The organism is Deltaproteobacteria bacterium, assembly GCA_003696105.1.
Taxonomy (GTDB): domain Bacteria; phylum Myxococcota_A; class Polyangia; order Haliangiales; family J016; genus J016.
Genome location: RFGE01000101.1, coordinates 1 through 45,777, shown reverse-complemented (window position 1 = coordinate 45,777; position 45,777 = coordinate 1). Strand labels below are relative to the sequence as shown.

At 69.6% G+C, this 45,777-nt stretch carries 37 protein-coding genes, 1 tRNA gene and 1 pseudogene; 25 read left to right on the top strand and 14 right to left on the bottom strand.

Features of this window, described 5'->3' with window-relative positions; all coding sequences use genetic code 11:
- Positions 1–206 (bottom strand): hypothetical protein (locus D6689_06945; GenBank protein RMH42892.1); only part of this gene is annotated, 206 nt, incomplete at its 3' end.
- 73 nt (positions 207–279) lie between these two features.
- Between D6689_06945 and D6689_06940 the strand changes: the two genes are divergently transcribed.
- The 6 genes from D6689_06940 to D6689_06915 all read left to right on the top strand — a co-directional run bounded on the left by D6689_06940 (position 280) and on the right by D6689_06915 (position 6,670).
- The gene (locus D6689_06940) at positions 280–786 is read left to right on the top strand and encodes a hypothetical protein (protein ID RMH42891.1); all 507 of its coding nucleotides are present in this window, start codon (positions 280–282) and stop codon (positions 784–786) included.
- A 6-nt stretch (positions 787–792) separates the two neighbouring features.
- A complete protein-coding gene (locus D6689_06935; protein ID RMH42890.1) occupies positions 793–1,107 on the top strand; it encodes a Rieske (2Fe-2S) protein in 315 nt (104 codons plus the stop codon).
- Positions 1,108–2,285: 1,178 nt separating this feature from the next.
- Positions 2,286–3,758, top strand: a complete 1,473-nt coding sequence (locus tag D6689_06930; GenBank protein ID RMH42889.1) for a hypothetical protein — start codon at positions 2,286–2,288, stop codon at positions 3,756–3,758.
- Positions 3,722–4,771, top strand: coding sequence for a hypothetical protein (locus tag D6689_06925; protein RMH42888.1), 1,050 nt, complete (start codon positions 3,722–3,724; stop codon positions 4,769–4,771). Before D6689_06930 ends, D6689_06925 begins: the two co-directional genes overlap by 37 nt.
- A gap of 118 nt (positions 4,772–4,889) precedes the next feature.
- Entirely contained in the window at positions 4,890–5,822 is a 933-nt protein-coding gene (locus D6689_06920) for an MBL fold metallo-hydrolase (protein ID RMH42887.1), read from the top strand.
- Positions 5,819–6,670, top strand: coding sequence for an MBL fold metallo-hydrolase (locus D6689_06915; protein RMH42886.1), 852 nt, complete (start codon positions 5,819–5,821; stop codon positions 6,668–6,670). The genes D6689_06920 and D6689_06915 overlap by 4 nt, the downstream gene beginning before the upstream one ends.
- 10 nt (positions 6,671–6,680) lie before the next feature.
- On the opposite strand, the gene D6689_06910 is transcribed toward D6689_06915, so the two are convergent.
- Together D6689_06910 and D6689_06905 are read right to left on the bottom strand one after the other, a co-directional pair.
- Positions 6,681–7,607 (bottom strand): DUF4388 domain-containing protein, encoded by a 927-nt coding sequence (locus D6689_06910; protein RMH42885.1) that lies wholly within the window; start codon positions 7,605–7,607, stop codon positions 6,681–6,683.
- Positions 7,608–7,653: 46 nt separating this feature from the next.
- Positions 7,654–8,478 (bottom strand): alpha/beta fold hydrolase, encoded by an 825-nt coding sequence (locus D6689_06905; protein ID RMH42884.1) that lies wholly within the window; start codon positions 8,476–8,478, stop codon positions 7,654–7,656.
- A gap of 118 nt (positions 8,479–8,596) precedes the next feature.
- On the opposite strand from D6689_06905, the gene D6689_06900 reads away from it, so the two are divergent.
- Entirely contained in the window at positions 8,597–10,900 is a 2,304-nt protein-coding gene (locus D6689_06900) for a PEGA domain-containing protein (GenBank protein ID RMH42883.1), read from the top strand.
- Positions 10,901–10,914: 14 nt separating this feature from the next.
- Here the strand turns inward: D6689_06900 and D6689_06895 are convergent, their stop codons facing one another.
- Together D6689_06895 and D6689_06890 are read right to left on the bottom strand one after the other, a co-directional pair.
- A complete protein-coding gene (locus tag D6689_06895) occupies positions 10,915–12,219 on the bottom strand; it encodes an FHA domain-containing protein (protein RMH42896.1) in 1,305 nt (434 codons plus the stop codon).
- Between the two features lie 125 nt (positions 12,220–12,344).
- Complete coding sequence (locus D6689_06890; GenBank protein RMH42882.1) at positions 12,345–13,916, bottom strand: serine/threonine protein kinase; 1,572 nt, start codon at positions 13,914–13,916, stop codon at positions 12,345–12,347.
- Here D6689_06890 and D6689_06885 point away from each other — a divergent pair.
- Positions 13,898–14,425 (top strand): hypothetical protein, encoded by a 528-nt coding sequence (locus D6689_06885; protein ID RMH42881.1) that lies wholly within the window; start codon positions 13,898–13,900, stop codon positions 14,423–14,425. The two genes, D6689_06890 and D6689_06885, sit on opposite strands and share 19 nt — an antisense overlap.
- Positions 14,426–14,467: 42 nt before the next feature.
- On the opposite strand, the gene D6689_06880 is transcribed toward D6689_06885, so the two are convergent.
- Complete coding sequence (locus D6689_06880; GenBank protein RMH42880.1) at positions 14,468–16,834, bottom strand: hypothetical protein; 2,367 nt, start codon at positions 16,832–16,834, stop codon at positions 14,468–14,470.
- A gap of 109 nt (positions 16,835–16,943) precedes the next feature.
- Between D6689_06880 and D6689_06875 the strand changes: the two genes are divergently transcribed.
- Complete coding sequence (locus tag D6689_06875) at positions 16,944–17,210, top strand: hypothetical protein (GenBank protein ID RMH42879.1); 267 nt, start codon at positions 16,944–16,946, stop codon at positions 17,208–17,210.
- A gap of 16 nt (positions 17,211–17,226) precedes the next feature.
- Here D6689_06875 and D6689_06870 read toward each other — a convergent pair whose 3' ends face one another.
- The 3 genes from D6689_06870 to D6689_06860 form a co-directional block, all read right to left on the bottom strand.
- A complete protein-coding gene (locus tag D6689_06870; GenBank protein RMH42878.1) occupies positions 17,227–18,132 on the bottom strand; it encodes an ABC transporter permease in 906 nt (301 codons plus the stop codon).
- Positions 18,129–18,971 (bottom strand): ABC transporter permease, encoded by an 843-nt coding sequence (locus tag D6689_06865; GenBank protein ID RMH42895.1) that lies wholly within the window; start codon positions 18,969–18,971, stop codon positions 18,129–18,131. The genes D6689_06870 and D6689_06865 overlap by 4 nt, the downstream gene beginning before the upstream one ends.
- A gap of 128 nt (positions 18,972–19,099) precedes the next feature.
- A complete protein-coding gene (locus D6689_06860; GenBank protein ID RMH42877.1) occupies positions 19,100–21,277 on the bottom strand; it encodes a peptide ABC transporter substrate-binding protein in 2,178 nt (725 codons plus the stop codon).
- A gap of 195 nt (positions 21,278–21,472) precedes the next feature.
- Here D6689_06860 and D6689_06855 point away from each other — a divergent pair, with 195 nt between their 5' ends.
- Complete coding sequence (locus D6689_06855; GenBank protein ID RMH42876.1) at positions 21,473–22,945, top strand: hypothetical protein; 1,473 nt, start codon at positions 21,473–21,475, stop codon at positions 22,943–22,945.
- Between the two features lie 36 nt (positions 22,946–22,981).
- Here the strand turns inward: D6689_06855 and D6689_06850 are convergent, their stop codons facing one another.
- Together D6689_06850 and D6689_06845 are read right to left on the bottom strand one after the other, a co-directional pair.
- Positions 22,982–23,512, bottom strand: coding sequence for a hypothetical protein (locus D6689_06850; protein RMH42875.1), 531 nt, complete (start codon positions 23,510–23,512; stop codon positions 22,982–22,984).
- A 75-nt stretch (positions 23,513–23,587) separates the two neighbouring features.
- Complete coding sequence (locus D6689_06845) at positions 23,588–25,078, bottom strand: hypothetical protein (GenBank protein ID RMH42874.1); 1,491 nt, start codon at positions 25,076–25,078, stop codon at positions 23,588–23,590.
- Positions 25,079–25,246: 168 nt separating this feature from the next.
- On the opposite strand from D6689_06845, the gene D6689_06840 reads away from it, so the two are divergent.
- The 11 genes and pseudogenes from D6689_06840 to D6689_06790 all read left to right on the top strand — a co-directional run bounded on the left by D6689_06840 (position 25,247) and on the right by D6689_06790 (position 38,992).
- Positions 25,247–25,684 carry an NADH-quinone oxidoreductase subunit A gene (locus D6689_06840; protein RMH42873.1) on the top strand — a complete coding sequence of 146 codons (438 nt, stop codon included), beginning with the start codon at positions 25,247–25,249 and terminating at the stop codon, positions 25,682–25,684.
- A gap of 2 nt (positions 25,685–25,686) precedes the next feature.
- Positions 25,687–26,268, top strand: coding sequence for an NADH-quinone oxidoreductase subunit C (locus D6689_06835; GenBank protein RMH42894.1), 582 nt, complete (start codon positions 25,687–25,689; stop codon positions 26,266–26,268).
- Position 26,269: 1 nt separating this feature from the next.
- The gene (locus tag D6689_06830; protein RMH42872.1) at positions 26,270–27,406 is read left to right on the top strand and encodes an NADH-quinone oxidoreductase subunit D; all 1,137 of its coding nucleotides are present in this window, start codon (positions 26,270–26,272) and stop codon (positions 27,404–27,406) included.
- Positions 27,403–29,499, top strand: a complete 2,097-nt coding sequence (nuoH, locus tag D6689_06825) for an NADH-quinone oxidoreductase subunit NuoH (GenBank protein ID RMH42871.1) — start codon at positions 27,403–27,405, stop codon at positions 29,497–29,499. Before D6689_06830 ends, nuoH begins: the two co-directional genes overlap by 4 nt.
- The gene (locus tag D6689_06820) at positions 29,500–30,465 is read left to right on the top strand and encodes a 4Fe-4S dicluster domain-containing protein (protein RMH42870.1); all 966 of its coding nucleotides are present in this window, start codon (positions 29,500–29,502) and stop codon (positions 30,463–30,465) included.
- Between the two features lie 27 nt (positions 30,466–30,492).
- Positions 30,493–31,218: an NADH-quinone oxidoreductase subunit J gene (locus D6689_06815; GenBank protein RMH42869.1), complete on the top strand. Its 726-nt coding sequence runs from the start codon at positions 30,493–30,495 to the stop codon at positions 31,216–31,218.
- Positions 31,219–31,224: 6 nt separating this feature from the next.
- On the top strand, positions 31,225–31,545 hold the full coding sequence (gene nuoK, locus D6689_06810) for an NADH-quinone oxidoreductase subunit NuoK (GenBank protein ID RMH42868.1): 321 nt from the start codon (positions 31,225–31,227) through the stop codon (positions 31,543–31,545).
- Positions 31,546–31,557: 12 nt separating this feature from the next.
- Entirely contained in the window at positions 31,558–33,909 is a 2,352-nt protein-coding gene (locus tag D6689_06805) for an NADH-quinone oxidoreductase subunit L (protein RMH42867.1), read from the top strand.
- A 517-nt stretch (positions 33,910–34,426) separates the two neighbouring features.
- Positions 34,427–35,995, top strand: coding sequence for an NADH-quinone oxidoreductase subunit M (locus D6689_06800; GenBank protein ID RMH42893.1), 1,569 nt, complete (start codon positions 34,427–34,429; stop codon positions 35,993–35,995).
- A gap of 9 nt (positions 35,996–36,004) precedes the next feature.
- The gene (locus D6689_06795; GenBank protein ID RMH42866.1) at positions 36,005–37,519 is read left to right on the top strand and encodes an NADH-quinone oxidoreductase subunit N; all 1,515 of its coding nucleotides are present in this window, start codon (positions 36,005–36,007) and stop codon (positions 37,517–37,519) included.
- A gap of 74 nt (positions 37,520–37,593) precedes the next feature.
- Positions 37,594–38,992 (top strand): annotated as a pseudogene (locus D6689_06790) (aldehyde dehydrogenase family protein).
- A gap of 64 nt (positions 38,993–39,056) precedes the next feature.
- Here D6689_06790 and D6689_06785 read toward each other — a convergent pair.
- The 3 genes from D6689_06785 to D6689_06775 form a co-directional block, all read right to left on the bottom strand.
- On the bottom strand, positions 39,057–39,866 hold the full coding sequence (locus D6689_06785; GenBank protein ID RMH42865.1) for an MBL fold metallo-hydrolase: 810 nt from the start codon (positions 39,864–39,866) through the stop codon (positions 39,057–39,059).
- Positions 39,867–39,960: 94 nt separating this feature from the next.
- A complete protein-coding gene (locus D6689_06780) occupies positions 39,961–40,995 on the bottom strand; it encodes a 2-oxoacid:ferredoxin oxidoreductase subunit beta (protein ID RMH42864.1) in 1,035 nt (344 codons plus the stop codon).
- Positions 40,992–42,827 carry a 2-oxoacid:acceptor oxidoreductase subunit alpha gene (locus D6689_06775; GenBank protein RMH42863.1) on the bottom strand — a complete coding sequence of 612 codons (1,836 nt, stop codon included), beginning with the start codon at positions 42,825–42,827 and terminating at the stop codon, positions 40,992–40,994. Before D6689_06775 ends, D6689_06780 begins: the two co-directional genes overlap by 4 nt.
- A 210-nt stretch (positions 42,828–43,037) precedes the next feature.
- On the opposite strand from D6689_06775, the gene D6689_06770 reads away from it, so the two are divergent.
- The 4 genes from D6689_06770 to D6689_06755 form a co-directional block, all read left to right on the top strand.
- Positions 43,038–43,111 (top strand) — tRNA-Arg (locus tag D6689_06770).
- Between the two features lie 32 nt (positions 43,112–43,143).
- Positions 43,144–43,785 (top strand): hypothetical protein, encoded by a 642-nt coding sequence (locus tag D6689_06765; protein RMH42862.1) that lies wholly within the window; start codon positions 43,144–43,146, stop codon positions 43,783–43,785.
- 119 nt (positions 43,786–43,904) lie between these two features.
- Entirely contained in the window at positions 43,905–44,087 is a 183-nt protein-coding gene (locus D6689_06760) for a hypothetical protein (GenBank protein ID RMH42861.1), read from the top strand.
- Between the two features lie 46 nt (positions 44,088–44,133).
- The coding region (locus D6689_06755; GenBank protein RMH42860.1) for a serine/threonine protein kinase at positions 44,134–45,777 on the top strand (1,644 nt) is incomplete at its 3' end.

The following is a 45,777-nucleotide window of genomic DNA, read 5'->3' as shown; positions in this document are numbered from 1 at the left end:
GCCTGTTCGGCCAGCAGCGCGCGCATGTCCTCCTCCGTCGGCACGTTGTGCCCCTCGCGGACGACGGCGACGGCCACGACCGGGCCGCCGTCGGCGTCCGCGTCGTCGGGATCGTCGTCGAAGTCGTCGGCGCCGCCAGCGCCGGCCTCGCGCGCGTCCGGTGTCTCGCCGTATCGTCGGCGGCGCAGTCGGTCGAACCAGCCCATCGCGGCCGCCAGCATAGCGGGCAACCCGCCGCGGTTGCCAGCGGTCAGTACGCCCGGTAGAGTACGCCGTCGCATGTCCACCGCCGCCCGAATCGTCGCTGTTTTCACCCTGTTGGCCGCCGCCGCGTGCGGCGACCAGATCGGCGATTCGTGCTCGATCTCCAGCGAGTGCTCGCAGACCGGCGATCGGTTTTGCGACACGACGCAACCCGGCGGCTACTGCACGGTGATCGGTTGCGACTACGGGACGTGCCCGGAGGAGGCCGTGTGCGTGCGGTTCTTTCCCGCCGGCCCGCTGCCGGACAGCGTTCCGTGCAACCACGCGACCGAGGACGCGCCGGGCGGGACCGACGACTGCACCTTCGACGAGATCTGCACGTTGGCCGACTACTGTGCCCCGCGCTCGGCCGAGGTTCGGTTTTGCATGAAGACGTGCGCCGACGACGGCGACTGCCGCGACGACTACGAGTGTCGCGACAAGCAGGCGATGATCGCCCACGGCGGCGAGCCCGTGCCGCCGCCGGGCGAGCCGGTGTCCGACGACCCCGACAAGTTCTGCGCCGCCGCGCCGTTGAACTGACCGGCGATGCTGCGCCGCCGCGTGTGTTCCGTCGACGCCCTGCCGCCGCCGGGCCAGATGCGCGGGTTTTCCGTCGCCGGGTTCACCGACCCGGTGCTCGTCGCGAACGTCGGCGGCGAGCTGTTCGCGACCGCGAGCGCCTGCCCGCACGAACACGTGTCGCTGCTCGGCGGCGAGCTGCGCGGCGGCCGCGTGGTGTGCCCCGGGCATGCCTACGAGTTCGATCTGGCGACCGGCGCGTGCGCGCACGACCGCGCGCTGTCGCTCGTCCGGTTTCGCACGGTCGTCGAAAACGGCGCGTTGTATATCGAGCTGGCCTGACCTGGCGTGGCATACTGAGCCGCGGGTATGGGGCTTCGACCGGCTCGGGCGGCGCGGGCGCGCGGGCGCGCCGCCGGATGGCTGCTCGCGGGCGCGCTCGTCGGGCTCGCGGCGCCGGCGCCGGCGTCGCCGCTGCGGCTGTTCGGCTTCGGCGGCCGGTCGCCGGGCGCGGCCGGCACCGGCGCGGCGACCGCGGACGACTACGAGGCGTGTTATCTGAATCCGGCGGGGCTGGCGCGTGCGCGCAAGCGGGTCGCGCTCGGCGGCGCGGCCGGCGCGTTCGACCTGCGCATCGACGGCCGTCGTGTCGACACCGATCTGGCGCACGGCACGGTCATCGGGCTCGCGGTGCCGCTGGCGTTCGGCGGCGCGCTGCGCGGTCGCGCCGGCATCGCGCTCGGCTTGTACATTCCCAACGCGACGCTCAACAAGGCGAAGGCGCCGTTTCCGGGGGAGCCCGCGTTCGCCATCCTCGAGACGTCGGCGCACGTCGTCGCCATCCAGCTCGCGGCCGGCGTCCGCGTCACCGGCCGGCTCGCGATCGGCGCGGGGACACGCGTGCTGGCGGCGCTGCGCGGCGACATCCACGTCGTCGGCGACGCGTCCGGCCGGATCTCGACGCAGTCCGAGCAACGGCTGATCACCCACTTCGCGCCGGTCGCCGGCGTCCAGTACCGGCAGCGGGACGACCTGCGCTGGGGGGTTGCCGTGACCGGCGTGTCGCGCTCCGATTACGACATCGGCGTGCGCAGCGACCTGGGCGACGCGTTGCCCGTGCAACTCCCGCAGCTGCGCATCGCCGGTACGCCGCAGTACGACCCGATCACCGCGGTCGCCGAGGTGGCGTGGCAGCTCGCGCCGCGGTGGACGCTGTCCGCGCAGCTCGGCTACGAGCGCTGGAGTGCCGCCCCGCTGCCGACGGAGGATCCGCTTGTCGGCCAACCGCCGGCCCAGCCGCCACCCGGCTTCCACGACATCGTCGTGCCGAAGCTCGCGGTCGAGCGGACCGGCCGCTCGCGGCGAACCGAGTGGGCGGCGCGCGGCGGTTACGCGTTCGTGCCGTCGCCGGCCCCGGAGATGACCGGGCGCCAGTCGCTGCTGGACAACCATCGCCACGTCGTCGCGGCGGGGCTGGGCGCGGCGTGGCCGGCTGCGGCCGTGCCGCTGCGAGTCGACGCATGGTTGCAATTGCACGTTCTGCAACCGCGCCGTCACACCAAGGATGCGGCGGCGTTCGGCGCCGACGATCCGCCGCCGTTCGACACGATCGACACCGGCGGCCGCGTGGTCGCCGCCGGCATCGTCGTGGGGGTGGACCTGTGAGGCCGCGCACGGCGCTGGCCGCCGCCATCGCCGCCGCGTCGCTGGCGCGCGGCGCCGCGGCCAATCCAGTCGACGCGTTCGGCTTCGGCGCCCGCGGGCCGGCGATGGGCAACGCGCAGACCGCGGCAGCGACCGATGCCGGCGCCCACTACTACAACCCGGCGCTGCTGGCGGCGATCGACAGCGTTCGCATCGACCTCGGCTACCAGTACGTCGACCCGCGGCTGACCCTCGACGGGCGCGACGTACAGGTCAACCGGTCGCGGGGCCTCGCGGTCGGCATCGCGGTGCCCGGAACCGTCGCCGGCGTGCGCGTCGCGGTCGGTGCGGGGCTGTTCCTTCCCGACGAGCAGGTCACGCGAACGCGCACCCTGGCGCCGGACCAGCCGCGCTTCGTGCTGTACGACAACCGGCCGCAGCGCCTGTTTCTCGGCGCCAACGTCGCCGTGGCGGTCGGCGACCGGCTGCTCGTCGGCGGCGGGCTCGGCTACCTGTCGAGCACGACCGGCGCCGTCGTGCTGCGCGGCCGGCTGCACCCGACGATCCCGGCCGAGTCCGACCTCGCGTTCGCGATCGACGTGGATCTCCAAACGGTGCGCTATCCGCAGGCGGGAGTGCTCTGGCGCGCGCTGCCGTGGCTCGACCTTGGCGCCGCGTTTCGCGGCGGCTTCGTGCTGGACGTCGATCTGGCGTTTCGCATCGAAGGCGACGTCGGCCCCGAGGGCGGTCCCTACACGGTCGAGGACGGTTTTCTGCAGGTGTTCACGCAGTTCCAGGATCTGTTTCAGCCCGAGCAATGGGCTGTCGGCGCGAACGCCCGGCTCACGCCGCGGCTGACGCTCGCCTTCGACGCCGTGTGGCACCGGTGGTCGGCCTTCGAAAACCCCGCCGCGCACATCGACATCGACTACGACCTCAAGGACCTCAACGACTTCGTCATCCTCCCGGACGCGCCGCCGCTCGAGCCGCCGCACTTTCACGACATCCTCGTGCCGCACGTCGGTGTCGAGTGGGTCGCCGCACGCACGGCGCGGGCGGTGTGGCGCGTCCGCGCCGGCTACACGTACGAGCCGTCGCCCGCGCCGGAGCAATCCGGTCGCAGCAACTTCGTCGACGCCGACAAGCACACGGCGGCCGCGGGCGTCGGGGTCGAACTCTCTCGGGTCACGGATGTGTTGCCGCGGCCGATGGACGTCGATCTGTACGCGGCCTACACCCTGCTCGAGCCGCGCGTCGCGCGCAAGATCTCGCCGGTCGATCCGGTCGGCGACTACCGCGCCGCGGGCCGGCTGTGGCACATCGGCGCGTCGACGCGGTGGAGGTTCTGATCGTGCGAAAAGCGAGGGGCGAGTTCGGACGATGTACGGCGATCGCGGCGTGCGCCGCGGTGGCCGCGGGAGCGTGCGGGTTGGGGTGGACCGGCGAGCGCAGCGGCGGCGCGGCGAATCTGCCGACCGCGGCCGCCGGTCCCTACCACCGCGTTCCGTTCGACTTCGATTCTCCGATCAACGAGCCGTACGTGCTCGACGACCGCGCGTTCAGTCTCGAGCAGCCGACGGCCCTGCCGCGCGCGGCCGGCGGCGTGCGCGTGTGGTTCGGCCGGGTGGACCCGGTGACCGGAGCGGCGGCGATCGCGTACGCCGAGCTGCCCGGCCTGCACGACCTGCCGGCGGTCGGCCCGGTGGTCGTCCTCGAGGCGACCGAGCCGTGGGAGCGGGGCCGCGTGACGGCCCCGTCGGTCGTCGACCTCGGCGGCGGCGCGCTCGCGCTGTTCTACGAAGGCGGCGCGCCGGACGAGCCGGCGATCGGCCGCGCGGACAGCGACGATGGCGGCGCGACCTGGCGCAAGTGGGCCGGCAATCCGGTCGTCGCCGGAGTTCGCGCGCCGGGTGTCGCACAACTCGACGGGCGGTGGTGGTTGTACGCGGTCGAGCCCGGCGGCCGCGCGATCGTGCGCGCGGACAGCGACGACGGCCTGCAGTGGACCCCGGCCGAGCGCCCGGCGATCGAGCCGCGCCCCGGCGTCGACGGCGCGTTCGACGCCTACGCGGTGACCGATCCGCATCCGCTCGTACGCCGGACGGCCGCCGGGCGCGCGGTGCACGGGCTGTTTTTCGCCGGCGCCGACCGCCCCGGCGAGGACGGCCGCGTCGCGATCGGGTACGCGGGATCGTTCGACGCCGACACGTGGGAACGCTTCGCCGGCGCCGACCCGGTGCTGCGCTCGTTCGGGCCGCCGGCGGCCGCGCCCGCGGCGGTGGTCGACGGCACGTCGGGGATCTTGCTGTTCGAGGAGCGGTCCGCCGGCCGCGGCCGCATCGCCGCCGCGATCCACCCGTGACGCCGGCTCCCGCGGTCGCGCGGTCACCGCCGGCCCGACCGGCGCCCGCGGCCGCGCGGTTGTGTTACCGTAGACCGCGGGCGTTCGTGCGCGCAGGCGACCACACATACGGGGGCGCATGAGGGTTCGGTTTTGGGGTGTCCGGGGATCGATCCCCGTCCCGGGTCCGAGCACGAACCGCTACGGCGGCAACACGTCGTGTGTCGAGGTGCGCCCGCACGACGGGCCGCCGCTGATCATCGACGCCGGTACCGGGATTCGCCGGCTCGGCAAACAACTCATGCAGGAGCGGTTTGGCGAGGGCAGGGGCGTCGCGCACCTGCTCATCAGCCACACGCATTGGGACCACATCCAGGGGATGCCGTTTTTTTCGCCGCTGTATCGCGAGGGCAACCGTCTGTACGTCTACGCGCGCCAGCGGGATGACACGCATCTGCGCGCGGTCTTCGCCCAACAGACCGAGGACCCCTACTTCCCGGTGCCGCTCGACGCGATGCGGGCCGACGTCGACTTTCGCGAGCTGGTCGACGGCGAGTCGTTTTCGATCGGCGCCGCGCGGGTGGCGTGCACGCGTCTGAACCACCCGTGGATCGCGATCGCGTACCGCGTCGACGTCGACGGTGCGTCGGTCGTCTACGCATCGGATACGGCTCCGTTTACCGACATCCTGCTCGAGCACGAGTTCATCGAGCGGCCGCCCGAGCCGGGCGCGCCGCTGTCGCCGGAGCATCGGGCCAAGCTCGAGGCGATGCGCGCCGGTCTGGTCGACCTGTGCCGCGGCGCCGACCTGGTCATCTACGACACGCAGTTCACCCCGGAGGAGTATCGCGCGAAGCCGCACTGGGGCCATTCGACGCCCGACGACGCGATCGCCGTCGCGCTGGACGCGAAGGCCAAGACGCTGGCGCTGTACCACCACGCGCCGGCGCGCAGCGACGACGAGCAGGACGCAATCCTGGCGACCTACCGGCGGCGTCTGGCCGGCAGCGACCTCGAACTGATCGCCGCCTACGAGGGGCTCGAAATCGGGTTGGGGGAGCACGACACATGAAGGTGCGGTTTTGGGGTGTGCGGGGGTCGATCCCGGCGCCGGGGCCGGACACCAACCGCTACGGCGGAAATACCTCGTGCGTGTCCGTCGCGGCCGACGGCGCGCGGCCGATCGTGCTCGACATGGGGACCGGGCTCATGCACCTGGGCGTGTCGCTGATGGCGACCGAGTTCGGTCGCGGGCAGGGGCGCGCGGCGGTGCTGCTGTCGCACGCTCACTGGGATCACATCCAGGGGTTCCCGTTCTTTCCTCCCGTGTTCGTCGACGGCAACGCGTTTTCTATCTACGGGGCGGGGCGGTCGCCGTCGATGCTCGAGGGCATCCTCGAAGGTCAGATGAACCCTCACTTCTCGCCGATCTACACGCTCAAGAATCTCGGCGCGCACATCGAACTGCACGCGGTCGAACCCGGCGTGCCGTTCGACATCGACGGCGTGCGGGTGATCGCGCAGTCCAATCCGCACGGGTCGACCACGGCGCTGGCATTCCGCCTCGAGTGCGGCGGGCGCAGCCTCGTGTACGCGCCGGACGTCGGCTACCCGGCAGGTGGCCCGAGCGAGGCGGTCCTTGCGCTGTACCGCGGCGCCGACCTGCTGATCCACGATTGCACCTACACCCCCGAAGACCGCGCCGAGCGGCTCGACCGCGGGTTTTCGTCGTATGAGGATGCCGCCGGTGCGGCGATACGAGCGGGCGCGCGCCACCTCGTGATGTTTCACTACGACCAGGACTACGCGGACGACGACGTCGACGCGCTGCGCGATCGCTGCCGCGCATGGCTCGACGCGCACGGCGGTCGCGACATCGCGCTCACCGCCGCGGCGGAGGGACTCGAACTCGACGTGTAGGCGCCGGCGGCTACGGTACGACGACGAATTCGCGCTCGAGCAGCTCGACGAGGTGGGTCGCGGCGTCGAGATCGCTGCCCGGATAGTGGTCGAGCACCGCTTGAACCATGCCGTGATCGAGGACGAGCTGGAACGTATCTAGCTGCTCCGGCGACAGGTCGCGCAACCGCCCCGCCAGCGGCGTCGGCACCGCGAGGCTCGACGTCATCGGCGGCAGCTTGTCCTCGAGCCGGCGCATCTCGTCGAGCTGGCGCACGCCTTCCATCAGCAGCGCCTCGGTCGACTCTTGGATTTCCTCCATCACCTGGATCTCGACGGCGGGTTCGAGTTCGAACGTGCCCGTCTGCCAGGTGAGCATCCGGTAGATCGCCTTTTGCGGTTGCAGATTGAAGTCGTCGTTGATCGCGGCGAAGTAGATCTGGCCCTTGCGCAGGTAGATCTTGCCCACCGCCGTAGGCGACGCGATCGACAGCACGCCCGACTTGCGGCTGGTCGACAGCAGTTGCAGCAGGTCCGGCAGTGGGATCTCCTCGATGACGCCGGACATGGGCCGGCCCGACGTGGACTGGCGCGCGCCCTGCTGCAGGCGCCGGCGCGCTTCGGCCTCCGAGTGGTGGTGCGCCTGCGACGGGTCGGCCGCGACGAGCTTGATGATCGACGTGCCGACCAGGATCCGGTCGCCCTCGGACAGGCGAGCGCGCGTAATTTTTTCGCCGTTGACGAACGTGCCGTTGGTGGATCCGAGGTCCTGGATCGTGATCTCGCCGTTGGTGGTCGAAATCTTGGCGTGGCGTCGGGACACCATGTCCTCGACCAGCACCATGTCCAGGTCCGACGACCGGCCGATGATGATCTCCCGCCCCATGCGGAGCGGAAACTCACCGCCCTGGTACTTGCCCGAGATGAAGCGCAGCGCGTACTGCGGAGTGTCCGACATTGCCTTCCGCTTGTGATTCTACAGTGTTAGATAGAGGGTCGCAACGTCACGCGCCCACCGCGCGCACCAGTGCGTCGGCGTCGCGAACCGGGCCCCGCAAGATGGCGACGATGCGCCGGTAGACCTCGTCCGATATCACGAGGCTCGAATGGCCCATCGGCACGGTGATCTGCCGGGCGCCGCGCAGGCGTGTGCACCGGGGCGGGCACACCCAGTCGCGGGCCGCGGCGATGCTGTAGACCTCCGTGTCGGGCGGCAGCGGGCCCTGGGCGAGTTCGTCGAGGAACTTGCTGCGCGGCAGAAGTTGCCAGCTGGACGTGGACCACAGCCCGAGGGTGGCGACGCCGAGCAGTGCGGCCCACGTGCCGCGCACGGGGCTGCCCATCATGATGAGCCGGCGAACCCGCTGGTGACCGCCGAGCTTCTTGACGTAATACAGTCCGATCAGTCCGCCCATCGAGTGGCCGACGATGTCGATCCGGTCGACCGGCGTCTGCGCAAGGATCGCCTCGATCTTGCGGTGGATGAGAAACGCCGACCGGCGGATGTCCCGGCTGTTGAGCGTGCCGAGATTGAACGAGAATACGGTGAACCCGTCCTCGGTGAGCCGGCGCTCGAGCGGGTACATCGACCCGCGCGTGCCGAGAAAACCGTGCAACAGCAACACCGGCGGCTGTCGGTCGTCGACCCGGTCGAACCGCGCGCGCCGGCGGATCCGGTTGCCCCGCGCCAGGTGGCGCAGGTACGACAGCCCGTGCGTCGTCCCGAGGACGTCCTGCCCCAGTCCGCTGCGGCGGCCGAGCCAGCGGCGCGGCGCGCCGGCGGCCCAGCGCAGAAACCACGTCGCAAGGTGTTTCGGTTCGTCGGCCACGCTTCATTGTGCGACGCGGCGGCCGCCAGCGCAATTTCGCTGCGCCGGCGCGCTCGGCTCGGCGACGGCGCGCGTCCGGTTTGACACGGCCCGCGGCGCGCAGATACCGTGACAATGAATGAGCCTTTCGGGCACCGGCGGCCCGGGGCGCAAGCTGGGCCGGTACCACCTCGTGGAGCCGATCGGCGGGGGCCCGACGGGCGAAGTGTTTCGCGCGAAGGTCTACGGCGTCGCCGGCTTCGAGCGCCAGTTCGCGGTCAAGCTGTTTCACGCCGAGCTGGCGGCGCGGCGCGATGCATCCGACGCGCTGGCGCGCGCGGCGCGTCGGTACAGCGGCTACGAGCACCCGCGAATCGCCCGGTTGCAGGAGTTCGGGGTCGCCGGCGGGCGCACGTTCGCGGCGGTCGAGTTCGTCGCCGGCGTCGACCTGATGCGGCTCGGTCAGGCGACTCACGGTGCCGGCCATCCGCTGCCGGCCGGCGCCGCCCTGGCGATCGCGCTGCGCGCGGCGCGCGCGGTCGCCTACGTGCACGGCCGCGGCGGCACGCACCTCGGTGTTTGCCCAACCAACATCCTGTGTGTACCCGACGGGGAGGTGAAGGTCACCGACTTCGGGTTGCTGCCGCCGCGATTGCCCGAGCGGCCGGCGGATGACCTGACCCTCGCGGCGCGATTGCCGTATCTGGCGCCCGAACAGATCGTCGGCGAGCCGACCGGCCCCGCGACGGACGTGTTCCAGCTCGGCGCCGTGCTGTACGAGCTGCTTGCGGGGCGGCCGGCGTTCCGCGGCCCGTCCGCACTCGAGATCGGCCAGGCGGTGCTGTCCGGCCGGTTTCCGGAGCCTGACGCGCCGCCGGTGGTGCTCGAGATCGTGTACCGGGCGCTCGCGCGGCTGCCCGGCGAACGCTACGCCGATGCCGGCGCGCTGGCGGACGCGATCGAAGCGGCGGCGCGTGCCGCGGCGGTGGCCGGCGACGCGCGCGACGCCGGGCGCGTGGTTCGCGAGGTGATCGGGCGCATCGACGCGGCCGCGCAGGAGCAGGCGTCGGGGCTGTTCGCCGTGCCGCTGCCGGCGCCACCGCCGGCGGCGCCGGTGTCGCCGCTTCGGCGTGCGCTCGACCGCGGCGCGACCCCGCCGCCCGTGCCCGTCGACGACCGCGCGGCGACGGTGCCGGCGCCGCGGCCGACGGTGCTCGGGGTCGCCGCACCCGCGGGCGCGGGAGGCGGCGCGCTGTCCGCCGGCCTGCGCGGTCGGGCGGACGTGGACGAAGACGCGCCGACCAAGATCCGCGGTGACCGCGCGCAGGACGGCGTGTCCGACGTGACCCCGCTGCCCGCGCCCGTGCCGGGCACGCTGGACCTCGCGCCGGATCGCGCGGCGTCGCCCCCGTTGCGGGCGCGCGATCCGGACGTGGTCGACCTCGAATCGTACGAGGTCGAGTTCGTGTCGGAGGCGGCAGGCACCGCGACCGGCGGCGAGACGGCGACCCGCGGCGGGGCGGCGATTTCCGAGGCGACCGGGTCTGCGGAGGTCGCGGCGCACGACGCGGCGGGCGGCGGCGAGGCGGCGGGCGGCGGTCAGGCGGCCGCGCCCGCGCGTCCCGTGCGGCTTCGCCGGGTTGCGCTGGTGTGGATCGCGGCGGCGTTGGCCGGGGGGGCGGGGTTTTTCGTCTATGCCGAGTTCGTCGGATTCGACGGCGGGCGGGCACGCGAGCCCCTGGCGCGCGATCGGGGCGCGGGGGCGACCGCCGCCGCAGGCGCGCACCTGCCGGCCGCGGCCGGTCCGGGCGCGCCCGGTGTACCTACACCGTCGGCCGCCGCGAGCGCGCCGGGGCGCGTCGCCGACGGCGGCGCGCGGGCCGCAGCGGGCCGCGACGCGCGGGACGCCGCCGCGGGCGCACCGCCGGGCGACGCCGGCGCGCCCGCGCGGTCGGACGGGGCCGTGGCGGTCGCCGCGGCCCCGCCGACCGGCGACCTCGACGCCGGCGCGGCGGTCGCCGGCGCGCTCGACATTCGGTCGACGCCGGCCGGCGCGACGATCTACCTCGACGGCGCCAAGGTGGGACGCACGCCCAAGCGCATCGACGACGCGACCGGGGACCAACACCGCCTCGCGCTCATCCTCCCCGGGTACGACCTGTACGTCACCGATGTCGCCGGCGATGCCCGCGTCGACTTGACGCTTCGCGAGGTGACGCCGTTCGAGGGACGCGCCGGCATCAAGGTGCGCTGCCGCAAGAAGAACCGCTACTACGTATACGTCGACGGTGCGCCGACCGGGCAGTTGTGCCCGACCGAGCGGATCGGCGTGTCGCTCGGCGAGCACGAAGTCGAGATCTACGACCCGGTGACCGACACGCGCAGCAAGTTCAAGGCGAACGTGGAGCAGACCCGCCTGTCGTTGCGCGTGCGCGTGGATTGACCGGTCGACCGCCGTCAGTCGTCCTGCTTGCGCGGGTCGAGGTCGTACTTGCGGATCAACTCGCGCAGGTGCTTGCGGTCGATCTGCGCCTCGCGTGCGGCGGCCGACAGGTTCATCTTGTGGCGCCGCATCAGGTCGACGATGTACTCGCGTTCGAAGTGTTCGACGAGTTGTCCCTTCGCCTCTTTGAACGGCAAGTCGGTGCGGATCCCGAGCGCCGGCGCGATTTCCTCGGTGAACGCGTCGTCGAGGTTGAGCATGCCGCCTTGCGACAGCAGGCAGGCGCGCTCGATCACGTTGCGCAGCTCGCGCACATTGCCCGGCCACGAGTGGCGCTGCAGGCGCGCCATGTCTTCGGGACTGATCGAGAGCTGCCTGCCTTCCGGAGTAAACTGGCGCATGAAGTGCTCGACGAGCACTGGGATGTCGCCTCCGCGTTCGCGAAGCGGCGGCACCGACACGCGGATGACCGCGAGCCGGTAGTACAGGTCTTCGCGGAACCGCTTGGCGGCAACTTCGGCGCGCAGATCGCGGTTCGTCGCGGCGACGACGCGCACGTCGACCTTCTCGTACGTGTTCGAGCCGACGCGGCGAACCGCGCGCTTGTCGAGCACGCGCAGCAGCGACGGCTGCAGGTCGAGCAGCATTTCGCCGATCTCGTCGAGGAAGATCGTGCCGCCGTCAGCCTCGGCGAACGCGCCGCGCCGGTCGGTGACGGCGCCGGTGAACGACCCCTTCACGTGGCCGAACAGCGCGCTTTCGATCAGTTCCCGGGGCACCGAACCACAGTCGAACACGACGAACGGCCCGTCGCGGCGGCTCGAATGGTTGTGGATCTCCTCGGCGATCAGCTCTTTGCCCGTCCCGGTCTCGCCCTCGATCAGCACGGTCGCGTCGGTCTGGGCGACGTCCTGCAGCAGGTTGAACAACTGCCGCATTTTCGTCGAGCTGCCGATCAGCTGGCCGAAGGACGACTCCTCGGACGGCTGCGGCTCGACGACCTCCTCCTCTGGCAGGTACTTGATGACCGTGCGGCCGACCTTGAATTCGGCGCCGTACCCGATCGTGATCTCCTTGAACCGAGAGCCCTGGACGTAGCTGCCGTTGGTGGAGCCCTGGTCTTTGAGGATCACGTTGGGGCCGCTCGGCACGGCCAGCAGATGCCGCCGCGACACCGTCTTGTCGGTGAGCACCATCTCGCACGCCGGCGCCGACCCGAAGTAGACGGGTTGATCGCTGATCGAGACGGTCTCGCCGCGGTCCGGTCCCTTGATGACGATGAACACGCCGCCCGCGCGCTGGCGAGAGAACGCGGGCATGTCGTCGATCAGGGCGGTTACTTGGGTCTTGTCATTCCGAGACATTACGGACGCCAGTCGGCAAGGAATCCTACCCGGTGGGGCCGGTCGCTGTCCAGGCGGGGGCTGCGCCCGCCGGCGCCCGGCTACGGCGACGCCGCGCCCGCCGGTCCGGGCCGGTCGCCGGGCGTCGCCGGTGGCGGCAACTCGGGGCCGGTGAGGCCAATCGCGGCGGCGATCCCGACACCGAGCAACACGATCAACATCAGCACCAGCCATCGCCGGCTGGCCGGCGCAGGCTCCAGCTCATCGGCGAGGCCGGTGCCGTCGATCTCGCCGGACGCCTCGCCCGCGACCTCGACGGCCGGCGCCCGCGTGCCGGTTGCCCGACCTCCGCGGTTCGCCCCGGCGAGGTCGACCACGTCGCTGTCGCCCGTGTCGTCGCCGGCGTCGACCGCGAGCGTATCGAAGTCGACCAGCGGCTTGGCGCCGACCTCGCCGTCGTCCGCGAGGTTGATCATCGATGTGAGTTCGAGGCCCTTGAGCTGCGTGAGGTGGGTGAGCGACGTCTGTGCCCGGCGCTGAACGACATCGGCCAGGTTGATGACCGCGCGCGTGTCCTCGCGGTCCAGCACTTCGACCAGGTCCGCGTCCGACTCGATGTCCACCTCGGAGACGCCGATCCGCGCCGTCCCCTCGCCCGGTTCGTACAGTTCGGTGCCTCCGAGCCCCGGGTGGCTCGCGGCGTCGATGTCGCGCCAGCGGTCCGGGTCGCCGCACACGTCGCGCAGGTGGTCGGCCAACTCGGGCGCCGACATCATGAGACCGTGGCGGTGTGCCACCCGCAGCAGGGCCTCCTGAAATTCGCCCGCGGTCTGATAGCGCGCGCGCGGGTCGATCGACAGCGCCTTGAGCATGACCTTGTCGAACTCCGCCGGCACGCCCTCGACTTTGCGCGACACCATCGGCACCGGCCGGCTGTACAGGTCGTCGGCGGACGTCGTGAGGCCCGCCTGCACGAACAACCGCTCTCCGGTCACCATCTCGTACAGACAGACCGCCAGCGAGTACAGGTCCGATCGGCTGTCGAGCGGCTCGGATCGCGCCTGTTCGGGGGACATGTACCCGACCTTGCCCTTGACCCGATAGAACACCGAGTTGTGCGTGGACGCCTTGGCGATGCCGAAGTCGGTGAGCTTCACCTCGCCGTTGCGCGAGATCAGGATGTTCGACGGCGAGATGTCGCGGTGGATCAGGCGGAGCGGCCGCCCGTCCGGCGCGCGCTTGGCGTGCGCGTATGCCAGCGCCGACAGCACCTCGCGCGCGACGAAGATGCCGGCGGCCGGCGACATCCGCTTGCGGCGCCGCTTGGCGCGCTTGAGCAGGGTGCGCAGGTCGGCGCCGGGCAGGTACTCCATCACGATGAAGTACTCGTCACCCGCCGTGACGAGGTCGATCGTGTGGATGATGTTGGCGTGGTCGAGCGTCGCCGACAGGCGCGCTTCGCGCAGGAACAGATCGATGAACTCGGGCTGCTGGGTGAACTCCGGCAGCAACTGCTTGAGCACGACCTCTTTTTCGAAGCCGCCGGCGCCGAGCTTCTTGCCCAGGTAGATCGCCCCCATGCCGCCCTCGGCCAGGTACTCGAGCACGACGTAGCGGTCGAGCGGCGAGCCGCCACCGGAGGGCCGGGCGGACGATCCGGGCCGATCCATCATGGATTTCGGCAGTGTACCATCGGGACGTGGCTGGCGCCGGCGACGACGGATACCGCTTGCACGCGCTCAGGCGGATTCGCGAGCAGCAGGAGAGCGAGCGCAAACAGGCGCTCGCCGACGCGATCGCCGCGACCGCGGCGGCGCGCCAGGAGGTCGCGCGCCGCCAACAGGCCGTGCGCGACGCGCGCGCGACGCTGGCCGATGCGATCGCGCGCGAGGCGGCCGGCGACGGCCCGGTGTCCGCGCACGCGCTGGTCGCCTCGCGGCGCTACCGCGCGCGGCTCGAGGCCGAGATCGAAGCGCTCGAACAGCGGGTCGCGGAGGCCGAGAAGATCGTCGCCGCGCGCGAGCAGGCCGAGGAGGAGGCGCGCGCCGCGCTCGCGGACGCCGCGCGGGAACGGATGGCGGTCGACAAGCACTACGAGCAGTATCGCCGGCAGCGGGCGCGCGACCGCGCGCGCAAGGAGGAAGACGCGGCCGACGACATTGCGCAACGGCGCAAGCCGTAGACCGAAGCCAGACGCTCGGCGGCGGCTGCGCCGTCTCGCGCGTCAGCGTTGAATGCGCGCGGTCGCCGCTGGCACGATCTCGTCGATCGCGTCGACCGAACAGCCGCTGTCGCCGAACGTCACGTCCGCGACCTTCCAAAAGTCGTTGCCGGGTTCGTCGTCACCCACCGCGTGCAGCCGTTTGGGTCCGAACGTCTGCGCGAGCGAGCCGCCGCAATACACGTGGACCAAGACCTGCGCGTCGCCCATGCTTTCGGGATCGTAATAGTGGACGCCGATCCGGTATGGCACGCCGGCCTCGGGCGCCGTCACGTTGATGTTCTCCGGCCCGCGACCTTCCGTGTCGTCGATGTCGAGCCGGGGATCGTCCTCGGCGCCGCCGGGACCCCACATCGGACCGCCGCCGACGCAGTTGTCGTAGTAGCAGTCTGACGTGGCGTCGAACCAGTGGACGCCGTCGGCGTGCAGCAGGTGCAGGTCGACGTCGGACGCGTCCAACGGCTCGGGGACCTCGAGGTTCCACACGATCTCGACGCGCAGCGCGTCTTCGACGGTCGCGGTCAGGTCGAACTCGCACGCGACCATCTGCCCGGCTTCGTCGACCGCCGTGTAGCGGAACGTGTAGGCGCCGGCGAGCAGCGGTGTGACCTCCCATGCGTCCGTACCGGTCGACCGCGGCAATGCGACCGAACCGGGCGGCGCGACGGGCGCCGTCCAGCGGGTCACGGCCACCGGCAGCGTGCCGGCGGTCGTCGTCGTCGCAAACGCAAACGGCGCGCCCGCCGGCACGGTCCCGTCGTCCGGGCAGGTCACGGCAGGCGGCCCGTCGCACGCATCTTCGTCGGTGTCGCCGTCGCCGTCGTTGTCGATGCCATCGGCGCAGTCGACGCCGCTGGCGACGATTTGCACCTCGCAGGCCGCCGTCTCGCCGTCGTCGTCGATCGCGGTGAGCCGGAGCCGATAGGTGCCGGGCCGGTCGGGCACGAACGCGGCGGTGGCCGCGTCGGGCGGGATCGGAATCGCGGTGGCACCGGCCGGCGCAGACACGACGGTCCACTGCAACGAAGCGACGGCGCCGTCGTCCGTCACCGTGGCCGCGAGGTCGACGTCGGCCAATACGGTGGTCGTCACGTCGGCCGGGCAGCCGACGACGGGCGGGCTGGCACAGTCGTCTTCGTCGATGTCGCCGTCGCCGTCGTTGTCGATGCCGTCGGAGCAGTCGAACTGGACTGCCGTGACCTCCACGTCGCAGCTCGCCGGCTGGTCGGCGTCGTCGAACGCGGTGTACCGGAGCGTATAACCGCCAGCCACGTCGGGCGCGATGGACGTCGCGTCGCCGCGGGTCGCGCCGAGGCGCGCGCGCGCGCCCGCCGGCGCGGAGACGATTTGCCAACCGGACCGGCGAATTTCGCCATCGTCGGTGGCCGTCGCGGCGAGGTCCGCGGTCTGCAGCACCGGCACGGTGGTGTCGGGCGGGCAGGTGACCGTGGGCGGACTGGAGCACGTATCCTCGTCGATGTCGCCGTCGCCATCGTTGTCGATCCCGTCGCCTCCGGCGCAATCGTAGGCGTCGCCGCACGCGTACGGCGCGCCGCCGTCGCAGGTCGGACGGCACGATCCACGGCAATGCAAAAACGGCATGGATGGGTCGCACGGCTCGCCGTCGACGAACTCGCCGTCGACCGCGAGCTGATAGATGCCGTACTCGTCGTAGCCGTCGACCACGATCTGCAGGGTGCCGCGGGCGACGTCGACCAGATCGATCTCGGATGTCGAGTCCGTCGGGCCGTCGTCGTTGCACGCGATCATGGAATCCGTCCCGCAGTCGACGCGGTAGACGTGCAGCGCGGTGTCGTAGTCCGAACCGGCGAGCGAAATGTGCAGCGACGCCAGATCGCCGGGGGACGTGAGCGTGAACGCGACGTCCGGCGCGCCCGCTTCGAAACACGGCGCCTCGAGGTCATCGGTCTCGTCCGTCGTGTCGCCGGTTGCGGTACCCGACGGCGGCAGCGGCATCACCGTGCTGCCGCACGCGGCGCAGTCTCCGGCGCACGACTCCGCGTCTTCGTGCTGCTGGCACACGCCGTCGCCGCACGTGTCGCAGTCGGCCGGGCAACTCGCCGCGTCCTCACCCGGCGAGCACGTGCCGTCGGGACACGCCGCGCAGTCTGCCGGGCACGTGGATTCGTTTTCGCCCGCCCCGCACGTTCCGTCGCCGCAGCCGCACGCCGGGCCGGCGTCCGGCGCCGCGTCCGGGCTGCCCGCATCGGCGCCGCACGCGCCCGCGCACGCGTCCGGGCGCGCCGTGTCGTCGTCGTCGTCGCCGCCGCCGCAGCCGCCGGCGACCAACCCCGCCGCGAGCGCGAGCGCGCACGCGGCAACCCAACGGTCCCCCATCGTCGATCGCATACTCCGCCGAGTATAGGCGAACCTCGCCCGCGCGCACAGCATGCCGCGCGGCGCGCGGACCGGCCGCGCCCGGCCCCGGGGGGCGGCCCGGCGCGCTACACTTCGGCTGATGAGCGCGACCCGACTGGCGTGTCTGCTGCTGGCGTGTGCCGCCGTGGGCTGCGCGGAGAAGCGCTCGGTCCGGTGCGCGGAGGTATGTACGCGAGAGCGCGACTGCGGCGACGAGCGCGAGGTCGAGCCGCGGCCCGACCGCGGGGAGTGCATCCGCCAGTGCAACGAACTCGAGCGCACGGCCGACGGCCGAGAGCTCGTCGCCGCCCACGCGCGGTGCGTCCGCCAGGCCGCCGACTGTGCCGCGGTGCTGGCCTGCCCGTAGGCGCTCCCCGCGAAGGTCAGTCCTTGCGCATCTGCGGGTCGAGCGCGTCGCGCAGGCCGTCGCCGAGGAAGTTGAGCGAGAAGATGGTCACGGACATCACCATGCCGGGGCCGATCAGCGTCCACGGGTAGACCGCGATCTGCGTCGCCCCCTCGGTGACGAGCGTGCCCCACGACGCCAGCGGCGCCTGCACGCCGATGCCGAGGAACGACAGGAACGCCTCGGTGAGCATGACGCTCGGCAGCGACAGCGTGGCGTACACGATCACCGGTCCGAGCGTGTTCGGCACGATGTGACGGAACACGATGCGACGGCCGGAGGCGCCGAGCGCACGCGCCGCCTCGACGAACTCCTGGTTGCGCAGCGACAGAACCTGACCGCGCACGATGCGCGCCATGTTGAGCCACGAGATGGCGCCGATGAGTCCGAACAGGACGCCGAGCCGCGCGTACGGTGACTGAAACAGCGAGTACCGCTCCAGCACTGCGCTGATCACGATCACGAAGACGACCGTCGGAAACCCGTACAGCACGTCGACGATGCGCATCATGACCTCGTCGACGCGACCGCCTGCGTACGCGGCAATCGCACCCCAACTCACGCCGATCACGATGGCGACGATGGTGGCCGTGAGGCCGACGGTAATCGCCAGCCGGCCGCCGATCATGGTGCGGACGAGCATGTCGCGGCCGAGCGAGTCGGTGCCGAACCAGTGGCGCCACGACGGCGGCGACGCGCCCAGGTCGACGTCCTGCGTCGTGCCGTCGAGGCCGCGCAACCAGTGCAGCAGAACCGGCCCAACGAACGAGAACACGACGAGCGCGACGAAGGTCCAACCGCATATCATCGCCATGCGGTTCTTGCGAAGCCGCCGCCAGGCGTCGGCCCACAGCGAATTCGATCGCGGTTTGGCGGAGGTCATCGCTTGTCCCGGATGCGCGGATCGAGGATCCCGTACGCGATGTCGACGATGAGGTTCAAGGCGACGAGGAACACGGCGTAGAACACGAGCACGCCGGTGAGCACCGGGTCGTCGCGGTCGGTAATCGACGCGACGAAGTAAAACCCGAGTCCGGGGATCTGGAAGATCTTTTCGACGACGAACGAGCCGGTGATCAACGCGGCGGTCGCGGGGCCCAGGTAGGTGACCACCGGCATCAGGCCGAGGCGCACGGCGTGTTTCCACACGACCTGGCGCTCCGACAACCCCTTGGCGCGCGCGGTGCGGATGTAGTCCTGGCGCAGAGTTTCGAGCAGGCCGCTGCGCGCGAGCCGCGCGATGACTCCCATGAAGATGAGGCCGAGGGTCGCCGCCGGAAGCAGATAGGTCTCCAAACCGTCGATGCGCGCCGGAGGCAGCCAGCCGAGCTGCAGCGAGAACACCATGATCAGCAGCGGGCCGAGCACGAACGACGGCACGGAGATGCCGAAAAGCGCGAACGCCATCGCGCCGTGGTCCCACCATGTGTTCTGCCGGGACGCGGCGAACACGCCCAGCGCGATGCCAAACGCGGTGGCAAACACGAGCGCGAGCAGCCCGACGCGCACGCTCACCCCGAAGCTCTCGTCGATGATCTCCTTGACGCTCTGGTTGCGTTTCATCGAGTGGCCCAGGTCGCCGCGCACGAGGGCGCCCATGTACAGCAGGTATTGTTGGGCCACGGGTAGGTTCAGGTTGTACCGGCGTTCGAGGTTGCGCTGCGTTTCGGCCGGCAGGCTGCGCTCGGCGTCGAACGGACCGCCGGGCGCGAGCTTGAGCATCAGGAACGAGAAGCTCGCGATACACACGAGCACGACGACGCCGCCGGCCAGCCGCGCGAGCAGCAGCCGCCACAATCCGAGCGCCGCCGCGAGTGCGACGACGATGGCGAGCAAGACGAGCAGCGCGCTCACGGGCCGTTACCCTGCGGCGCGGCCGACGCCGCCGCGCGCCAGTCCGGGTCGATCCACGCGTAGCGCCACGGCTGCTGGTCGGGGAAGTTGATCGCGAGGTCGCGCATGTACGGCTTTTGCAGGTGGTGTTGCGTGTAGATGTACAGCGGGATGATCGGAGCCTCCTCGATCATCAGTTTTTCCATTTCGTAGACGATACGCAGTCGCTGTTTGCGGTCCATTGTGGCCTCGGCCTCGCGGAACAACTCCATGAACCGTTCGTTGCACCACTTGGTCCGATTGTCGGGGCTGTCGCACTTGAACGGCGGGAGGAACTCGGCTTCCGTGTCGGGAAAGTTGCCGATCCAACCCATACGAGCAACCTCGTAGTTGCCCTCGCGCGTGTCTTTGAGAAAGGTCTTCCACTCCTGCGACGCCAGTTCGATGGTGATGCCCAGGTTGTCCTGCCACACCTGCTGGAGCCGCTCGGCGATCAACTTGTGTCCCTCGACGCCACTGTTGTACTTGACGGTGATCCGGCGGGGAAACCGGTCGCCCATCTCGCGTCGCGCGATCTCGAGTTCCGCGCGCGCCTTGTCGAGGTCGTAATCGAGACCGGGCGGCGGCACGTAGCACAGCTTGCCCGACTCCATCACGAGCGCGACGCCCGGCGTGTCGCGGGACACGCCGCACGCGGCGAGGTCGTCGTCTGACAGGCTGCTGATCGGTTGGCCGGGCGTAAACTGCGCGGTCGGAAGCTGCCCGCCCTTGAGAATCTTCGGGATGTCTCGCCGGTCGATCGCGTAGTTGAGCGCGCGCCGCAGGTGGACGTTGTTCAGTCGCTCCGTCTGGATGAGATAGAAGTAGATGCCAAGGTACGGGGCTGAATGGTAGTCCTTGTACGGGCGCCCGCCGCGCGCCGTGCCGCGCAGCACCGGGAAGTACGATGCGGGGATGTTGTTGGACGTGATCGCGTCGCAGGAGCCCTGGTAGTACAGGTTGGCCGACGCGCCCTGGTCGTCGTTGTTGTAGACGGTAATCCGGTCGAGGCGCACGCGGTCCGCATCGAAGTAGGTCGCCGACTTGACCAGTTCAATCTTGTCGCGGCGCCGCCAGTCGGTCATGTGATACGGCCCAGACGTCATGATGTGATCCGGTCGGGTCCACTTCTTCGGCCGCCGCGACACGGCTTCGCGCGGCGTCGGGCGAAACGCGCGCTGCGGCGACAGCGCGATCAGGTAGGGCACCGGGTTGTCCGTTCGCAGCACGAGGGTGTGCGGGTCCGGCGTGTCGATGCCGAGGTCGTCGGGCAGCATCAGCAGGTCGCGGCCCGGTACCTCGCCGGTTCGGGCGTAGTTGGGCGGGTCGTCCACCGAGCGCACCAGATACGCGCGGTCGCCGAACGGCTGCTCGGTCAGTTCGGCCGCGGGAACCCACCCGTACATGCCGTCGCCATCGTTGCCGTCGAGCCAGAACACGTAGGCCCACGCTCGGTCGGGGCCGCCGAGTTCGATCACGATCACGTCGTCCCCGGGCGGGACCGAGCCGTAGGCGGCCGATTCCGGCGCGCCGAGGTCGCGCAGCGCGAGCGGCCGCGACGCGCGCCGGGTGTTGCTGTCCGGGATGTCCATGGCTCCGCGCTTGCGCTCGCGCTGGCCGTCGACGCCGATGATTTCGACCACGTCGCCGGCGGAAAACGGCGGGTGGTCGGCCAGGACGCGCCGCAGTCGGTTCGCGTAGTACAGCTCGCCGTTGTGGATCTTCCACAGCGTTTCGGCATTGGCCGACATCGTGTAGGGGTTCAGCACGCGGACGAGCGAGTAGCGGAAGTCCTCCGACGTGATCGGCCGCGACGGCAGCTCGCCGCTGCGCGGGGCTGTCCACACGGCGTCGTCGCGCAGGTGGAACGTGAACGTGCGCAGGTTGGGGCCGATGTCCCAACTCGTCGCGATGGACGGCTCGGGAAGGCCCTGCAGGTCGTAGTCGGTGAGCCCCGCGAACATCGCGTAGACGATCTTGAGGCCCGCGGTCGACGTGACGAGCGCGGGGTCGAGGTACTCCGGCTCTCCGGAGTTGCAGTAGCGCATGTGCGTCGGGTCCGGATCCGGAACGAACCCGAAATAATCCCCCTCGGGCAATCCGCACCCGGCGGCGACGGCGCCGAGCGCCGCGAGCGAGACCCAACCGCGCGACATGGGCCGGTGGTATAGCTCAGCCGCGCCCGTTTGACCAAGGCGCGCGCCGGGACGGGACGTCGGGCCGACCGCCGGTCGATCGGTGGCGTGCGCGGCGGGCGCGCGTTCCCTGCCGCCGGATGGCCGCACGTCCGCTGGCGCGCGCGTTTGACGCGCGTGAGCCGGCCGTGGTGTGATCGCTGCGAGCGATCTGCCGTGGAGACGACGCACGCGCTATTGGTCGGGGTGATCGCGGGCGGGATCGCGGGGGCGGCCCTCGCGTGGCTGCGAGTGCGACCGCGGCTGGTGGCGGCGCGCGCCGCGGCGGGCCGCGCCCGGGCCGACGCGGAGGACGCGCGGCGGCGGCTCGTGGAGCTGACGACCGAAACGGCGGGAGTGTTCGACGCGGCGGCCAGGCGGATCGACGCGGCGCGGCGGGCTGCGGCGCAGGCGGTGGCCGACCGCCGGGCGGCCGAGCACCGCTGGCGCGAGGCGCTCGCGGCGCTGGCCGGCGACGTCGTCGATGGCGACGAGGTCGACCGGCTGATGCGGCGCGCCGAGGGCGCCGGCGTCGAGCTGGTCGATGCGGCGCGCGCGCTCGACGGCGAGGTGTCGGCGCTCGAACGCGCCGCGACGCTGCTCACGGATCTGATCGATGCGGTCGAGTCCGAGCGGCGCGGTACGGAGGATGCGGCGGCGCTGAGCGACGCCGCGGCCGAGACGATCGCGGCGGCCGACGCCATGGACGCGGCGATCCAGCGGGTGCAGGATCGGGCGGCGGAGACCGCCGAGCTGTCCGCCAGGACCACGGCTGAGGCCGAACGCGGCTACCGCGCGGTGCACCGGACGCTCGACGAAATCGAACGCATTCGGGAAGTGACACAAGTTGCGCGCGAGCGCATCGATTCGTTGAACGTGCGCGTCGATGGCATCGGCGACGTTGTTCGCGTGATCCAAGAGATCACCGAGAAGACCAACCTGCTCGCGCTCAACGCATCGATCATCGCCGCGCAGGCCGGCCAGCACGGGCGCAGCTTTTCCGTGGTGGCGCGCGAGATCAAGGCGCTGGCGCAGCGCACCGCCGCGTCGACCAAGGAGATCAGCGAGCAGATCCGCGGCGTACAGGAGGAGTCGGAGCGGGCGACCGCCGCGATCACGCACGGGGCGCAGGCGGTGGAACAGGGCTTCCAGGTGGCCGTCGCCGCCGGCGATGCCCTCACCGCGATCCGCGAGAGCGCGCAGACGGCGCAGCGGAAGGTGCAGTCGATGACGCGCGCCTACCGGCAACAGTCGGGCGCGACGCGGCAGGTCGTCGACCTCGCTGGCAGGCTTGCCGAGCGCGCCCAGGCGTTCGCGGCGGCGGCCCGTTCCCAGACCGGCGAGCGGCTATCGACCGTGGCGGCCGAGCTGGTCGCGTCCGCCGGCCGGCTGCGCGAGCTGGCCGATCGGCAGCGCGGCGCGGCCGACACCGGCGCGACCGCGTTGGGCGCGGTAGCCGCCGAGGTCGGGCGGCTCGGGCGGCTCCAGCGCGACGCGCGCCGGCAACTCGACGGGATTCAGCGCGGCGTCGACGCCGCGGTCGCTCGCACCGACGACCTCGCGGTGCACCTCGACCGGGTGGGCGAGGCGGCGCACCAACTCGCCGGCGAGATCGCCCGGCTGCAACAGGCCGGCGTCGCGGCGGATTGAGCCGCGGCGTGCCGCATCCCGTCGCCGCCGGTCGCGTCACTCGGGGTGGGCTCTGCAGTACGCGGCGACCGCGCGGGCTACCGAGCGCAGGTTGGCCGACAGCAGTTGTTCGACGAGCGTTTCGACCAACGGCACCGCGCGGCGGGCGACCGTCGCCGGAACCCCCGGTATGCGATCGGCCCAGATGGCGACCGCGCACGACACGCGCAGTTCGGTGCGGCGGGGGCCGAGCGCAAGTAATTGATTGCGTCCGCGCGCATCGTACAGGTCGGCGGCGACGAACGATTCGAGCGTGTAGTCGACCGCGCGGTCGGCGTCGTGCCAGCGGGCCGTGTCCCGCCACGCGAACAGTTCCGGTTTGACGAACCGCGCGAGTGGGCCGGGGATGTCGGCGATCGCGTACCAGTGGTTGACGACGTCGACGCCATCGGCGGTCTCGTGCGCCGATACGCGGTCGATCCGCTGGACGCTCGGCAAGTGCGCGGCGAGGCGCGGCAACTCGTCGCGCAGCAGCGCGTACACCCGATCGATCGGCTCGTCGATGACGTCGCGGCGCTCGATGTGCATGCGGCGAGCCTGGGGGCGATCCGGCTTCAGCGCAAGTCGGGAAACCGCCGGCCGCCGCCGCTCGACGTGGGGGGCCTACCGGAGCGGCCGGATCGGCCACACGCATCGCCGTACGCCGCCCCCCTCGTCGCACGGTCGCGGGAACGGGCTCATGTCGACCACGCGGAACGACGCGGCCGCGGCGTAGGGGGCGATGCCGGCGCGGGCGGTGATCGTCTCGGCGCCCTTCGGGAAGGTCACGAGCAGCAGCGGCAGGCCGATCGGCGAGCCGTCCGGGTTGAGCGCCTCGAGGACGACCTCGTACGTGAGGTCGCGCGTCCACGGCTCGCGCGTCGCCACCAGCGCGATCGGACCGGCGGGCGGGGGCGCGCCGGCCGGCGGGGAGGCCGCCGCGGGCGCGGTCGCTGCCCCGTCGGCGGCCGCGGTCGCCTCGCCGCCGGAGGTCGGCTCGCCGGAGCCAGGCGCGGGCGGCGCGGGCGCGGCGGAGCCCGCGGAGCCAGGCGCGGGCGGCGCGGGCGCGCCGCCGCGAACACCGCCCGCCGGCGGCGCGGGGGCGCCGGGGCGTTCGATGGACACGGTGACGCATGCCGGGGTCTTGCACTTGGCCATGGTCGCGCCCCATCGGCCGAGGCGCTCGGACGCAAGCGCGCCGAGGTCGGCCTGCCGCGCCTTCAAGTAGACGCGCTTTTTGTGCCAGTTCACCGTGACCAGGAAGCGCGACAGGAAGTTCTCGCCGAGCGCGCCGTCGTAGTCTTGCGGGCGAAAGCGCCGGTCGCCGAACGGCAGGATCAGGTGGTTGTCGACGGCCGCGTCGCCGACCGCGAGCGTCGGGGCGATGCCGCCGAAGTCCACCTGGCGCGCCGTTCCGAGGTGGTCGACCAAGGTGGCGCGCACCCGCGCTCGCCGCAACCCGAGCTTTTGCATCACCTCCGGCCACAGCAGCGACGCCGGCGCGGCGAAGTCGAGGTACATCTCCACCTCCTCGCCGCCGATCCGCGCGCGGGCGAGGAACCGGTCGTTGAACCGCCGCAGCGGCGCCGACACCGCGTCGGGCGGCGGATCCAGGTGGCCCTGCGTCGCCAGGATCATCTGGCCGCGATCGCGGTCGATGTGCAGGATCAGGGAGTCGCTGACCACGTCGCGGCCGAGCAACCCGTCGATGGGACGGCCGTTGAACCCGAACGAGCCGTTTCTGTGGAGCCGCACGACCCGATTCGCCACCTTGAGCGTGCCCACCGTGATCTCGCGCACTTCGGCGGTCCGCACGGTGCGCATCGTGTCGCTTTCGTCCGCGACGTCGCCCGCCTGGACCGTGTACAGGTCGAGGGCCGCGGCGATGCGTTCCTCGATCGACGACACGTCGGAATCCGGATCGATCATAAATAAAAACGGACCCTTGCCGTTGATCGAGACGGGCACGAGGGCCGGCCCTCCCTCGAGCGGGGCCGCCAGCGGCGCCGACCACCGGTCGCCGGAGCTGAAGCCGGGCGGCGCGCCCACGACGCAGGCCGCGGCGAGGGCCGGCACGATCGCGTTCAGGAGAAGGCGTTTCGGCATGGCGCGCATCCTACGAACAATCGGCCCGGAGTCCACTTCCCGCGGTCAACTTCTGATAACGATAGGCGTTGGCCCCCAGGGCCGCCCTTCCGCCTTGACCCGCAGCGATCCCGTTATGTACAAACCCTGCGGATTTTCAAGGCCTAGCGCGCTTCGGGGTTCTTCACGGGCGGTGCCATGCAATTCGAGTTTGCGAACATCCTGGTTTTCCTCGGCCTCGGCGTCGGCTTCCTCGCGATCACGCTGTTCGTCGGCTGGCTGCTGCGGCCCAAGGTCGACGAGGAGACCAAGCTCGAGATCTACGAGTGCGGCGAGACGCCGCTGCGCCAGGCCTGGTTCAACTTCAACCCGCGCTTCTACATCGTCGCGCTGGTGTTCCTCGTGTTCGACGTCGAGGTCGCCTTCACCTATCCGGTGGCGGTCGTGTTCAAGCGGTGGGTGGCCGCCGGCGTCGGCGGCATCGCGTTCGCCGAACTCGGCCTGTTCGTGGCGATTCTCGCGCTCGGGCTCGCGTACGTGTGGGTCAAGGGCGATCTCGACTGGGTGCGGGGGCCGGAAGGCAAGCCGCTGATGCCCGATGATGCGCCGGCGCGAGCGGCGCAGGAGGCGAAGTGACGATGGAACCGGCCGAGATCTACGAGGCCCTCGCGACCGAGTTCGGCGACGCCGTGACCGGGTTCACGCCGGCCGAGGGTGGCATCAAGGATGCGTTCTGCCTGGTGGCGGCCGACAAGCTCGTCGACGTGTGCACGTTCCTCAAGACCGACCCGCGGCTTCGGTTCGACTTCCTGCAGTGCATCACCGGGGTCGACTATCCGCGCGACGACAAGCTGGTGTCGGTCTACCACCTGTACTCGTACGAGCACCATCACACCTTCGTAATTAAGGTGGAGGTGCCGCGGGATCGCCCCGTGGTGCCGTCGGTGTGCGGCGTGTGGCGGTCCGCGAACTGGAACGAGCGCGAGCAGTACGACCTGCTCGGCCTCCAATACGTCGGCCATCCAGACCTGCGGCGCCTGTTGATGCCGGACGACTGGGTCGGCCATCCGATGCGCAAGGACTACCAGGAGGCCGACCGCTACCGGACGATGCCGACCACGCGCTACTCGGTGCTCGAACTGCTCGCCGCGTACGACAAGGAGCATCCGCAGACTGAGGGGATGCGGCCGCGCGTCGTGGACGCCGAGGAGGACAAGTGACATGTCCGACCTGATCCTGCAATACGACACCGGCGACGAGATCACGGTGAACATGGGGCCGCAGCACCCCTCCACGCACGGCGTGATCCGGTTCATCGTGCGCACCGACGGCGAGATCATGGCCGAGGCGGACCCCGACGTCGGCTACCTGCACCGGTCGATCGAGCACATCGCCGAGAAATGCACGTACGAGGGCTTCATGCCCTACACCGATCGCGTCGACTACGTCTGCGCGATGACGGCGAACCATGCGTGGGCGACCGCCGTCGAAAAACTGGCGGACATCGAAGTACCGGAGCGCGCCGAGTACCTGCGGGTCATCTCGGACGAGTTCAACCGGATCTCGTCGCACTGCATCGCCTTGGGCGCCATGGCGATGGACATCGGCGCCATCACGCCGTTCCCGTATGCGTTGCGCGAGCGCGAGTACGTCAACGACCTGCTCGAGGAGCTGTGCGGCGCCCGACTTACGTACAACTATCACCGCATCGGCGGCGTCGGCTGGGACATGACCGATGCGTGGCGCGACAAGGCGCTGCGTTTCCTCGACCGGTTCGAACCGATCATCGACGAGTTCAACCGGCTGATCACCGGCAACCCAATTTTCATCAAGCGGCTCGCCAACATGGCCGTGATCACGCGCGAGGAGGCGATCGACTACGGCCTCGTCGGGCCGAACTTGCGGGCGTCGGGCGTCGACTTCGACGTGCGCCGCGACGAGCCCTACTCGGTCTATCCGAAGCTCGAGTTCGACGTGCCGGTCGGGCGCGGCGAGCATGGCACGACCGGCGACTCGTGGGATCGCTTCTGGGTCCGCGTGGAGGAGTGGCGCCAGTCGGTGCGCATCTTGCGGCAGGCGCTCGACCTGATTCAGACGACCCCGAAGGGCGAGTTCTGGAACAAGCCGAAGAAGCTCAAACCCAAGGGAGAGGCGCACAGCCGGGTCGAGGCCGCGCGCGGCGACATGCTGTGTTACGTGATCGGTGACGGCACGACCAATGCGTACCGCGCGCGGTTCCGCACCGGCAGCTTCAACGCGATGCAGGTCATCCGCGACAAGTCCGCCGGGCTCATGGTCGCGGATCTCGTCGCGCTGATCGCTTCCCTCGACATCGTTGCGCCGGAGATCGATCGATGAAAGCCGTCGGCTTCGCGGTCGCGGCCGCCGCCCTGGCCGCCGCGTGCCAGAGCAACCCGCAGTTCCCCTCGGTTCGCGACGTGCGGCCGACGAGCCTGGAGGTCGGCGACGTGCTGGTCGTCGAACTCGCCCCGGAAGTCGAACCCGATCCGGACGCGCCCACCCGCGTGGTTCTCGTCGGGGCGGCCGACGGCGGCCGCGACGTGGAACTGACGGCGCGCATATCCAAACACAGGGCGCTCGTCGACGTCGACGACCACGTGGCGCAGGTGATCGGCGGCCGCATGGTGTTCGACGGACAGGTCCGCGTCGACCAGCGCCGCGGCGACGCATACGAGACCATCGCGACGACCGGCGACTACCCGGTGCACATCGAAATGTTCCGGCCGACCGCGCGACGCCTCGCTCACCACCTGTTCGGCGAGCGCGAGGGCCGCGGGCTCGCCGCGTGGCTCGGCGTCGACGCCGAACTCGCGCCGGACGGATCGGGGCTCTTGGTGCGCAGGGTGCGCGGAGGCTTCGAGGGTATCGGCTTCTTGCGCCGCTACGACTGCGGCCGGTGGCGCGACGGCAAGTGTGTCGGCGGCCCCGACGGCAAGGTGCACCTCGACGAAGCCAAGGCCCGCGGGTTCACCGACGAGGACACGTTTCGCTGGGCCGATCTCGACGGCGACGGCGTGCTCACGCGCCACGAGATCCTCGACTTTCTCGAGCAAAACGGCGTGGACACCCACGAGGACTCGCGGTTGCCTCCGTCGCCGGCTGCCGCGGCCGGCGTGCGCGCCGGAGACATCCTCGCCGAAGTCGACGGCAAGCCGACGCCAACGTTCGTCGCGCTGTATCGCGTGTGGCACGCGAGCGACGCGGCGAAGGCGGCGGTCACGATCATTCGCGACGGCGGTCGTGTGAGCGTCGAAATCCCGCGGTACGCTGGCCCGCAGCCGATTCCGACCGGGTTTTTGTACGCGCTCATCCTCGTGGCGGTGGGGCTGCTCGTCGTGCTGCCGGTTCCCGTGCTCGGCGGTTTGATCGTCGTATGGGAGCGCAAGATCTCGGGGCGGATGCAGTCTCGCCCGGGGCCGAACCGCGTGGGGCCCAACGGCTGGCTGCAGTGGCTCGCAGACGGGCTCAAGCTCATCGTGAAAGAAGACGTCATTCCGCGCGAGGCCGACCCGGTGCTGTTTCGCGCATCGCCCCTGCTCGTGTTCTCCGGCGTCTTTCTGACGTTCGTCGTGCTGCCGTTTTCGCCGATCTTGCAGGTGGCTGACTTCAACGTGGGCATCCTGTACATCCTGTCGGTCACGTCGATCGTCGTCGTCGGCGTGATCATGGGCGGGTGGGCGTCGAATTCGAAGTGGTCGCTGCTCGGCGGCATGCGGTCCGCGGCGCAGATCATCAGCTACGAGCTGCCCGCGTCGATCGCGGTGCTGTCCGTCGTCATCGGCGTCGGCAGCCTGTCGATGCAAGACCTCGTCAAGTCGCAGGGCGCCATGCCGTGGGAGTGGAACCTGTTCGCGAGCCCGTTTTCGTTCGCGTGCTTCTTCATCTTCTTCATCAGCGCCCTGGCGGAGGGCAACCGCACGCCGTTCGACCTGCCCGAGGCGGAATCGGAACTCGTGTCCGGCTACAACACCGAATATTCCGGGTTCCGGTTCTCGATCTTTGCTCTCGCCGAGTGGGTGAACCTGATCGTCATCGGCGCCGTGACGACCACCGTCTTCCTGGGCGGGTGGAACATCCCATTTGCCGACCCGATCGAGATCGAGAACTCGCGCGTGTTGCACTTGCTGGCGTTCGGCGTGTTCGCCATCAAGGTGATCGCGATGATCTTCGTGTGCATCTGGATCCGGTGGACCCTGCCCCGGTTCCGCGTGGACCACATGATGAACATGTGCTGGAAGTACTTTTTGCCGATCGCGCTGGCGTCGCTCATCGGCGCCGCGCTGTGGACCTGGTTGCTCCCCGATATCGCCCAGACGGTCGCTCGCGTCCTGCTGTTCGTCGTCGGCGGTCTCGGCATCTTCACGGCGTTCCTCGCCCGCGTGAACCACGTCCGCAAGACGACGACCGTCTGGGAACTGCGAGGCGCGTAAATGGCCGAGAAACAGCGAAAGACCGGCTACTTCAGCCAGATTCTCGACAGTGCGCGGTCGGTGCTCGACGGCATGGCCGTCACCGCCACGTACTACTTCCGCAAGCCGGTGACCGTGCAGTATCCGGACCGCACATCGGTACCGGTCGTCGACTCGCTGCCGGAGCGCTATCGCGGCTTCCTCGAAGTCGACATGGACATTTGCACCGCCTGCAAGGCGTGTGAGCGCGACTGTCCGATCGACTGCATCACCATCGACATCGAAAAGGTCGACGGCGTCCGCGTCATGACGCGGTTCGATATCGATCTCGGCAAGTGCATGTACTGCGGCATCTGCGTGGAGTCCTGTCCGACGGACGCGAAGGCGCCGGGGGACGAGGAGCAGACCAAGTGCATCCGGTTCACTCGCGAGTTCGAGGCGGCGACCGAGTCGTTTCCGTCGCTCACGTTCCGCTTCATTCGCCCCGGCGACTACGTCGTCCCCTACAAGCCGACCAAGGGAGAGGTGGTCGACACTCGCCGCCGCGGCGAGATCGCGCGCGAGGTCCGGCTCAAGGCGCGGCAATACAATCCGATCGCGATTCAATGGGGGCTGGACCACGGCCTCGGCGGCGCCCCGGCCGACAGCGGCATCGACGAGATCATTGCCGAGGAGGTCGTCGTCAAGCGCGCCGAAGAACTCGCCCCGCTCGTCCAGCAGGCCGGCGACGACCTCAAGAAGTTCGAAGACCTCCTCTACGATCAGGCGCTCGCGCAGACGGACTGCGAGGCGTGCGGTTGGCCGACGTGTCGCGCCTACGCCGACGCGATGCTCGAGGGCAAGGATCCCGACATCTTCAAGTGTGAACCCGGCGGTGCACAGGCGACGCGCGACACCGCGTTGATCCTGACGATCCGCAAGGGCAAGCCGCCGGCCGAGGCCGCGCGCGAGGCGATCGAGATCGTCAAGAAGGCTCACGCGAGCTGACCGCCAACCGACGCGAGGAGTTTCCCGATGCGTGCGCTCATAGTCATCGCAATCGTCGCTCTGGTCGGGCTCGGCCTGAGCGCGTTGCTGCGCCTGTTCGGCGTCGATCGCCGCCACAGCCTCATCGCCGGCCTGGTCGTGCTGCCGCTGGTCGTGGGCGTCGCTGCCGGCCTGGCGTACGTGTCCGTCGTCGTGATCACGACGCTGCACCTGCAGGTCGGCGGCCTCGTTTTCGGCGCGTTGGCGACGCTGGTCATCGCCTCGGCGGGCGGGGTCGCGATGTCCACGAACATCCTGTATTCGGGGTTCTTCCTGATGGGGACGCTCGTCGGCGTGGCCGGGCTGTACCTGTTCATCGGCGCGGACTTCCTCGGGATTGCGCAACTGGTCATCTACATCGGCGGGATCCTGGTTCTGATCCTGTTCGCCGTCTTGCTGACCAATCGCATCTCCGCGATTCAGCTCACGAACCGGGCGGTTCAACGCGGAGCGGGTGCCGGTGCGGCCGTGCTCGTCGCGCTGTTGTTGGCGATGGTCGCGCTCGACACCGACTGGGCCGTTGTCGAGGCGGTCGCGACTCCGACGACGGCGCGCCTCGGCGATGCGCTCCTGCGCGAGTATCTGCTGCCGTTCGAGTTGATTTCCGTGGTGCTGTTGATGGCGCTCGTCGGCGCCATGGTCATCGCCCGCCGCGCAGCCAAGGACCCGCCGGCCGACCCCGCTGAGGCGCCCGGACTCGATCGACTGGAGTAACGCAGCATGGATGCCATCATGGACGTGGGCTTGACCCACTACCTCGTCGTTTCCGCCGCGCTGTTCGCGATCGGGCTGTTCACCGTCGCAACGCGCACCAGTGCCGTGGCGATTCTCATGGGGGTCGAACTGCTGCTCAATGCCGCGTCGATCAACTTCGTCGCGTTTTCGCACTTCGTCGAGGGCGGCATTGGCGGCCAGGTGTTCTCCGTGTTCATCATCGTGCTCGCCGCGGCGGAAGCGGCGGTCGCGCTCGCAATTGTGCTCGCGGTGTATCGCCACTTTCGGTCGATCGACGCCGACGACACCACGATGCTCCACGACTGAGTGGGATCACCAATGGAGACCACAGACATTCTCCGCGCGGCCGCATTTCAGTCCGTTACGGACGTGCCCTACCTGTGGCTGATCGCCCTGTTCCCGTTCGTCGGCGCGGCGATCAACGGCATTTTGGGCAAGAAGCTGCAAGATGCGATCGGCAAGAAGGCCAACCACACGATCGCCATCGGCGCGATGCTCGCGGCGTTCGCCGTCGCCTGTGTCGCGTTCGTCCGGCTGCTCGGATTGCCGGCGGGCGAACGGACCCTGCGCACCGACTTGTTTCCCATGTTCGAGGTCGGTGACTTCCGCGTCCACTTCTCGTTCGTGATGGATCAACTGTCGGGGACGATGGCTCTGATCATCACCGGCATCGGCACGCTGATCCACATCTACTCGACCGGATACATGGCCGAGGAGAAGGCGTACTGGCGGTTCTTCTGTTACCTGAACCTGTTCGTGTTCGCCATGCTCCTGCTCGTCCTCGGCGACACGTTCGTGCTGATGTTCTTCGGCTGGGAGGGCGTCGGCCTGTGTTCCTACCTGCTCATCGGCTTCTGGTATCAGGACTTCGCCAAGGCGACGGCCGGCATGAAGGCGTTCGTCGTCAACCGCGTGGGCGACTTCGCGTTCGTGTGCGGCCTGTTCCTGCTGTTCTGGTCCGTGTCGGCCGCGTCGACCGCCGTGAAGGCGGATCGCGTCGACGATAGGGGCGATCGCTACGCGCAGGTAACGCGTCTCGACCCGGCCGCCGAGGAGCCGGAGCCGGCCGGGCCTGCCGAGGTCCGGCTCGGCGGCACCGTTCACTTCGGCGAACTGCAGCAGCAGTTGGCGCTCACGGAGCGCGCGGTCGACGGGACGACGACGCGCCCGGTGGTCGACCGCCTGCTGGCGATGGACATCGCCGGCATCCCGGTCGTGTTCCTCATCTGTCTGTTCTTTTTCGTCGGCGCGACCGGCAAATCCGCGCAAATCCCGTTGTACGTGTGGCTGCCGGACGCAATGGCCGGCCCCACGCCGGTGTCGGCCCTCATCCACGCCGCGACCATGGTCACCGCCGGTGTGTACATGATCGCGCGCTTGAATTTCCTGTACTTCTTGTCGCCCGGCGCGATGTCGATCGTTGCGTTCGTCGGCGCGGCGACCTCCCTGTTCGCCGCGACGATGGCGCTGTTTCAGTACGACATCAAGAAAGTGCTCGCGTACTCGACGGTTTCTCAGCTCGGCTTCATGTTCATCGGCGTCGGCGTCGGCGCGTGGTGGGTCGGCGTGTTTCACCTGCTCACGCACGCCTGCTTCAAGGCGTGCCTGTTCCTCGGTTCGGGCAGCGTGATCCACGGGATGCACTTCCTCGAGCACCACGGACACGGCGACGGCGATCACGACGACGGGCCGACGCCACACAGCGCGCTGCGCAACGCACCCGATCCGCACGACCCCCAGGACATGCGCAACATGGGCGGTCTCGCCTCGGTCATGCCGAAGACGCGGCTCACGTACCTGATCGCGTGCATCTCGATCGCCGGCTTCCCGATCGCCGCGGGCTTCTACTCCAAAGACGAGATCCTGTGGAAGGCGATGTCGAACGGGGCGACCCTCGTGCCCGGGTGGTTGATCTGGGCGATCGGCTTCCTCGCGGCGGGCTGCACCGCCTTTTACATGTTCCGCAGCTACTACATGACGTTCCACCGGCGCGAGCCGACGGAGGACATCCGCAAGCACTGTCACGAGTCGCCGCTCAACATGACGGGCGTGCTATGGGTCCTCGCCGTCCTCGCCGTCGTCACCGGCGCGCTCGGACTGCCGCACTATCTCGGCTTCCACCCAATTTTCGAGGCGTGGCTGGAGCCCGTGATGGCCAATGGGCCCTTCCGCGAAGCCGAGGGCGTGTTCAGCTCGCACGCGCTCGAGTACGCGCTCGTGTTTGCGTCCATCGCAATCGCCACGGCCGGGTTCCTGCTCGCGCGTTACTTCTACTTCGACGAGCGGCGAACGGCGGCGCGCATGGCAGCGCTCAAGGCCCGCTATGACCGCGTCCACGAGCTGCTGTACAACAAGTACTGGGTCGACGAACTGTATCAGGCGACATTCGTCCGCGGTTTCAAGGCGACCGCGCGGTGGCTCGCATGGTTCGACGCCCACATCATCGACTGGGCGGTCAACTTCGTCGGCGCAGTCGGTCGAGCCGCTGCATGGCTGGGCGGGTTCATCGACCGCATGTTCGTGGATGGCGCGGTCAACGGTGTCGCGCACGGGCTGCTGGCACTCGGGCGCCAGGCGCGACGGATACAGACCGGCCGAATCAACAACTACGCCCTCGGCATCGCCGTCGGCGTCGTCCTGCTGGCTATCTTGGGGCATTTCGCCAACTAGAGACTTCACGATGACAAAGACGCACCGTACCCGTTGGTCTGCCGCCGTCGCGGCCGCGATCGCTCTCGTTCCGGCCGGAGCCGTCGCCGGCGATGCGTACGACGCCGCTCCGCGCGTCCACCTGTCGACGCGCACCATCGATTTCGGTGATGCGTCCGGGGCTGCCGCGGTGACGATCACGAACGCCGGCGACGCGACGCTACGCATCTTCGGCGTTCGCGCGATCGAGGAGGGATTCGTCAAGCGCGTGGAAGCGGCCGCGGGCAACCCGGCGGGCGAGCCGGTGCGGCCGGTGTTCTCGGTCGACGGCGTGCCCGACGCGCTCGAGCCGGGGCAGTCGGCTTCGTTCACCGTGCAGTTTGCGCCACCCAAGGACAGCCGACAGCGCCAGTGGTTCGGCGCCCTGCAGATTCTGACGAACGACGCGAGTCTGCCGGCGACCAGCTCGGATGCCGGCGGTGACGCGCACGTCGCCGCGGTGCGGCTACAGGCCGGCGGAAGTTGGCTGTACCGGCACGTGCTCGTGCTGATGACCTTCATCCCACTGCTCGGGATGTTCGTTTTGATGTTCCTGCCGAAGGGCCGCGACGACCTCGTGCGCTGGACCACGCTCGCGTTCGTCTCGGTGCCGCTCGTGCTCGCCGTATACGTCTGGCGGCAGTTCGATCCATCGATTGGCCTTGCGGACGGCAACTGGGGCCTTCAGTTCGTCGCGCACACCACGTGGATCGAGTCGTTCAACATCGAGTTCTTCTTCGGTGTCGACGGGATCTCCATCCTCATGGTGCTGCTGACGGCGCTCGTGTCGTTCATCGCCTGCATCTCGTCGTGGACGATTTCCAAGCACGTCCGCGGCTACATGATGATGTTCCTGCTGCTCGAGACCGGCATGATGGGCACGTTCGTCGCCCTCGACTTCTTCCTGTTCTACGTGTTCTGGGAAGTGATGCTGTTGCCGATGTACTTCCTCATCGGCATTTGGGGCGGGCCGCGCAAGGAGTACGCCGCGATCAAGTTCTTCCTGTACACGTTGGCGGGCTCCGTGTTGATGCTGTTGGCGCTGATCGCGCTGTACTACACGTCTGGCGACCCCGGAGTTGCTCTCGCCCACGGCCAACCGCTCGCGCTGATCGACGGCACGCCGACGGCGCACACGTTCGACCTGATGAAGATGGCCCACCTCAACGACTACGCGGCGGCCGGTCCCATCCTGGGCGTGAAGTTCACGCACATCGTATGGATTGCGCTGTTCATCGGGTTCGCGATCAAAGTGCCCATGTTCCCGTTCCACACGTGGCTTCCCGATGCGCACGTCGAGGCGCCTACGGCGATCTCCGTGATCTTGGCCGGCGTGCTGCTGAAGATGGGCACGTACGGCATGTTCCGCATGAACTACGCGATCCTGCCCGACGCGACCGTGTGGGCGGCCGGCGCCATCGCCATGTTTGGTGTCATCAACATCCTGTACGGCGCGTTCTGCGCGTTCGCCCAGACGGACCTCAAGAAGATGGTCGCCTACTCGTCCGTGTCGCACATGGGCTTCGTGTTGCTCGGCATGGCGGCATTCACGAGCCAGGGGCTATCCGGCGCGATGATGCAGATGTTCAACCACGGGACGATCACGTCGATGCTGTTCCTACTCGTCGGCGTCATCTACGACCGCGCCCACACGCGCGACATCAACGCATTCGGCGGCGTCGCGAGCAAGATGCCGGTCTACGCGGCGTTCTTTGGGTTCGCGTTCATGGCGTCCCTCGGCCTGCCCGGCCTGTCGGGATTCATCGGGGAGGCGCTGGTGTTCCTCGGCGCGTTCAATCGGTACCAGCTGTTGGTGATCCTGGCCGCGACCGGCGTGGTGGTCACGGCGGCCTACCACTTGTGGGCGATGCAGCGGATCATGCTCGGACAGTTCAATACGAAGTGGTCCGAGGCGCTGCGCCAGGACTTGACCAAGCGCGAGTTGCTGATGCTCGTGCCGCTCGCCGTGATCGTGTTCGTCCTCGGCTTCTATCCGATGCCGGCGCTCAACCTCATCCACACGGGGCTCGCGGATCTGCGGGACATCGTCCTCTCCGTCGCCGGGTAGCCGACCGCCATGAACGCCCTCAGCAATATCGACTCCCTCCGGTCGTTTGCACCGGAACTCGTGCTCGGCGCGGGCGTGATCGCCCTGCTCGTCGTCGACCTGGTCCAGCGCGGGTCGAGCCGGATGGTCGCCGGGGGCATTGCGACCGCGGCGAGCATCGGGGCCGCGCTCGCGCTGGTCGCGACCGCGCCCGGAGCCGGTGGCGCGGAGGGACTGTTTGGCGGACTGATCGCGCGCGATCCGTACGGCGACTTCTGGAAGATGTTGTTCGTCGTGGCCACCGTCGTGGTGGGCGTGATGGCGACGCGCGCAAGGGACGCCGTCGACTACGATCAGAACGATCGCGACGCCGCCGAGTTCTACGCGCTGACGCTCACCGTGTGCCTCGGCATGTTCGTCATGGCGTCGGCGACGGATTTGCTGCTCGCGTATCTGAGCTTGGAGACCGTGTCCATCCTGTCGTTCGCGCTCGCCGGCTTCAAGCACCGCGATCGCAAGTCGTCGGAAGCCGCGCTCAAGTACGCGATCTACGGCGGCGTCGCGTCGGGATGCATGCTGTACGGTCTGTCCCTGCTGTACGGGCTCACCGGCACGACTTCGCTCGCTGGGATCGCGGCCGCCGAGCTGACGGCGCACAATCCGATGACCCTGACGATCGGCGTGGCGCTGACGCTCGCCGGCTTCGGCTACAAGATCGCGGTCGTTCCGTTCCACCAGTGGTGCCCGGACGTCTACGAGGGCGCGCCGACGCCGGTCACCGCGTTCTTGTCGGTCGGCCCCAAGGCGGCTGGCTTCGCACTACTCGCGCGGTTTTTCGTGGCGGCGGTGCCGGACGAGGTGTTCGCCGATGCCGACAGCCTGTTCGGGAGCCATCCGTGGCCGATGCTGCTCGGCGCCGTCGCCGTAATGACGATGACGTACGGCAACTTGGTTGCGCTGGTCCAGACCAACGTCAAGCGGCTGCTCGCGTACTCCTCGATCGCCCACGCCGGCTACGTCATGATGGGGATGCTCGTCACCGGAGACGACGGCATGACCGCGATGATGTTCTATCTCGCGGTGTACTTGTTCATGAACCTCGGCGCGTTCGGCGTCGTGTGCGCCGTGGCCGAGCGCGGACTCGGGGAGGATCTGCGGGCGTTCCATCGCCTCGGTTATCGCGCGCCGCTCGTCGCCGCGTGCATGGCGGTATTCCTGGTGAGCCTCACCGGCCTGCCGCCCACGGCGGGCTTCGCGGGCAAGTTCCTGCTGTTCGCGGCGCTCATCCGCGAGGGCGGTGCGCTTCTGTGGGCGATCGCCCTGATCGGCGTGCTGAACAGTGCGATCAGCCTGTTCTACTACGCCAAGATCCTCAAGGCGATGTACTTCGGCTACGAGGGGGCTCCCGCCGGGGACGACTCGCCGGTTGCCATCCACCGCCCGCACACCGCGCTGATCGTCGCGATGACCGTACCGCTCATTCTGTTGGGCGTGTACTGGTCGCCACTGCTGGACCTCGCGGCCGCCCACCTCTCGTTCTGGTAGACGCCCACTCGGGTTTGCCGCTACGCTGCCGGGGAATCTGCGGCGCACGCGCCGCCCCGCCAGGAGGTCTGCCGATGACTGCTGTGGTGCCTATTCGCGACGACATTTCCGTGGCCGATCGCATCGACCGACTGCGCGCCACCTTTCGCAGCGGAGTCACGCGTTCGTACGAGTGGCGCATGCGCCAGATCGGCCGGCTGCGCGCGCTGTTGACCGAGCGCCAGGACGACCTGCTGGCCGCACTCGAGGCCGATCTCGGCAAGTCGCGCTTCGAGGGCTTCATGGCGGAGATCGCGATCACGCTCAACGAGATCGACCACACCCGGCGGCACCTGCGGCGGTGGATGCGGCCGGAGCGCGTGCGCGCCCCGATCGCACTGCAGCCGGCGCGCTGTCGCGTCGTGCGCGAGCCGCTGGGCGTCGCTCTCATCATCGCGCCGTGGGAACTACCCCGTCCAACTTGCGCTCGCGCCGCTCGTCGGCGCGCTGGCCGCGGGCAACTGTGCGGTCGTCAAGCCGTCGGAGGTGTCCGCCAACACGTCGCGCGTCCTGGCCGATCTCGTGCCGCGCTACCTCGACCCGGATGCGGTCGCCGTCGTGGAGGGCGGCGTGCCGGAGACGACGGCACTGCTCGAACAGCGCTTCGACCATATCTTCTACACGGGCAACGGGCGCGTCGGGCGGATCGTCATGGCCGCGGCCGCCAAGCATCTCACGCCGGTCACGTTGGAACTCGGCGGCAAGAGCCCGACGATCGTCGATCGCACCGCGGATCTCGCGGTTGCGGCGCGACGCATCGTGTGGGGCAAGTTCTTCAACGCGGGCCAGACCTGCGTCGCCCCGGATTACGTGCTCGCCGACCGCGCGATTCACGACGCGTTGCTATCTAACCTCGTGGCCGCCGTGCGCCAGTTCTACGGCGACGATCCGAAGCAAAGCCGCGACTACGCGCGCATCATCAACGAGCGACACGTCGACCGGCTCGAGAAGTTGCTGTCGTCGGGGGCCATCGTGTGCGGCGGCGAGGTCGATCGCGATGCGCGGTACATCGCTCCGACGATCTTGCGCGACGTTGCGTTGGACAGCCCGGTGATGGCGGACGAGATCTTCGGCCCGATTCTCCCGGTCATCGCGTACGACGCGATCGACGACGCGCTCGCGATCGTCACCGGGCGCGACAAGCCGCTGGCGCTGTACGTGTTCACCGAGGACCGCGCGGTCGCGGACCGCGTCTTGCGCGAGACGAGTTCCGGCGGCGCGTGCGTCAATGACGTCGTCGCACACCTGTCCGTTCCCGACTTGCCGTTCGGCGGAGTCGGAGAGAGCGGAATGGGCGCATACCATGGCCGCGCCACGTTCGAGACGTTCAGCCACCGCAAGAGCGTGCTCGACAAGTCGAGTCGGCTCGACGTACCGCTTCGCTACCCGCCGTACGACGATACGAAGGAACGCTGGTTGCGGCGGCTGCTGTAACGGCGTCGGCCGCGTGCGGCACCGGGGCCGCGTCGCCGGGCTGTGCGCCGGCGACCGCGGTCGGTTACTCGGGCTCGGCGTAGCGTTCTAGTTCGACCGGGTCGTGCGAGCAGAACACGTCGACCTCGGCGGCGCGCACGCGCGCGAGTTCGCCGAGGCGTGCGACGTTGTACGCGCGCATGGCCGCGTCGATTGCGTTCATGGCCTCGAACACGCGAAGCCCGGTGGGGACGTGCGGCGGGTCCGCGAGCGCGCCGCGGTGAAAATAGGCGTCGCCCGCGTGGAGCAGCCAGCCGCCGTCTTCGCGCACCGCGACGCCGGTGTGGCCGCGGGTATGCCCGATGAGTGGCACGAGCGCGATGTCCGCATCGACGCCGCGGAGACGGCGGACCGCGTCGAACCCGAACCAGGTGTCGCCCGCGTCCGGGTACGTCTCCCACCGTGGCTGATGGGCCCAATGGGCGGGCACGTAGCGGTACCGCTCGGCGGCCGTCGGCCCGCGGGTCGCCGCGTACACCTCGGCGGCGTGGGCGTGGACGTGTGCGCGCGGAAAATCGGGCAGCCCGCCGGCGTGGTCGAGGTCGAGGTGTGTGACGACGATGTGGCGCACGTCGTCGCGGTCGAACCCGAGCGCGCGGACCCGCTCGATGGCGGCCTCGGCGGGATCGAGCGATGGCCCGAGCAAGGCGCGCGTTGCCCGGCCGAGGCGGTCCGGGTTGGCGACGTCGAGCGCGCCGATGCCGGTGTCGACGAGCACGAGCCCGTCGCGATCGGTCTCCAAGATCAGGCAGTGACAGACCAGATGCGGCTGGCCGATGGCGAGGCGGGCGGCCGGCGGACAGAATGTGCCGCAGTTGACGTGGTGGACGCGCATGACCGGGCGCTACTGTACCGCGGTGGCGCGACCGAGGGGGATTCGTCGGTAGTTGCCCGCGGCACCTCGGCCAGAGGTACGCCGCGCGCCGCCGTCAGTGCACGTCCCAGGTCGTTCCGGCGTGCAGCAGCGACTTGAGATCGCCCGCGCCGTTCTTCTGCTTGGCGGCGGCGATCTGGGCGGCCGACAGCTGCTCGTACGCTGGGGCGTCGACGGCGTGCAGCACGCCCATCGGAGCCGGGAATTCCGGGTAGTCCATCTGGGCGAGCATGAATGCGTACGCCGCGCTGCCGCGCTCGTCGTGTACCGCGATCTCGGACACAGGCACTTGCCCGGGGCCGTCGCCGACCTCGACGACCTCGGGGGTCAGGTCCGGGCGGACCCGAATTCCGCGCGACTTGTCCTTGCCGAACAGCAGCGGTTTGCCGTGTTCGAGCCGTAGCTGGCGGTCGTCGCGAACGGCTCGATCCGTGATCGGCACGAACGCGCCGTCGTTGAACACGTTGCAGTTCTGCAAGATTTCGATGAACGCACCGCCTTTGTGCGCGGCGGCCCGTTGCAGCACGCTCTGCAGAACCTTGACCTCGACGTCGACGCATCGCGCGACGAACGTGGCGGATGCGCCGAGCGCGAACGCCAGCGGGTTGACCGGCCGGTCGATCGATCCCATCGGCGCGGACTTGTTGATCTTGCCGAGCTCCGACGTCGGCGAATACTGGCCCTTCGTGAGGCCGTAAATGCGGTTGTTGAACAGCAGGATGTTGATGTCGATGTTGCGCCGCAGTGCGTGCAACAAGTGGTTGCCGCCAATGCTGAGCCCGTCGCCGTCGCCGGTGACGACCCAGACCGACAGATCCGGGCGCGCGAGCTTGAGTCCGGTTGCGATGGCGGGCGCGCGGCCGTGGATCGTGTGCATGCCGTACGTGTTCATGTAGTACGGGAACCGACTCGAACAGCCGATTCCGGATACGAACACGATGTTTTCGCGCGGAACGTCGATCTCCGGCATGACCGATTGAACCGCCTTGAGGATGGCGTAGTCACCGCACCCCGGGCACCAGCGGACCTCCTGGTCGCTGACGAAGTCCTTGCGGGTGAGCTTTCCGTTACTGCTTGCGTTTGTGGTCATGACAGCTGCTCGCTGATGGCCGTGCACAGTTCGGCCACGGTGAAAGGACGGCCCTGCACTTTGTTGTAGCCGACCGCGTCGACGAGGTACTTGGCGCGGATGACCGTGCGGAGCTGCCCCATGTTCAACTCGGGGACGAGCACCTTCTTGAAGTTGTGGATGATGTCGCCGAGCTTCGGGTTGATCGGGTTGAGGTAGCGGAGGTGGACGTGGGTGACCTTGTTGCCCAGAGCGCGCATCCGGCGCGTGGCTTGCAGCAGCGCGCCGTAGGTGCCGCCCCAGCCGAGGACGAGCACGTCGCCCTCCGGGTCGCCCACCATGTCCAACTCGCCGCACTCGGAGGCGATGCGCTCGATCCGCGCGTGGCGCATCAACGTCTGGCGATGGTGATTCTCCGGGTCGTAGGAGACGTTGCCGGTGAGGTAGTCCTTTTCGAGGCCGCCGACGCGGTGCTCGAGTCCGGGCGTGCCGGGGATGACCCACTCGCGCGCGAGCGTCTCGGCGTTGCGCGCGTACACGAAGTACCCGTCGGGGTCGGTGCGGTGCCGGACCTCGATGCGAGGCAGGTTGTCCAACTCCGGCAAGCGCCACGGCTCGGAGCCGTTGGCGAGGTAGCCGTCGCTGAGCAAAAACACCGGCGTCATGTACTTGACGGCGATCCGCACCGCCTCGACGGCCACGTCGAACGCGTCCGACGGGGTCTTGGCCGCGAGTACCGGCAGCGGCGCTTCGCCGTTGCGGCCGTACAAAGCCTGCAACAGGTCCGCCTGCTCCGTCTTGGTGGGCAGCCCCGTCGACGGACCGCCGCGCTGGATGTTGACGATCACCAACGGCAACTCGATCATCGCGGCGAGGCCGATCGCTTCGGTCTTGAGCGCGATGCCCGGCCCGGACGACGTCGTCACCGCGATCGAACCGCCGAACGCGGCGCCGATTGCCGAGCAGATGCCGGCGATCTCGTCCTCCGCCTGGAACGTGGTGACGTCGTAGTTTTTGTACCGCGCCATGTAGTGGAGGATGTCCGACGCGGGCGTGATCGGGTACGCGCCCAGAAACAGCGGCTTGTCCGCGAGCCGCGCAGCGGTCACGAAGCCGAGCGCGATCGCCTCGTTGCCGGTAATGTTGCGATACGTGCCCGGCTGTAGCGACGCGGGCTTCACCTCGTAGCGGGACTGGAAGATCTCCGTCGTCTCGCCGTAGTGGTACCCGGCTTTGAACGCCTTGACGTTGGCCTCGGCCAGCTCCGGCTTGCGAGCAAACTTGCTCTGGATGGCGCGAATCTCGGGTTCGACGTCGCGGCTGTAGATCCAGAACATCAGCCCGAGCGCGAAGAAGTTCTTGCAGCGCTGTTTGGCCTTGGTCGACAGGTCCATGTCCGCCAGCGCCTCGTTGGTGAGCTTGTTGAGGTCCACCGGGATGACACGGAAATGGTCGAGCGAGCCGTCCTCGAGCGGGTTTTGTTCGTAGCCGGCCTTCTGCAGGTTGGCCGGCGTGAACGCGCCCGTGTTGACGATGATCGTTCCGCCCGGGATCAAGTCGCCGAGGTTCGCCTTGAGCGCGGCCGGATTCATCGCGACCAACACGTCCGGCGAGTCGCCCGGCGTGGAGATGTCCTCCGAGGAAAAGTGGAGCTGGAATCCCGACACGCCGGCGAGGGTGCCGGCGGGCGCGCGAATCTCAGCGGGGAAATCGGGGAACGTCGCGATGTCGTTGCCGGCGTTGGCGGCAGCCCGGGTAAACTCGGTCCCGGTGAGTTGCATCCCGTCGCCGGAGTCGCCGGCGAACCGGATCACGACGTGATCCACCTGTTGAACAGCGTTTGTCTGGTTCATACCACGGATCTTTGATTCGAAAGGCGCGGCGGAGGTAACGCGTTCGCCGCGGAGAAAAAGCGCCTGCACCCTATTGAATGGGCGCCGGAAACGCAAGCGGAGCGACTACGTCTGTCCAGGGCCAAGCCAACGGATAGCCTGCCACACGCAGGCGGTGTGCGGGAAGGGTGTTGCCCCGGTCGTTTTTGCGCTATATACGCGGTCAATTCGGCACGCTTAGCTCAGCTGGATAGAGCGCTGCCCTCCGGAGGCAGAGGTCACAGGTTCGAATCCTGTAGCGTGTACTGCTCGTATCGGCCGGTCGCGGGGGTAAGGCTTGGCCAAAACTCTCACCGAAATAGCGCTCGACGAACGCCTCGCCGCCCCCGCCGTGCTCGAGGAGGCGGCCCGTCGGGCCGAGCGCGATGGCGAGCCGCTCGTCGTCGCGCTCGTGCGGCAGGCCGGCGTCGGCGAGGTTGCCCTGGTGGCCGCCCTGCGCCGTCAAGTGCGCGTGCCGGTGACGGATCCGGCGACGGTCGAGATCGACGCGGACGCGCTGCGCGAGGTGCCGCGCGAGGTGTGCCGCCGCCGTCGGGTGCTGCCGCTGGCGGTCCAGACGTTCGGCGGCGGGCCGCGGGCGCTGCTGCTCGCCATGGCGGACCCGACCGACCACGTCGCGATCGCCGAGGTGGAGCACGTGAGCGGCTGTCGGGTGTCGCCGACGCTCATGCCGCTGTCCGCGATCGAGGAACTCATCGAGACGGGATACCGCGGGTTCGTCACGCAGGTGATGAGGCGGCAGGGCGGCGAGGCGGGCGGGCAGAAGCCGACGACCACGCCGTTTCACCGGGTTGCGGACGAAGCCGACACGGCCACGCGGCTGCGCGCGCTGGAGCAGCTGCTCGTCGCCAAAGGCATCGTGTCGGAGGCCGACATCGACGAGGCCGTGCGGGCGCTGCTGCGGCGCGGCGGCGACTGAGCCGGCGCCCGCGCGCCAGGTGGCTGTTGCGCATCGCCACTGGCTGCGGTCGCGATCTGCGGGCGATCTTCGGCGCACGTCCTCGCGCCCTTCGGTTCCATATGGTTATACGCGCCCTCGTGCGCTGCGGGCGTGCGCCGAACCTCGCCTCGCAGCTCGCGACCTCGCGGGCGCGCCCATACGCAACAGCCACCCAGTCGGCGCCGGTCCGGCCGGTCGCGCGGGGCGCGGCGGCGACGGGCCGCGGGCCGTCGCCGGCCGGGCTCGCGGCGCGCCGATATGGCGTGCGGGGCGTCGCGTGATGCCGGTCGCCGGCCGCCACACGGCCGCTGAGCTATAGTTTTCGCGTTGGACGCTTCGACTTCCCCGCCCACGGTCGCCTGCGGCAAATGCCGCCAAGAATATCCGGGCGACGCGCTGTTCTGCCCGATGTGCGGCACCGCGAAGGCGCGCGACTTCGACGGGGATCCCCTGCTCGGTACGGTCGTCGGCGACCGCTACCTGCTCACGGAGCGCATCGGCCACGGTGCGTCGGGCACGATTTACGCGGCCGAGCACACGACGCTTCGACGCAAGGTCGCGATCAAGGTGCTGCACGACGAGCTGTCGCGCGACGACCTTGCGATTGAGCGGTTTCGGCGCGCCGCGACCACCGTCGGAGAGATCGACAACGACCACATCGTCGCGATCCACGATTTCGGTCGAACTGCGGACGGGCGGCTGTATCTGGCGATGGAGCTGCTCGAGGGGGAGACGCTGCACGACCGACTGGAGCGCGAGGGGCAGCTGCCGATCGATCTCGCCGTGGATATCGCCGGCCAACTCGCGGAGGCGCTGATGGAAGCCCACGCCGTCGGCTACGTCCATCGCGACCTGCGCCCGCGCAACATCTTTCTCGCGCGCCGGCGCGGATGTGCCCACTACGTCAAGATCCTCGACTTCGGTCTCGCCAAGCTCGTCGAAAAGGAGGGAGAGGCGGCGTCGACGAGCCTCGGGATGACGTTCGGCGACCCGCGCTACATGTCTCCGGAACAGGCGCGCGGCGACCGCGTGGACCGGCGCGCCGACATCTACTCCCTCGGCTGCATCTTGTACGAGATGGTCGTCGGCGATCCGCCGTTTCTCGCGCCGAAGGTGTTCGACGTGCTCACGCAGCACATCGAGCGGCCGCCGGTCGCGCCGATCGACAGGCGGCCCGACTGTCCGCCCTGGCTGAACGCCGCGATCCTGCGCGCTCTCGCCAAGCGCCCCGAAGATCGCTTCGTCACGGCGTATCGGTTCTTGCAGGCGCTGCAGGAGGGCGCGTCGACGGGGCGCATCATGGAGGGGGAGGTCGCGCGGCGCAAGGAGACGCTGCCGCCACCGTCGGTGTCGGCGACGCTCGCGCGGTTCGGACTGGAACGCGAGCGAGCGCCGTCGGAGCCGTTCGTGGTCGAGTCCGATCGCGAGCCCGAGCCCGATGCCGACGACGCGCGCACGACGACTCCGATCGCGCGCGGCAAGAGCGGCGCGGTGCGCGGGCCGACGTCGTCGGGGATCTCGCAGGCGTGGTACGCGGACGGCGAGGCGATGTCCGAGGCGGTCGAGGACGGCGCATCGGTCAGCCAGATTCGCCAGCGGCTGGGCGGCGCGTCGCTCGGGGCGAGCGACGCGGGGCTCGTATCGTATGAGGACGAATACGAGGGGCGGCGTCGCTTGGTGTGGCTCGGCGGTGCCGCGGTGGCGGTCGCGGCGCTGGGGATCGCGGTGGCGATGGCGCTCGGCCGAGGGGCAGCGGCGGGCGACGCGGATGCGGGGAGCGCGCGCGCCGGGGCCGCGGCCGCCGTGGAGCCGGCGGCTGTACGGGGCGGCGCCGCGGACGAGGCGGCCGGCGGCGCCACGGGGGCGGGACCCGCAGCGGATGCGGCGGTCGCGGGCGGCGGCGGCCCCGACGGAGACCGGGCGTCGAGCGGCGGGGCGCGTGCAGACGGGGCGCGGCGCGGCGGCGGAGCG

Bases quoted from the DNA above. Each gene is read 5' to 3' on its own strand.
- D6689_06940 (RMH42891.1), top strand. From the start codon at position 280: ATGTCCACCGCCGCCCGAATCGTCGCTGTTTTCACCCTGTTGGCCGCC.
- D6689_06935 (RMH42890.1), top strand. From the start codon at position 793: ATGCTGCGCCGCCGCGTGTGTTCCGTCGACGCCCTGCCGCCGCCGGGC.
- D6689_06930 (RMH42889.1), top strand. From the start codon at position 2,286: ATGGTTGCAATTGCACGTTCTGCAACCGCGCCGTCACACCAAGGATGC.
- D6689_06920 (RMH42887.1), top strand. From the start codon at position 4,890: ATGAGGGTTCGGTTTTGGGGTGTCCGGGGATCGATCCCCGTCCCGGGT.
- D6689_06915 (RMH42886.1), top strand. From the start codon at position 5,819: ATGAAGGTGCGGTTTTGGGGTGTGCGGGGGTCGATCCCGGCGCCGGGG.
- D6689_06910 (RMH42885.1), bottom strand. From the start codon at position 7,607: ATGTCGGACACTCCGCAGTACGCGCTGCGCTTCATCTCGGGCAAGTAC.
- D6689_06900 (RMH42883.1), top strand. From the start codon at position 8,597: ATGAGCCTTTCGGGCACCGGCGGCCCGGGGCGCAAGCTGGGCCGGTAC.
- D6689_06895 (RMH42896.1), bottom strand. From the start codon at position 12,219: ATGCCCGCGTTCTCTCGCCAGCGCGCGGGCGGCGTGTTCATCGTCATC.
- D6689_06890 (RMH42882.1), bottom strand. From the start codon at position 13,916: ATGATGGATCGGCCCGGATCGTCCGCCCGGCCCTCCGGTGGCGGCTCG.
- D6689_06880 (RMH42880.1), bottom strand. From the start codon at position 16,834: ATGCGATCGACGATGGGGGACCGTTGGGTTGCCGCGTGCGCGCTCGCG.
- D6689_06875 (RMH42879.1), top strand. From the start codon at position 16,944: ATGAGCGCGACCCGACTGGCGTGTCTGCTGCTGGCGTGTGCCGCCGTG.
- D6689_06870 (RMH42878.1), bottom strand. From the start codon at position 18,132: ATGACCTCCGCCAAACCGCGATCGAATTCGCTGTGGGCCGACGCCTGG.
- D6689_06865 (RMH42895.1), bottom strand. From the start codon at position 18,971: ATGCTCAAGCTCGCGCCCGGCGGTCCGTTCGACGCCGAGCGCAGCCTG.
- D6689_06860 (RMH42877.1), bottom strand. From the start codon at position 21,277: ATGTCGCGCGGTTGGGTCTCGCTCGCGGCGCTCGGCGCCGTCGCCGCC.
- D6689_06850 (RMH42875.1), bottom strand. From the start codon at position 23,512: ATGCACATCGAGCGCCGCGACGTCATCGACGAGCCGATCGATCGGGTG.
- D6689_06845 (RMH42874.1), bottom strand. From the start codon at position 25,078: ATGCGCGCCATGCCGAAACGCCTTCTCCTGAACGCGATCGTGCCGGCC.
- D6689_06840 (RMH42873.1), top strand. From the start codon at position 25,247: ATGCAATTCGAGTTTGCGAACATCCTGGTTTTCCTCGGCCTCGGCGTC.
- D6689_06835 (RMH42894.1), top strand. From the start codon at position 25,687: ATGGAACCGGCCGAGATCTACGAGGCCCTCGCGACCGAGTTCGGCGAC.
- D6689_06830 (RMH42872.1), top strand. From the start codon at position 26,270: ATGTCCGACCTGATCCTGCAATACGACACCGGCGACGAGATCACGGTG.
- nuoH (RMH42871.1), top strand. From the start codon at position 27,403: ATGAAAGCCGTCGGCTTCGCGGTCGCGGCCGCCGCCCTGGCCGCCGCG.
- D6689_06820 (RMH42870.1), top strand. From the start codon at position 29,500: ATGGCCGAGAAACAGCGAAAGACCGGCTACTTCAGCCAGATTCTCGAC.
- D6689_06815 (RMH42869.1), top strand. From the start codon at position 30,493: ATGCGTGCGCTCATAGTCATCGCAATCGTCGCTCTGGTCGGGCTCGGC.
- nuoK (RMH42868.1), top strand. From the start codon at position 31,225: ATGGATGCCATCATGGACGTGGGCTTGACCCACTACCTCGTCGTTTCC.
- D6689_06805 (RMH42867.1), top strand. From the start codon at position 31,558: ATGGAGACCACAGACATTCTCCGCGCGGCCGCATTTCAGTCCGTTACG.
- D6689_06795 (RMH42866.1), top strand. From the start codon at position 36,005: ATGAACGCCCTCAGCAATATCGACTCCCTCCGGTCGTTTGCACCGGAA.
- D6689_06785 (RMH42865.1), bottom strand. From the start codon at position 39,866: ATGCGCGTCCACCACGTCAACTGCGGCACATTCTGTCCGCCGGCCGCC.
- D6689_06780 (RMH42864.1), bottom strand. From the start codon at position 40,995: ATGACCACAAACGCAAGCAGTAACGGAAAGCTCACCCGCAAGGACTTC.
- D6689_06775 (RMH42863.1), bottom strand. From the start codon at position 42,827: ATGAACCAGACAAACGCTGTTCAACAGGTGGATCACGTCGTGATCCGG.